Here is a 54,436-nt window from a genome sequence, read left to right as displayed (position 1 = left end):
GCGCGTTGCGACCGAATTGCGTCCCGAATTCGTGGAAGAACGGCTCGCCGCGCCGGAAGCGATTCCCTTCTACGAACTGCCTGGAAAGATCGAAGTTGCCCGGTCATTCGGCTATTCCGCGAATGCATTCGATATGCAATTTCAATCACTTCTGGCTTTGCCAGTGCTTTTGATAGCGATGACGCTGATTGCCGCTACCGTATCGTTAAAATTTGTGCGATTTGGGCAATCAGGCACAATGATTCTGGGTGGCGTGATTGCCGGCTTCGTGCTTTATGTTGTGACAGTTCTGGTCAAGGCGTTCGGGACGGCTGGCTTCGTGCCGCCGTTCGTGGCAGCTTGGGCTCCAGTCGTGATCGCAATGTTTTTCGGGGTCTCCTTTTTACTGCACAAGGAGGATGGTTAGTTGGGATTGAATAAAGCCCGCATGGTGTTGTCTGCGCGGCTCGCGTCGTTATTGCGCGGGACAGCCTTGGCATGCGCTTTTGTGGCCCCCGCCCTATCCGTCTCGTATGCGCAGACGGAGAGCGAGCTATCCAGCTCGTTCAAAACCAACCCCAACGCCAAGATGGTGTTGCAGGCGAACGAACTCGTCTATGACAACGATGCCCATACCGTCACCGCGCAAGGCGCAGTGAAGATCGAGTATGACGGGAATCGCCTCGTCGCCGACAAGGTAACCTATAATCAGACCACCAGCCGGATGCTGGCGGAAGGCAATGTCGAGATCGTCGAGGCCGACGGTAACCGCATCTATTCAGATAAGATGGATGTCACGGACGATTTCCGCGAAGGCTTCGTCAACAGCCTGCGCGTCGAGACTGCGGACAACACCCGATTCGCCGCCGAGAGCGCCGAACGCAGCAATGGCGAAATCACGACATTCAACAATGGTATCTATACCGCCTGCGAAGCCTGCAAGAAGAACCCCGACAGGCCGATGCTGTGGCAGATCAAGGCGCGCAAGATCATCTGGAACGGCACCACGAAGACGGTGCGCTTCGAGCGCGGCCGTTTCGAGATGTTCGGCCTGCCGCTTGCCTATCTGCCAGCTTTTGAAATGGCTGACCCCACCGTCAAGCGCAAAAGCGGCTTTCTCTTTCCCGCCTTCCGCTATCAGGAGGATTTGGGCTTCGGCGTGCGTGGTTCATACTTCTGGAATCTCGCGCCCAATTACGACCTGACGTTTTCCACCACTGCCTATACCCAGCAGGGTTTCCTGGGTGAAGTCGAATGGCGTCACCGGCTGGAGAACGGCAGCTATAATTTGCGCGCGGCCGGCATTCATCAGATGAAACCTGGCGAGTTCGACGATTATACCGTCGATCAGGAGAGTACGAACCGCGGCATGGTGGGGTCAAAGGGGCAGTTCGAGATCAATCCGCGCTGGACCTTTGGCTGGGATGTGGTCGCCCAGTCGGACAAGAATTTCAGCCGCACCTACGGCCTGCCCGGCTATTCCGACCAGACGATCCGCAACGAGGTCTACTTAACAGGGCTCGGGGAGCGGAGCTATTTCGACCTGCATTTCTACAAGTTCAACGTGCAGGAAAGCGTACTGCCGGGCGATCCATGGGAGATCAATTCCAAGCAGCCCTGGGTGCTGCCGAGCATTGATTATTCCTATGTCGCGCCGGAGCCGGTCTATGGCGGCGAGCTGAACTTCGACATGAACGTTCAGGGTATCTATCGCGAAAGCGCCGACTTCACGACCACGCCCTATACTCGTCTGGCCGGCATCAATGGCTCGAGCGGCCGGATTACCGGCGAGGCGGAATGGAAGCGTACGTTCATCGCGCCGGGCGGCCTCGTCATTACTCCGCTGCTTGCGCTGCGTGGTGATGGCATCGGCGTCGACAGCAGTTTCAATCCGGGAGCATATCCCGGCAGCACGGTGGATGTCGTTCGTTCGGAAGCCTTCCGTGCCATGGCGACGGCTGGCCTCGAGGTGCGGTGGCCGATCCTGTTCTCTACCACCAGCGCGACCCACGTCATCGAGCCGATGGCGCAAATCTTCCTGCGCAACAACGAGCGTTATGCCGGCCAGTTGCCGAACGAAGATGCGCAAAGCTTCGTCTTCGACGCGACGTCGCTTTTCCAGCGTGACAAATTCTCGGGCTTCGACCGTGTCGAGGGCGGTCACCGCGCTAATCTGGGGATTCGCTATTCCGGAAATCTCGGCAACGATTGGGCTCTTTACGCGCTTGCCGGACAGTCTTTCCATTTGGGTGGCGTGAATTCCTTTGCCGAAGACGATTTCGTCAATGTGGGCGCCGAGTCGGGCCTCGAAACAGCGCGCTCGGACTATGTCGCCATGGCCGGCTTGTCGAATTCAAAGGGCTTCTCTTTCGCCGCGCGCGGCCGGTTTGACGAGGAAACGTTCGATTTGCGGCGCGGGGAGCTGGAAGTGCAGCAAAGCTGGTCGCGGCTAACCGTTTCAGCGCGCTATGCCTATATCGATGCCCAGCCCGAATATGCCTATCCGTTCGACCGGCAGGAGATTTCCGGAAGCGCCTCAGTGAAGGTAGCCGAACATTGGAATATATTCGGATCCACGACCTATGATATCGTTTCGGAGACGTTGACGAACGCATCCGCCGGCTTTGCCTATGATGACGAATGCTTCACCTATTCCATGAGCTATATTCAGACACGAAACCCCGGCGAAAACGAACCCAAGCATGGAATAGGCTTCAATATTTCGTTCCGCACACTGGGCGATTTCGGCACCGCTACGCAGCAATAATGCAGATCAACCACGAGGCCATCGTTTCGCCGCACTACGCCACTTATAGATGCAGGAGACTATGCGCATCTTGCGATCAGCATTCCGGGGACCAGGAAGTGACATGATGAAACGGAGCAAGCGATTTTTCGCCGCCCTTCTGGCAACCAGCATAGGCGTCGCGGTTTCCAACGAAGCTTTCGTGCCACCCGCCAGCGCGAATGAAATCAGCGTTCTGGTCGATGCCAATCCGATCACCAGCTATGACGTCCAGCGGCGCGCGGCCTTCCTCAAGCTGCAGCGCAAGACGGGCAATCTCAATCAGATAGCCAAGGAAGAGCTGATCAACGACATGCTGAAGCGCATGGAGATGAAGCGCCGCGGCATCACCGTCTCCGACAAGGAAGCCGACGAGGCGTTTGCCGGGTTTGCCTCGCGCAACAAGCTGACGCCGGCGCAGCTTTCCGAAGTGCTCAACAAGGCAGGTGTTACGCCTGAGCATTTCAAGTCTTTCATAACGGTGCAGATGGGCTGGGGTCGCGTGTTGGGTGCCAAAGCGCGCTCCACGGGCATGATCAGCGAGCAGGATGCCGTGCAACGCATGCTGCAAAAGGGAGGCTCCAAGCCGAGCGCGACAGAATATCGTCTGCAGCAGGTGATTTTCGTCATTCCCGCAGACAAGCGCGCGGCCCTGATGCCCAAGCGCCGTCAGGAGGCCAATGCCTTCCGTTCGCGCTTCCAGAGCTGCGACACCACGCGGCAACTGACCAAGGGCCTATTGGATGTGACAGTGCGCGATCAAGGCCGGGTGCTGGAACAGCGCCTCCCCAGCGATTGGGCCGATGATGTCAAGAAGACACCGGTTGGCAGGACGACCCCAATCCACGATACTGATAAGGGTGTCGAATTTCTTGCCGTCTGCTCGACGCGCCAGGTTTCAGATGACCGTGTCGCCCAACTGGTCTTTTCGGTAGAGGATGCGGAGAAGAAGCAGGGCGGCGACAGCCAGGGGGAAAAGCTCAGCGACGACTACCTCAAGGAGCTGCGGGCGAAGGCCCGCATCGTTAATCGGTAAATATTGCCGTGCGCCTGGCGGTTTTCATGGAAACGCTGGCGGGAGGGCACACCTTTTCCTACCGTCATTCTCGGGCTTGCCCCGAGAATCTGCCATAAGAACAAAGAAAAGCAATTACACCGCTTAACAGATCAGACCACGGCAGATTCTCGGGACAAGCCCGAGAATGACGGCCATGTGGGAAGCTGTTCTGATAATAAAGGCTAGCGTAGGATGCCCCGCTCAACCCAACTCCATCCTGCTCTAGCCCTCAGCGGCGGCGATCCCTCGGGCATCGGGCCGGAGATAGCCATCGCCGCATGGAAGTTGCGAAAAACGTTGGATATTCCAGCGTTTTTTCTTCTCGTCGATCCGGGCCTGATTGCGGCCCGAGCACAAGCCTTGGGCGAAACCATCGCATTAAAAGCTTGCGCGCCGGAAGACGCGGCAGCGCTGTTCCAAGATTTCCTGCCGGTCGTTCCGCTGAACAGCCGCCAGATCGACAATCCCGGCAAGCCCCTTGCGGCAAACGCAGCCGGCACGATTGAAGCGATCGAACGGGCGGTTGATCTCGCCCTCGATGGCAGAGCCGCTGCGGTTGTCACCTGCCCCATCGCCAAGAAGCCTCTCTACGAAGCGGGCTTTGCGCATCCCGGCCATACGGAATTCCTCGCGGCGCTGGCAGAGGCGCGCACGGGCAAAATGCACAAACCGGTGATGATGCTGGCGGGGCCGGAGTTGCGTGCCGTGCCGGTGACGATCCATATCCCGCTTGCCGAAGTGGCCAAAGTTCTGACGACGGATGAGATCATCGCCGTTTCCCGCATCACCGCGCGGGAGTTGCGGGAGAAATTCGGCATAGCGAACCCGCGCCTGGCTATATCCGGACTTAACCCGCATGCCGGCGAAGGTGGAGCGCTGGGCACGGAAGATGACGCCATCATACGTCCCGCCGTCGAAGCGCTTACTGCGGAAGGCATTGCGGTGCGCGGTCCCCTCCCCGCCGATACGATGTTCCACGCGGCCGCCCGCGCCACATACGACGCGGCGATCTGCATGTATCACGACCAGGCGCTGATCCCGGCAAAGGCACTCGCTTTCGACGAAACGGTCAATGTCACGCTTGGGCTACCTTTTATCCGCACCTCACCGGATCACGGCACAGCCTTCGACATCGCCGGAAAAGGCATCGCCCGTCCAGACAGCCTGATCGCGGCGCTGCGGCTGGCGCGCAAGCTGGCGGATAACGCACGTAAATGAGCATCGACAACCTGCCCCCTTTGCGTGACGTGATCGAACGTCATGGCCTGAATGCCAAGAAATCGCTTGGCCAGAACTTCCTGCTCGATCTTAATCTGACCGCGAAGATCGCGCGGACGGCGGGCGATCTTGCCGATCAGCAAGTGATTGAGGTCGGCCCCGGCCCGGGCGGGCTGACGCGCGCCCTGCTCGCGCAAGGGGCGCTGGTGACGGCGATCGAGCGCGACGAGCGCTGCCTGCCCGCACTGGAGGAGATCGCCTCGCATTATCCGGGGCGGCTGACCGTCATCTCCGGCGATGCGCTTGAGCAGGATTTCGCGGCGCTTGTCACATCGGACAGGAAACCACGCATCGTCGCCAACCTGCCCTACAATGTCGGAACGCAGTTGCTTCTAAACTGGCTTTTGAGCGAACCCTGGCCGCCCTTCTATGCCTCGATGACGCTGATGTTCCAGCGCGAAGTGGCGGAGCGGATCGTCGCCAAGCCCGGCAGTGAGGCTTATGGCAGGCTCGGTGTTCTCGCCGGGTGGCGAACGGAGGCGAAGATCGCCTTCGACGTACCGCCACAAGCTTTCACGCCGCCGCCGAAGGTTACGTCATCAGTGGTGCATCTCATGCCGCGCGAGGCGCCTTTGGCTTGCGACGCCGCGAAGCTTGGCCGCGTGACGCAGGCCGCCTTTGGCCAACGTCGCAAGATGCTGCGCCAGAGCATCAAATCGCTGGGCGGCGAGGCGTTGCTGGGAAAGACCGGGATCGACCCGACGCGCCGTGCGGAGACTTTGAGCGTGGAAGAGTTCGTCACGCTGGCGAATGCGATTTGAGGGAATAAACATACTGCCTTATTCCCCTATTGCCCTACTCCCTTACGTTACGGCTCTTCCTCAAGCAGCCCCTGCACAAACTCAAACAATCCCGGGCGGCGGTCGCGGCGCAGGCGTTCAGCGGAGACGATGGCCTTCACCGACGCATAGGACCGGTTCAGATCCTCGTTGATGACGATATAGTCGTATTTGCTCCATTTCTCGATCTCGAAACGCGCATTGTGCAGGCGGGTCTCGATCACCGCGGGCGTATCTTCCGCGCGGCGGTTGAGCCTTTGCTGCAACTCGCGCATCGTCGGCGGCAGGATAAAGATCGATACGACGTCGGCGGGCATCTTCTCCTGAAGCTGGTCGGCGCCCTGCCAATCGATATCGAAAAGCATGTCGCGGCCTTCTGCGAGCGCATTCTCTGCGGTCTCGCGCAAGGTGCCGTAGAAATTGCCATGGACTTCCGCCCATTCGATCAGCGCATTTGAGTCACGCAGGCGCTCGAACTCGCGCACGGATATGAAGTGGTAATGGACCCCCTCGATCTCGCTTGGACGGCGCGCACGCGTGGTAACGCTGATCGACAAGGAAAGGTCCATCTCCTTATCCTCAAGAAGAAGGCGGGCAATGGTGGATTTCCCCGCGCCGGATGGAGAGGAAATCACCATCATGAGGCCGCGGCGCTGGATAGCGCCTTCTATAGAGGGGGTTGCCATGAAATTTTACTCCAGATTCTGCACTTGTTCGCGAAACTGATCGACAACCGCCTTCAACTCAAGCCCAATTGCCGTAATCGAGGCGGCATTCGACTTTGAGCACAGCGTATTGGCTTCGCGATTGAATTCCTGAGAGAGAAAATCGAGCTTGCGCCCGATTGGGCCGCCCGCGCCGATGAGCTTTCGGGCGGAGGCGACATGGGTGTCAAGCCGGTCGAGCTCTTCCTGGATATCGGCCTTGGTGGCAAGAAAGGCCGCCTCCATATGCAGGCGCGTTTCGTCGAGACCGCTTGTCGAATCCAGAAGCAGCGCCACCTGGGCGGCGAGGCGGGCGCGAATGGCCTCAACACTGCGCGAGGGATCGTTGCGGGCTCGCTGCGCCAGTTCAGCGATTGTGTCGATCTGATGTCCGAGTATTACGCCGATAGAGCGGCCTTCCGCGCGCCTCGCTTCGCCCAGCGCAAGCAGCGCGCCATCAAGCGCGGCCATGATCGCGCTATCCAAAGCCGCCTTCGCCGCTTCGTCCTCCACTTCCTGCGGCTCCACAAGCACACCGCGCAGGGCGAGAATGCCGTCGATGGCGGCCGGGGCCAGCCCGTACTGAGAACGCAGGCGTTCAGCGATCTCAAGGATGTTCGCGAGATAGGCGTCGTTGAGCGCAACCGCGCCCTTGGGAGCTTGCCGCTCGATTGTCAGCGCGGCTTGAAAATTGCCGCGCGAGAAATGCCGCGCCAGAGCGGCGCGGGCCACCGGTTCGACAGCCTCGAAGCCTTGCGGCAGCCGAAAGCGCGCGTCGAGGCCCTTGCCATTGACGGAGCGTATCTCCCAGATGATGCGCGCATGGTTATCTTGAACGGCATGGCGAGCGAAGCCGGTCATGCTTTGTAATGTCATTGTTGTTCCCCGCGCTGCGTTCTGGGTGGTTTGTGTGTAAAATACCCCCCTCTGTCCTGCCGGACATCTCCCCCTCAAGGGGGGAGATTGGCTTATCCCGTCCGCTTTTCCCTATCATTAACATAGCAGAATAGAACACCATGATTGATGCCAGCCGATCTCCCCCCTTGAGGGGGAGATGTCCCGGAGGACAGAGGGGGTGATAAGGTTATGCGCGCTTACCCCTACTGTCTCGCCGCCGCTTCCGGCACAACCTCGCCGCCCGTCACCGCTGGCGCATCCTGCCCGGCCTTCGCCGCGTCGTCCTTTTTCTGCTGTTCAACAGTCCGCCAACGGCGGACATTTTCGTTGTGCTCTCCCAGCGTTGCGGAAAAGACATGGCCGCCGGTGCCGTCGGCGACGAAATAGAGTTCGCCCGTCTGGATTGGATTGGCGACAGCCTCAAGCGCCGCGCGGCCTGGATTGGCGACGGGTGTGGGGGGCAGGCCGTTGATCAGATAGGTATTATAGGGCGTCGGCTTGTCGATATCCGATTTGTAGATCGGCCGGTCGGCGGGCTTTCCCTTGCCGCCGAACAGCCCGTAGATGATCGTCGGGTCGGACTGGAGGCGCATGCCTTTCTGCAGCCGGTTCAGGAATACAGCGGCCACGCGCGGACGCTCCGACGCGATGCCGGTTTCCTTTTCGACAATGGAGGCAAGCGTGACGAATTCGCCCACATGCTTCAATGGCAGGCCGGGGCTGCGCCTGGCCCAGATTTCATCGATCAGCTTCTGCTGCTCGGACTGGAGCTTGGCGACGATTTCCGCCCTGGTCGTGCCGCGGGTAAAGCGCAGCGTCTCGGCCAACAGGCCCCCCTCGGGCGGAAGCGTGGCGGGCATATCGCCGGTGAGCGCCTCATGGGCGGCGATCCGGTCATATATCTGCTGGACTGTCAGCCCTTCCGGGATCGTGAGCGAGACGAGGATCGTCTTGCCGCTGCGCAACGTTTCCATGATATCGCGCATGGAGGCATGGGCCGGGATTTCATATTCGCCGGCCTTCATGTCCTTCTCATAGCCATAGGCGCGGATGCCATAGCGGAATATGCGCGCATCAGAGATAAGGCCGCGCCGCTCCAGCCCATCGGCAATCTCGACAATGCCGCTGCCGCGCTTGACGAGATAGGTGCTGGCGGCGGGCGATGGCCCGGTTGCATCGAATTGCTGCTTGCCGAAATAGAACAGCGCGCAAGCGCCGGCGGCGGCCAGCACCAGCACCGAGACCATGAAATTTGCGAAGACGACGACCTGGCTGCGCGCGTGGCGCGAGCGCCGGGCAGGAGATGGCGGCGGCGTTCCGGGCTCGGGCCTCAGCGCCTCGCTGGCGGATTTCGGCACGATCGGCTTGTGCGCCGGCACGGCACCTGCCGGAGCCTCACCCGATACATCCTCGGGCATCTCATTTTCCGGGGCGTCGTTTTCGGATTTCGCGTCTGAATTCACTCGACCACCTCAGTTCCCATGCTTCTTCCCCCATGCGGCTTACAACATCTTTGCCAGCCGCATGGTCTTATGTCCACACGGTCTAAAGGTCTGGGGCGATTGCGGCGAAAGAACGGATGAATCCGTCGCGGACAGCTATGTCCACAGGCCTCGCATTTGCCGTAGCTGAAAGAGCTTTCCGACCGTCATTCTCAGGCTTCTCCAGAATCCGCAGCGGCCTGATCTGTCAGAACGAAAATTGCTTTTCTTTTCCGTGTCGGCAGATTCTCGGGACAAGCCCGAGAATGACGGCGTTTCAACCCTAAGCCTGATAGCGGCGCAGCACCAGCGAGGCGTTCGTACCCCCAAAACCGAAAGAATTCGACAATACCGTATCGATCCGGCGTTCACGCGGTTTATGCGGAACGAGATCGATTTTGGTGTCAACCGCGGGATTGTCAAGGTTGAGAGTCGCGGGCGCGATGTTATCGCGAATCGCCAGCGTGCAGAAAATCGCCTCCGCCGCGCCGGCGGCGCCCAAAAGATGCCCGATGGACGATTTGGTCGATGACATGGAAACCTTCGACGCCGCATCGCCGACGACGCGCTCGACGGCGGCAAGCTCGATGGTATCGGCCATGGTCGATGTGCCATGCGCGTTGATATAGTCGATCTGCGAGGGCGAAATTCCCGCCCGCTTCAGCGCCATTTCCATGCAGCGCTGCGCACCCTCGCCGGTCTCGGTCGGCGCGGTAATGTGGAAGGCATCGCCGGAGAGGCCGTAGCCGATGACCTCGGCATAAATCTTCGCGCCGCGCGCAAGCGCGTGATCGAGATCCTCAAGCACGACGACGCCGGCGCCTTCGCCCATGACAAAGCCATCACGGTCCGCATCCCAGGGGCGGGACGCGCGCGTCGGGTCATCGTTGCGGTCGGTCGAAAGCGCCTTGCAGGCGGCGAAGCCGGCGAGTGAAATGCGGCTCACAGGTGATTCCGTGCCGCCGGCCACCATCACATCGGCATCGCCGAAGGCGATCAGCCGCGCCGCGTCGCCGATGGCGTGCGCGCCGGTCGAGCAGGCGGTGACGACCGCATGGTTCGGCCCGCGCAGCTTGTGCTTGATGGAGACATGGCCGGACGCGAGGTTGATCAGGCGTCCGGGAATGAAAAAGGGAGAAATACGGCGAGGCCCCTTGTCGCGCAGCGTATAGCCCGCCTCGACAATGCCCTCGATGCCGCCGATGCCCGAACCGATCAGCACGCCGGTGCGAATCTGATCCTCGTCGCTTTCGGGGTGCCAGTTGGCGTCGTTCAGCGCCTGATCCGCCGCGCCCATCGCATAGACGATGAAGGGATCAACCTTGCGCTGCTCTTTGGGCTCCATATGGAGATCGGCATTGAAGGTGCCATCCGTGCCATCGCCCACAGGGACGCGGCAGGCGATCTGGCAAGGCAGATCGTCAACCTCGAATTCGGTTACGCGGCGCGCGCCACTTTTTCCGGCCAGGAGCCTTATCCAAGTCTCTTCCACGCCGCTTGCCAGCGGCGACACCAGCCCCAAACCCGTGATTACGACACGCCTCATATTACACCCTTCGATGTTTATCCAGAGCGCTTCCTGTTTCGACGGAATCGCAAGTACCCCCTCTGTCCTGCAGTGGGGGTACCGTGCAAACGTCTCCGCCAAAATATGGACGCTTTGCCTCTCAGGCCTAAAGCACATTCAGCAGATAGAATCCGGGCCGGAGGCCGAATGGCACCCAGCCCGGAGATCGTCTGATAATCAGGCCTTGGCCTTATCGATGAACTTGACGGCGTCGCCGACCGTCAGGATCGTCTCGGCGGCATCATCCGGGATTTCGACGCCGAATTCTTCCTCGAAAGCCATGACCAGCTCAACGGTATCAAGGCTGTCCGCGCCGAGATCATCGATGAAGCTCGCGCCTTCCGTTACCTTGTCGGCATCTACGCCCAGATGTTCCACAACGATTTTCTTGACGCGTTCTGCGGTGTCGCTCATTTCCGAAACCTCGACCTGTTTGTTGTTCCCTGCCTTGGTTAGCGGCATGGGTGAATGTAATCAAGCTATAAGATACCTGTCGCCTGCCGCTTCAACGGAGCAACGGATACCCTGTGGATATTCCTTTCGGAACATGATCGGCCCCGCAACCCATGCGGTTCGCCAACTCTGCGCGCGCCTTACCACGGTTCGGCTGTCGCGCAAAGCGCATTTTGGCCGTTCATCTGCCCGTTTTGGGCTGATTTGCGGCTAAAATTAGCAAAAACCTCTTCCTAGAGGCTCTCTGTCCATCCTCAATTCCCGGACTAAGCCCCGAGAATGGCGACCAGAGAGCAAGGTCAAATCATCGCCATGCCGCCATTGATGTGCAGCGTCTGCCCGGTGACATAGGCAGCCTCATCGCTGGCCAGATAGACAACGGCGGCGGCGATTTCCGCGCCGGTCCCCATGCGCTTCATGGGGATCGCGCCCATGATGGCGTCTTTCTGCTTTTCGTTGAGCTTTTCGGTCATGGCCGATTCGATAAAGCCGGGCGCTACGCAATTCACCGTCACATTGCGAGAGGCGATCTCCTGCGCCAGCGACTTGGAAAAGCCGATCAGCCCTGCCTTCGAAGCGCAATAATTCGCTTGTCCCGGATTACCGGTAACGCCGACGATGGAGGTGATATTGATGATCCGGCCATGGCGGCGGCGCATCATCGGATGGGTCAGTTCGCGCGTGAGATTGAAAACCGAAGTGAGGTTGACATTCAGCACCGCGTCCCAGTCCGCGTCGCTCATGCGCACAAACAGGCCGTCCCTGGTGATGCCGGCATTGTTGACGAGGATATCGATGCCTTCGAGTTCCTTTTCCGCCTTTTCGCCGAGCGCCTTGACTTCCGCGCGCTCCGAAAGATTGGCCGGGAAAATCTTCACGCGCTCGCCAAGCTCGGCGGCCAGAGCCTCCAGCTTTTCCACGCGGGTGCCGTGCAGGCCGACGATAGCGCCCCGAGCATGAAGGGTGCGGGCGATGGCCTCGCCGATCCCCCCGGTGGCGCCGGTTATGAGGGCCTTGCGGCCGGTAAGGTCAAACATAGCAAGTTTCCTTTAAAGGACGGCGCGAGCCGCCTCAATTTCCTCCGCCGTGCCGACGGCGGTTCCGGTCATTTCTTTCGATATGCGACGGGCGAGACCAGTCAGCACCTTGCCGGAGCCGATCTCGTAAAGCGTGGTGACGCCGTTTGCCGCAAACCATTCGACGGTTTCGCGCCAGCGGACCTGTCCGGTTACCTGCTCGACCAGAAGCCCGGCGATTTCATTCGCATCGGTCACCGGCGCAGCACGGACATTGGCAATGAGCGGCACGACAGGGTCGTTCTTCTTCACGTTTGCCAGCGCCTCGCGCATCGCTTCCGCCGCGGGCGCCATCAGGGCCGAATGGAAGGGGGCCGAAACGGGCAGCATGATCGCCCGCTTGGCGCCCCGTTCGGTTGCCAGCGCGGCAGCCTTCTCCACGGCGGGTTTCGTCCCGGAGATGACAATCTGCCCGCCGCCATTGTCATTGGCGATCTGGCAGATACCTTCGAGAGATGCCGCTTCGCAGATCGCCTGCACATCGCCATGTTCCAGGCCGATGATCGCCGCCATCGCGCCCTCGCCCACCGGCACGGCGCGCTGCATGGCGTTGCCGCGAATGCGCAGGAGACGCGCGGTATCGGCCAGCGAAAAGGTTCCCGCCGCACAAAGAGCGGAATATTCACCCAGCGAATGGCCGGCAACATAGGCCACCTTGTCCTTCAGCGAAAAGCCGTTCGCCTCCAGCACCCGGATGACCGCCATGGATACCGCCATCAGCGCGGGCTGCGCGTTGGCGGTCAGCGTCAGCGTCTCTTCCGGCCCTTCGAACATGGTGGCGGAAAGTTTCTCGCCCAGCGCTTCGTCCACCTCGTCGAACACGGCGCGCGCCTCGGCAAAGTTTTCCGCAAGCGCCTTGCCCATGCCGACCGCCTGGCTGCCCTGTCCGGGGAATGTGAATGCTACGGCCATCGTTGATCTTAAGCCTCTTTTAACAGAATTCGATATTGGCGCGCGGTGTGACCATCGGCAACACAGAAGTCAAGTCCGGTGTGCCGAAAAGCCTGTATCGGAGCGAAATGGGCCCAAATCCGGGCGAAAATCATCATATAAACCGGGTTCTCAAATACCGGAACCAAATGCGGCCGCACCCGTTAGGCTGACGTAAGGAGAGCGCCAGAAGCGAACTGCTTTTGGCTGTGAATGAAAACCCACATCTGACGAAACCAACTTCAGGAGAGGATCATGTTCGACCTGAACACGATGACTGCTGCACTCCTCGCGCTTTTCATGAGCGCAGGCGCTGCATTGGCGCAGAATGCCCCTTCAAACTCAGATAACGGCCCAACATTTCCACGGACAGGAACCGATGCGCCAACGCCGGGAAACTCCATCGGCAACACGCAACTGGACCAAAGCACCTATGACGCATTCGTTGACGATCAATCGACGGGTTCCATCCGCGACCAGGGCGAGTTCATGACACGCTACCAGGCAATGACGTCGGAAGAACAGGCCAAGGTCCGCGAAGCTTGCGGCTCGATGCAACAGGAAAAGACCCAGTATAGCGATAAAGTCCAGGGCATCTGCAAGAGCATATCAAACCCCTGATGCGGCAACCGCATCCTCCCATAGCGAAACGCCGGCCGCCGAGCCGGCGTTCGTCTTGGCTAGCGGATTTCGATCTTAGCGATCTGCGCATGTAAGGCAGGGAGGTCCCTTTGAATGGTCTTCCAAACGATTTCAAAATCCACCTTGAAATAGCCGTGAGTCACGGCGTTGCGCATCTGATAGGCAACCGCCAACGGCAATTCCGGGTACGCCGCCGCGAATTCCGGGTGATGCTTTTCGATATTGTTGCTGGCCTCGCCGATGATCTCAATATTGCGGATTACGGCATCTTGCACCAATTGGCTGCTCAAAAACGCGCCTTCGTCCATATCTTCGGTGTAGCGGTCGATACGCTCTATGGCTTCAATGATATGCGCCAGATAAGCGGCCAGGCGTTGCTGGTCGCGGGTCACACAGGACGCGCCTCTGCGAGTATCCTGGACCGGAAGTGGTCAGGCAGCGCATTGGGCGTGAGCACATCCACCGGCACGCCAAGCAACTGGCCCAATTCGAGACGAATTGCACCAATGTCGAACAGCGTCATGTCCGGCATCGGATCAATGAGGATGTCCAAATCGCTGCTATCGGTGTCGTGGCCATGCAGTGCGGAACCGAACACCCGAGCGTTGAGGGCGCGGTGAGATTCGACCACATGCCGTACCGCGGCGCGGTTGGCGGCCAAGGCTTGCGATGGCTTCATCCGTTCCTCCTGCAACAACATCCCGAAATGTTCATGCCAAGCCTATTCAAATCAGAAGAACGCCTTCAAAATCAGCGAGGCAGTGCCGGCGATGATTAAACCAAGCATCCAGCTGTGCAATCTCAGCGTTGCTTTGATGTCCTTGATATCCGTGTCGTGACCAGCCACTTCTTCCGCCGCCTTTTGAGCCAAATCATCGGTGACATTTGCCGATTTCAAGGCCCGATAGAGGTTTCCCGACATAACAGTCATGCCTTCACCTCTTCAATATAGCGGATATCGTTCTTATTTTCCATGTCGCCCCCCATTATCCCAAGCTTACAGTTACATTTAGATTGAAACCGGCCTGATTTCGAATCCTTTGTTGCCAAACCGCCCACAATCCCGTATTAGCCCGCTCGTTCATTGCTCGGCGTCAGCTGGGGGCTGAACGGAGGGCCGGATTTTATCCGTCGAAGCCTAAAGTGCTTCTGCCTCCCGTGTCTCCGCTCTCGATCGTCTCGACCACGCGTCCTTTCTTCACCGGTTCTTCCGGCATGAGAGAAGTCGCAGAGGCTTAGCCGCTGGTGCCTTGCGATGGTAAATGAAGAAAGGCAGAGACAATGGCTCTTTATGAACATGTGCTCCTTGCCCGACAGGACATAACGCAGCAGCAGGTCGACGCGCTTGTAGAACAGTACAAGGGTGTCATCGAGGCCAATGGCGGCAAAGTCGGGCGCATTGAAAGCTGGGGCCTCCGTCCCCTCACCTATCGCATCAACAAGAACCGCAAGGCGTATTACACGCTGATCGATATCGACGCTCCGGCGGCGGCTGTCAGCGAGATGGAACGCCAGATGCGCATCAACGAAGATGTGCTGCGCTTTCTGACGGTGCGCGTCGAGAAGCACGAGGAAGGCCAGTCGGCCATGCTCGCCCGCCGTGACGACCGCCGCGAACGCGACGACCGTTTCGGCCGCGATGACGACCGTCCGCGCCGTCCGCGCGATGGCGACCGTGACCGCCCCCGCGATGGCGATCGCGACCGTCCGCGCCGTCCGCGTGACAACGAAGCAGTAGCCGGAGGTGAGGCATAATGGTCGACATCAACCAGATCCCGACCCGGCGTCCTTTCCATCGCCGCCGCAAGACCTGCCCGTTCTCCGGCGCCAACGCGCCGAAGATCGATTACAAGGACGTCAAGCTCCTGTCGCGCTACATTTCCGAGCGTGGCAAGATCGTTCCGTCCCGCATCACCGCCGTCAGCCAGAAGAAGCAGCGCGAGCTCGCCAAGGCGATCAAGCGCGCCCGTTTCCTCGGCCTGCTGCCTTATGTGGTGAAGTAATAAATATGGCAGTAGGGCAGTAAGGCAGTAGGGCAATATGTGACTAAAAACATACTGCCCTACTGCCCTACTGCCCTACTGCCCTCGATACCCTTCCGCGATGGGCGCGGCAGGCGAAAATCAAAACCCGAGTTGGGGTGAAGTCCGGCGACAGCCGCCACCTCTAACTGCTTCGGCAGGACAGCGAGCGAACATGAAATTCGACGTAACATCGGCCGGTGTCGGCATATTGGCGGGGCTTGCAGCCGCGCTGTTGTCGGCTGGCGCCATCGTCCAGTCGGGCGTGGCGATGTTTCTCTATTTTCTCACCCCGCTGCCCATCTTCATCGCCGCGCTCGGCTGGGGCACCATGGCCGGCATCATCGCCGCAGTGGCCGCGACCGCGGCCATTGCGATCGTCGCGCCCATGGCGGCGCTTCTCGTGGCGCTGACAAGCATTATCCCAGCCGCTACCGGCGCTTATTTCGCCGGCCTTGCTCGCCCCGCAAGCGAAATGGGCGGCCCGAAGGACGCGATCGTCTGGTACCCGCTCCCGGATATCGTCCTGCGCCTCGCGCTGATGGTCGGCGGCGGTCTCATCATCATCGGCATCATCATCGGGTTCGGCGAGACGCTGGCGCGCGAATTCGCTGACGCGATCATGACGGGCCTCTCGCATGCCAACCCGAATTTCAAGCCAAGCCCTGAGATGCGCGACAACCTCGCCGCGATCATGGTTGTGGCTCTTCCCGCCATCCAGGCGGCGAGCTGCCTCATCGCGCTTGTCGGCAATTTCTATCTGGCGCTGCGCGTCACGGCGCTTTCCCGGCGCCTGCGCCGTCCGCGCGACGATTGGCCGGCGACGCTCAGGATGCCGCGCCTCGGCCTTCTCGCCTTCGCGTTCAGCCTTGCGCTGGCCTTCCTCGGCGGCGGCATCGGCCATGCGGCGGCAGCCATTGCCGGCGCGCTCGGCGCGGGCTTCCTTCTGGCCGGCTTCGCAAGCCTGCATTTTCGCACGCGCGGCGCCCCGTGGCGCCCTGTCGCGTTGAGCCTCGCCTATATCGCCGTCGCGCTCTTCGCCTTCGTGCTGTTCTTCTTTCTCATCGCGGGATTGTTCGACACGTCGCGCAATGCCCCGATGTCAAAAGCTTCTCCCGAAACTCCACCAACCGACAAACCACACTGAAAGGACAAAACCATGGACGTTATCCTGCTTGAACGCATTTCCCGCCTCGGCCAAATGGGCGACACCGTGAAGGTCAAGGACGGCTTTGCCCGTAACTTCCTTCTCCCACAGGGCAAGGCGCTGCGCGCCAACGAGGCCAACAAGAAGAAGTTCGAAGGCCAGCGCGCCCAGCTCGAGGCCCGCAACCTGGAGCGCAAGAACGAAGCCCAGGCTGTCGCCGAGAAGCTCGACGGCAAGACGTTCATCGTCGTGCGCTCGGCCGGCGAAACCGGCCAGCTCTACGGTTCCGTTTCGACGCGCGACATTGCCGACATCCTGACGGCGGAAGGCTTCACCATCGGCCGCAATCAGGTTGAACTCAACACGCCGATCAAGACCATCGGCCTGCACGAGATCAAGATCGCGTTGCATCCGGAAGTCGAAGTCACCGTTACGATCAATATCGCCCGTTCGGCGGAAGAAGCCGAACGCCAGACGAAGGGCGAGGATCTGACTTCCGCCCAGGCAATCTACGGCATCGAAGACGAGCCTCTTTCCGAGGAAACCTTCGATGACGAAGACGGCGAAGACGACAACGCCTGAATCTGGGCCTGAATCTGGGCCTGAATCTGGGCCTGATCTGGCAGGTATGGTTCTTCTATTAGTAAACTAGAAATGATGATGCCCGGCCTTATTGCCGGGCATTTTCACTTTTCAGACACGGAAAAGCGCTTATCTTACCATTTTTCGTGGTCCCGCAAGGGATTCTGCGGATGGTGCGGTTGTCGCATGAGCATGGTTCCAAAAAGTTGACTAGCTTTTTGGATAAGATCATGCGGCTAAGAGTTTCTCGTGTTTGCCGCGCCGCCCGTGAATTCGGAAGCGGGGCCAGTCTCGGTTTTATGGAGATTGGTTGATGAATGCGCTTTTAAATACCGTATTGACTCATCTGATCCGGCGGGGGGATCTCACAGTAACCGACGCGAATGGCGTCAAGCACCGGTTCGGCGACAAGACCGGTGATCCGGTGCGGATCAAATTCAAAACCCGCCGGGCCGAACGCAACGTCGCGATCAATCCCGCGTTGAAGCTCGCGGAAGCCTACATGGCGGGCGATATCGACTTCACCAAGGGCGATATGTATGCGCTCCTGCAGCTCGTCTTCGAGAATGCCGGGCCGAACGGCGCTCAGGAACCCTGGATACGGGCCATCGACAGCGCGAGGCGCGCGGGGCGGCGGTTGCAGCAGATCAACACGATCGGCCTTGCTTCATCGCATGTGCGCCATCATTACGACCTCTCCGGCGATCTCTACCGGCTGTTCCTCGATCCGGACCTTCAATATTCCTGCGCTTATTTCGAGACGCCGGATACCACGCTTGCCGAAGCGCAGCTTGCCAAGAAACGGCATATCGCGGCCAAGCTGTTGGTCGAACCTGGGCAAAAGCTGCTCGATATCGGCTGCGGCTGGGGCGGTCTCGGCCTCTATCTGGCGAAGTACCTTCAAGCCGATGTCACCGGCGTCACGCTCAGCGAGGAACAACATGCCGTCGCCAACCGTCGCGCGGCGGAGGAAGGGCTTTCAGCGGAAGCGCGGTTCAACCTGCAAGACTATCGCACCTTGAAGGATCCTTTTGACCGCATCGTCTCGGTGGGCATGTTCGAACATGTCGGCGTCAATCATTTCGCCGAATATTTCCAACAAACGGCAAGGCTGCTGAAACCCGACGGCGTGTTTCTGCTCCATGCCATTGGGCGCAGCGACGGACCCGGCGCAACCAACCCGTTCATTCGCAGATATATCTTCCCCGGCGGCTACATACCGGCGCTCTCGGAAGTCCTGCCGCATATCGAGCGGGCGGGACTCGTCGTCACTGATATCGAGATACTCAGGCTGCATTATGCCGATACGCTGAAGGCCTGGCGTGAAGCCTTCATGGCCAATCGCGACATTGCCAAGTCGATCTATGACGAACGGTTTTGCCGGATGTGGGAGTTCTACCTCGCCGCATCGGAAAGCGCATTCCGCTGGCAGAACATGATGGTGTTCCAGATCCAGATCGCCCACCGGCAGGATGCCGTGCCGCTCACCCGAAATTATATCGAGGCGGAGGAAAAACGCCTGAAACGCCTGGACAGCGCGCCAAGGGTGGCGAACACAGAAACAATGCCATCGCTGGGGGCGACGGGGAGGTAACAATGGCGCAAAGCAAGAGAATAGTCGCAGACGTTGCAGGCGACATGAAAAAGGGCGGCTCAATGGCCGCCCGTGTCACTCATCTGCAGTTTGGTTCAAGCGGCGCGATAGGTGGGTATGTCCGACGTGTCGATTTCGCGTTCAGCGTGCCACGCGTCATAATCAGCCTGCAGATGTAGCCACACAGCAATTCCGCCTCCAAATGCTTTGGCGAGGCGAGCCGCTACCGTTGGGGAAACGGGTTTGCGTTCCGCTAAAATGTCATGCAGATGCTGGCGAGATATGCTTAAAAGTTTGGCGACATCCGCCTTGGTGATGTCGAGGTCTTGCAGCATATCAGCCAAAACAGCACCGGGATGGGAAGGGCAACGATTAGGGTCACGGATTGCGGGGTAAGTAGTCATGTTCTTGTCTCCTAGTGGTACTGTTCAAAATCAACATCGTATGCGTCTTTGGCGTCAAATTCGAATGTAATGCACCACGGTCCATTGACGTGAACGGTGTATCTGATTGGATTAAAACCTTTGAGCATGTGGAAGTTATAGCCCGCCCTGTTCATATCTTCTGCAACGGATGCAACGTTAAGTGTTGCAAGCCTTAGAAGTATCCGTTTATGCATCTTCGCATCAATCTTGGCGGTTTTGCCCATTGACCAGAGTTCGCCCAACGACTTGTTTTTGAATGTCTTTATCATGATCTATATGTAAGCTAAAATACGACATTAGTCAACTATTAGACTACATTATCAGGGTGAAAATCACGTGTGGCAAGTTGGAGGGCGCTTGCGTGACATAGCTCAACCCGGCTCTGACGATGGAAGCCGGAGCGCCGTCAAAGACCAAATGCGCCTCATCGATCGGGATCATGAGACCGCTAAACAAATTGAAATTGCCTCAACCGGGCATACAATAATCAAGAAAACGGTTCTCGCGCACGTCGAAGAGCTTTCCCGTCACATTCAGCGCGGGATCGGCAAGTGCCACGATCTTTTCCGCCACCTCCTGCGGATGCGGCAAGGTTTCGGGGTCTTCGCCCGGCATGGCCTGCGCCCGCATGGCCGTGCGCGTTGCGCCGGGATTGACCGAATTGACGCGGAGTTTCATGGCTTTTGTTTCATCCGCCCAGCTGCGCGCCATCACTTCGATGGCAGCCTTCGAGGCAGCATAGGGCGCCCAGAAGGCGCGGGCGGAATGGGCGACGCCGGACGAAAGCAGGATCGCGCGTCCCGCATCCGATTGGCGCAGCAAGGGATCGACCGAGCGGATCAACCGCCATGTTCCGGTAACATTGACCGTCATGACCTTTTCAAAAGTCTTGGCCTCGACATGGCCGATAGGTGAAATCGTGCCGAGGACGCCGGCATTGGCGACCAATATATCCAGCTTGCCCCAGCGTTCGTGGATGGAACCGCCGAGGCGGTCGATACCAGCCATGTCGGTCAGATCGAGAGGCACCAGCGTGGCGCTACCACCGAGCGCCTTGATATTATCGTCAAGCTCTTCCAGCCCGCCGACCGTGCGGGCGACGGCGATGACATGCGCGCCGCGCTTCGCCAGTTCCAGGCTGAGGAAATAGCCGATGCCGCGCGAAGCACCCGTCACCAGCGCCAGCCGGCCGTTCAAATTGATGGTCATTTATAGCTGTTCCCGTATTTTATAGACGCTTCCCCGACTTACCGGGTTTCGCCTCCCCACCGTCATTCTCGGGCTTGTCCCGAGAATGACAACAGGAACAATTATCCGTTGCTGGCGAGAAGCGGCAAGTTGTGAACGTTGCCGGGGCCTTCCTGATCGAGAAGCCGGGTCGGATAGTCGCCGGTGAAATAATGGTCGGTGAATTGCGGCGCTTTCGGATCACGCGGCTTGCCGCCCACAGCGCGGTAAAGCCCGTCGATGGACAGGAACGCCAGCGAATCGGCGCCGATATAGCGGCACATCGATTCGAGGTCCGTGTGCTGGTTGGCGAGCAGCTTGTCGGCCTCCGGCGTGTCGATACCGTAGAAATCCGGATGATAGATCATCGGGCTAGCCACGCGCATGTGCACCTCGCTGGCGCCGGCATCGCGGATCATCTGCACGATCTTGAGCGAGGTGGTGCCGCGCACGATGGAATCATCCACCAGCACCACGCGCTTGCCCTCGATTACCGCGCGGTTGGCGGAATGCTTGAGCTTTACGCCGAAGGCGCGGATCGATTGGGTCGGCTCGATGAAGGTGCGCCCGACATAGTGATTGCGGATGATGCCGAGCTCGAAGGGAATGCCGCTTTCCTGCGCGTAGCCAATAGCCGCCGGTGTGCCGCCATCAGGCACGGGAACCACCACATCGGCTTCGACAGGCGCTTCCTTTGCAAGGTTGATGCCCATATTCTTGCGCACGGAATAGACACTGCGGCCGCCGACGACCGAGTCGGGCCGGGCGAAATAGACATATTCGAACAGGCAGGGCCGCTCCGGCTTAGGATTTTGCGGCTTGATCGACTCGATGGTGATGGAACCGTCCGCCTGAATTTCGCAGATCACCACTTCGCCATTGTGGATATCGCGGATGAACTTCGCGCCGATGATATCGAGCGCGCAGGTTTCCGAGCAGAAAATCGGCTTGCCGTCGAGTTCGCCCATCACCAATGGCCTGATGCCGATGGGATCGCGCGCGGCGATCAGCTTGGTGCGGGTCATGGCGAGCATGGAATAGCCGCCCTCCATCTGCCTGATCGCATCGACGAAGCGGTCGCTTGAAGACGCGGAGCGCGAGCGCGCGATCAGGTGCAGCACCACCTCCGAATCGGAGGTGGACTGGCAAATCGCGCCCGAGGCGATAAGCTGGCGGCGTAGCGTCAGCCCATTGGTAAAATTGCCGTTATGCGCGATGGCGATACCGCCGACTTCCAGTTCCGCGAAAAGCGGCTGCACATTGCGCAGCGCCACTTCGCCGGTCGTCGAATAGCGGGTATGGCCGATCGCCATGTAGCCGGGCAGCTTCGCCAGCGTCGCCGGATCGGTGTAGTGATCACCGACGAGACCCATGCGCTTTTCGGTGTAGAATTGCTGGCCGTCATAGGAGACGATGCCGGCCGCCTCCTGCCCGCGATGCTGCAGGGCATGCAGCCCCAACGCCGTCAGCGTCGCTGCGTCGGGATGCCCCAGAATGCCGAAAACCCCGCATTCTTCATGCAAGGTATCGTCGTCCAGCGAAAAGAGCGTCTCATTGCCAGAAGAATCGGTCATTGCTAGCCAAGGCCTTTCGATTGGGCATGTCACGAGGATATGGGATCGCAGCGATCAAAATTCAAAACCATTAGAGCGGGAGGTTGATCGGCTCCCGCTCTCATACACAAACCCGGCGCTTTTTAAAAGCGATCCCTTATCAAGTCTTATTCAGCGGGCGCGTTATCGGTCGGAGCTTCATCGCTGCTGCTCTGTCCATTGGTTCCGGCCGGAGCGTCCGGCTTCGGCTTGATCTTGCTCAGGATGCTCGACTCCGGATCTTCCGGCAGGAGATTGACCAGTTTCTGGCCCAGCGAATCGAGGAGTGGTTTGGATTTCGCATTGGCAATCCAGGCGGGCTGGTTGCCCGCGACAAGCCAGTTGAAAAACAGCATAGCCACCACCACGAGAAGCACACCACGCGCAGCGCCGAAGACAAAGCCCAGCGTGCGGTCGAGCGCGCCAATACGGCTATCGATGATGAAATCGGCGATTTTCATCGTGATGACCGACACGATGATCAACGTGACGATGAAAACAGCGCCTGCGGCCGCGATCTTGGCGATGGTTTCATTGCTGATATAGGGCTGCACCAGCGGAACGATCGGCGCGTAGAACAGATAGGCGGCGATTGCCGCGAGCGCCCATGAGGCGACCGAAAGCACCTCACGGGAAAAACCCCGCACCATGGCAAGCACGGCGGAAACCAGCGTTATTCCAAGAAGGATTCCGTCAAGTAGCGTAATTGGCATTGTGGCCCCTTAAATCATTCCCCGTCACACATGCTCGTTTCCGGAAAATCTGTCAACTTTCCGTGGTGCGTTTCCAAAAGGGAGTTGATTTCAAACCGAGTCTTCACCATGCGGTGGCCATTGCTGCGCGCCGTGCAGGACACGCACCAATGTTATTGTATCTTCCACGGTGTAAACCACGATAAATGGAGTGCGAGAAACCACCATTTCGCGGGATCCTTTCGCCCGTCCTTCCCGGCCGGAATATGGAAATATCCGCAGTTGCTCAACCTGATGTTCTATCCCGTCTCGCATTGCCAGCGCCATCGAAGGCGATTCCTTAGCAATATGTCTGGTAATGCTTTTGATATCTGCACGATAGCCTTCGCTGCGGATAAGCCGCATCGGCTAGCGATCCTGTTCTGCGATCAGGCGTAACAGTTCAGCGCGTTCGCGCGCGGAAATAATTTTCCACTCCTCCTCGTCGATCAAACGCATCGTACCGTTTTCAATGCTGTCCAAGGCCTTTTGCACCTCAGCCCGAAACCATGCGTCATGCTCCGCCGCCTCGAGGCTGTTGGCAGCCTCGTCGCTTAGGTCTGGATGCTTGCGGGACCGTGCCATGTTACTGCCCTTCGGCAAAAATTGACGATGTAGCTAAAAATGGCATGCGCTGGCCTGCAATTCAACGGTGATCATTCTCTCCGGCTCTTCCCCGGCCCCGATGCTGCGATGCGCGCCACCAGATCCGGCAGGGATTGGGTCTCTGTCAGGCCAAAGCTCGAGGACTTGGACAATTCCCCGCCTCCCCCCGGCAGCACCGCCTGGCGGAAGCCGAGTTTTTCCGCTTCTTTCAGCCTTTGCACCGCGTGAGCGACCGGGCGGATGGCGCCGGAGAGGCTGGCTTCGCCGAAATAGACGCAATCGGCGGGAAGCGCGACGCCCGCAATGGAGGAAACAAGCGCCGCCGCAACCGCGATATCGGCGGCGGGCTCGCTGATGCGGTAGCCTCCGGCGACGTTCAAATAAACATCGTGCTGGCCGAAGCGGACGCCGCAATGGGCCTCCAGTACCGCGAGAATCATCGAAAGGCGGTTACCGTCCCAGCCGACGACGGCGCGGCGCGGGGTACCGAGCGTCGAGGGGGCGACCAGCGCCTGGATTTCCACCAGTACGGGCCGCGTGCCTTCCATCCCGGCGAAGACGGCGGCCCCCGGAGCCTTCTCGTTGCGCTCCCCTAAGAAAAGCTCGGATGGGTTCGACACTTCGCGCAAGCCGACATCGGACATTTCGAATACGCCGATCTCATCCGTCGGGCCGAAGCGGTTCTTGACGGTGCGCAGGATGCGGTAATGGTGGCCTCCCTCGCCCTCGAAATAAAGCACGGCGTCGACCATGTGTTCGACGACACGCGGTCCGGCGATCTGGCCTTCCTTGGTGACGTGACCCACGAGGACTACAGCCGCACCGGTCTGCTTGGCGAAGCGGATCATCGCCTGCGCGCCCGCGCGCACCTGCGTCACCGTGCCGGGCGCGGAATCGGCGCTGTCGGTCCACAGCGTCTGGATGGAATCGATGATGACGAGATCGGGCCGGCGGGTTTCGGAAATGGTCGCCAGAATGTCCTCGACATTGGTCTCGGCGGCAAGTTCCACCGCCGTATCGGCGGCATGGAGCCGCTGCGCCCGCAGGCGTATCTGCGCCACCGCCTCCTCGCCCGAGACATAGACGACGCGATTGCCCCGGCGCGCCAGCGCTGCGGCGGCTTGAGTGAGAAGCGTCGATTTGCCGATGCCGGGATCGCCGCCGACGAGCAGCGCCGAGCCGCGCACGAAGCCACCGCCGGTGACACGGTCGAGTTCGGCGATGCCGGACTGGATGCGCGGCGCGTCCTCGATATCGCCGGAAAGCGTGGTCAGCGCCACGGCGCGGCCCTTGCGCGGCGTCTTGCCCGGCCCGCCGCCGATGCCGCCGGACGTGCCTTCCTCGACAAGCGTGTTCCACTCGCCACACGCATCGCATTTACCGGCCCAGCGGGTATGCACCGTGCCGCAGTTCTGGCAGATGAATTGGACGCGGGCTTTAGCCATGAGGGGCTTTCTCAGACGAAGCCGCTCCAGGAGCACCCCCCTCTGCCTTGCCAGGCATCTCCCCCTCAAGGGGGGAGATTGACTGACATGGCTCACCGCGTCCATTCTGCAAGGTTTGCGATTGATGCCGGGCGTCGATGAAGGCGCCATCTCCCCCCTTGAGGGGGAGATGGCTGGCAAGCCAGAGGGGGGTGGATGACGGGAACCGCACGTACAAACTTATCTAGCCCCACCCACATACCGCCGATGATACCGCCGTCCAAGGCTCGTCAACAGCTCATACCCCACCGTGCCTGCGGCGCGCGCCACGTCATCGATCGCGATATTCGGCCCAAAAAGCTCGACATGATCACCGATCCTAATCTCGCCTTCCGGCACATCGCTCACGTTGAAAGAGGTCAAATCCATGGTCACGCGGCCGATCACCGGGACGCGCATTCCCGCGATGAAGCCGTGCGCGCCTGCCGCGACGGTTGCGCGCACCGGCACGCCGGAGCCTGAGGCGGCGCGCGGGTAGCCGTCGGCATAGCCTACAGAGCAAACGGCAATGCGCGTGTCGCGGGCGAGCGTCGTGGATGCGCCGTAGCCGACCGCCTCGCCCTTCGCCGCCTGACGGATCTGCACGATCCGCGCTTCGGCCGTGACCACCGGCTTCATGGGATTGGCGACGCCGCCCACCGCCTCGCCGCCATAAAGCGCGATGCCGGGCCGGGCGAGATCGGAAAGATAGCTCTCCCCGAGGAAGATGCCTGCGGAATTGTCCAAGCTTGTTTCAATATCCCCGAAAGCCGCGCGCACCCTTTGGAAAGTCTCAAGCTGACGACGGTTCATATCGTGCGATGGGGTATCGGCGCAGGCGAGATGGCTCATCAGGAGCACCGGGCGCACCGATTTCGCAGTTGCGGCAAAGGCGATGGCTTCATCGGGCGTGAGACCCAGCCGGTTCATCCCGGTATCGACATGGATGGCGCAAGGCTTGCGCCGGCCATTCCGGGCCCAGAGCGCGATTTCATGCTCGGAACCAAGCACCGGAATGAGATCGGCATCGGTGAAGGCGGGTGCGGCGTCTTCGAACAGCCCGTTCAGCACGAACACGCGGGCCCTTGGCGCGGCATGGCGCACACTCAGGCCTTCCTCGGGCAACGCCACGAAGAAATCATTGCAACCGGCAGCGACCAGCGCGGGAACCACCTGCGCGATGCCGCAGCCATACGCGTCCGCCTTGACCACGGCGGCGGCGCGCCCGGGCCGCGATTGCGCGTCGAGCATCCGCCAATTGGCGACAAGAGCGTCGAGATCGACCGTCAGTCGGCCACCGGCCAGAAGCCGGTCGGCGCCGGTGCTCAGTGCCGGCTGGTCCGGGGGAAGAGATATGGCTTTATTCATAGCGGCTATTCATAGCGATCCGGCAGGTGCGATTCCTCGGCCAGATCGGTAAAGCGCGTGAACTCCGCCTGGAATGCAAGCTTGACGGTGCCGGTCGGTCCGTGACGCTGCTTGGCGATGATGACTTCCGCCTTGCCGCGCGCCTCGTCCATTTCCGCCTGCCATTTGAAAAACTCTTCCGTCCCCGGTTTCGGTTCGCGGTTCTTGATATAATATTCCTCGCGAAACACAAACAGCACTACGTCGGCGTCCTGCTCGATCGAGCCGGACTCACGCAAATCCGATAGCTGCGGGCGCTTGTCCTCTCGGCTTTCGACCTGACGCGAGAGCTGTGACAGCGCAATGATCGGAACATTGAGTTCCTTGCCCAGCGCCTTCAGCCCGGTGGTAATCTCGGTGATTTCCTGCACGCGGTTCTGCGCCGAGGCCTTGGATGATCCGGTCATCAGCTGCACGTAATCGATGACGAGCACATCGAGGCCGCGCTGGCGCTTCAAGCGCCGCGCGCGGGCAGCAAGCTGCGCGATGGAGATGCCGCCGGTCTGGTCGATATAGAGCGGGATCTTCTGCATCATGTGCGAACAGGCGACGAGCTTTTCGAAATCGGTCTCGGTGATTTCGCCGCGCCTGATCTTGGACGACGAAATTTCCGTCTGCTCGGAAATGATACGGGTGGCGAGCTGCTCCGACGACATTTCGAGCGAGAAGAAGCCGACGACGCCGCCATTGACCGCCTTGATCGCTCCATCCGCCTGTTGCTCACCTTGATAGGCGTTGGCGATATTGAAGGCGATGTTGGTGGCAAGCGAGGTCTTGCCCATGCCGGGACGTCCGGCAAGGATGATCAAATCGGAAGGCTGCAGGCCGCCCATGCGCCCGTCGAGCGTATGGATGCCCGTCGAGACGCCCGACAGATGCCCGTCACGCATGAAGGCGGCGTTGGCCATATCGACAGCGGTCTTGACCGCGTCGGTAAAGGACTGAAAGCCGCCATTGTAGCGGCCCGTCTCCGCGAGCGCGAACAATTGGCGCTCGGCATCCTCGATCTGCGCGTGCGGCGCCATATCAACCGGCGCGTCATAGGCGACATTGACCATGTCTTCGCCAATGCCGATAAGCGCGCGGCGCGTGGCGAGATCGTAGATGGCGCGGCCATAATCTTCCGCATTGATGACGGTCACGGCTTCGGCTGCGAGGCGCGCCACATATTGGAACACCGTCATATCGCCGACCTTATCCTCCGACGGAAGGAAGGTCTTGATGGTGACCGGGCTCGCCAGCTTGCCCATGCGGATCAAATCGGACAGGATTTCATAAATCTTGCGATGGAGCGGCTCATAGAAATGGGGAGGCTTCAGGAAATCCGAGACGCGGTAGAACGCATCGTTGTTGATAAGCATCGCGCCCAGCAGCGCCTGCTCCGCTTCGATATTGTTCGGTGCCTCGCGATAGAGCGGGCCGCGGCCGTCGCGCGAGGAATCCTGCGCTCCACCACGCGCTTCGTCAAATTTCCGTATAGCCGCTTCAGCCATGATTCCAATTACCTCTTATGCAGTTCGAGGTAGCGCCGGTACGACCGCGAAAGCAATGCGTAAAGCCGGTCGATTCCATGGAGGAACAAACCCGTACCATGATTCACACCGATTCACAGTTTTCCGCAGCTTCGTGAAGCTGCGGCTTGACTCTGACTTATTGTTGCGGGGGCGATTCCGAAGACTCAGGTTCCGGCAACGCAGTCGCCTCCGCCGCCATGCGCCTGTGCCAGGCGGCCACGCTGAACGGCAGGAAGACGAGATAGGCGAGCGCCGTCAATGTCAGCGTTTCCCACGTGTAGCTCATCAGGAAGGCCACATAGAGCACGACGCCCAGAATGAGCGGCATGACGACATCGCGGCGGATGAGACTGCCCGCCGCCTTGCCATTGTAGACCGGCAGGCGGCTGACCAGCAGGAAGGCGATGGCGACGGTGTAGATCGCGGCGGCGAAGGCGAGCAGCCGCGTGGGAGCGAAACCCAGAAAGCCCAGATAGACAGGCAGCAGCACCAGCATGGCACCCGCCGGCGCGGGGACGCCAATGAAATAATTGCCCTGCCAGAGCGGAATGCGCGGATTCTCGATCATGACGTTGAAACGCGCGAGCCGCAGGCAGCAGGCGATGCAATAGAGCAGCGCCGCGATCCAGCCGAAGGTGCGGGCCTGATCGAGCATGAAGAAATAGAGCACCAGCGCCGGGGCGACGCCGAAATTGACGATATCGGCGAGCGAATCCATCTGCGCGCCAAATTTGGACGATCCCTTCATCATCCGCGCGACGCGCCCGTCCACGCCATCAAGAAAAGCGGCGAGGAGCACCATCGAAACGGCCATCTCGAAACGGTTCTCGAAGGCGAGCCTAACGCCGGTCAACCCGGCGCAGATGGCAAGCACCGTGATCACATTGGGAATGACCATCCGCATGGGGATCTGCGAAAGGCGCGGCCCCCTGCCCTCTTCGGCGGGACCGTTCGGCTCGAAGGGTGGAAACGGTGTTTCCATCGGATCAAGCCGTCCTTACTGTCGGCGCAAGCTTTTCGCTGCCGAATTCCGCGATGATCGTTTCGCCGGCAACTGCCGTCTGGCCGACGGCGACGCGCGCGGCGGCCCCTTCCGGCAGATAGACATCGACGCGGGAGCCGAAACGGATGAGGCCAAACCGCTGGCCCACAGCCAGATGGTCATCCTCCCTCGCCCAGCAGACGATGCGCCGCGCGACGAGGCCGGCGATCTGCACCGCCGCGACCTTGCCATGGGGGCTTTCGATGACAACGCCGTTGCGCTCGTTCTCCGCGCTCGCCTTGTCCAGATCGGCATTGAAGAATTTGCCGGGACGATAGGCGATCCTGTCGATGCGGCCCATCACCGGCGCGCGGTTCACATGGCAGGAAAAGACATTCATGAAAACGGAGATGCGCAGCATCGGTTCGACGCCGAGGTCCAGCTCGCGCGGCGGAATGGCCGGGCCGACGGAAGAAACCTTGCCATCGGCAGGGCTGATAACCAGCTGGTCATCCTGCGGCGTCACCCGCTCCGGATCGCGGTAGAAATAGATGCACCAGATGGTGAACACCATGCCGATCCAGAACAGCGGATCCCAGAGCCAGCCAAGCACGAGCGACGCCAGGAAAAACGCGGCAATAAAGGGATAACCCTCTCGGTGAATGGGCACGAACGTGTTGCGGACGGTATCGAAAAGGCTCATCGGTTATTCCTCGATTTTCCCCACTCTTTAGTGGAGAATACGGCGATGGGCAAACGTGATTGTGCGCGGTCGCGCTATGGATTAATCGGCGACACCAGTGTTGGCGCTCCAATGCCCGGCAAAGAGTGCGAGGGGAAACGGTTGCCGAATGAACCATGGAGTGGTACATAAACCAAGTATTGGAGGCGCGGAATGATCGTCGGGTTTCGGGACGAATGGCTGCGGGCCTTTTTCGTGGAAGATGTCCACTCCCGCAATATTGCATCCGATCTTGAAAGCCGATTGTTCCGCAAGCTCCAGATGATCGACGACGCAATGACCGATCAAGATTTGCGTGTGCCGCCCAGCAATCATTTCGAAAAACTGCGCGGCACGCTTGATGGCCTGCATTCGATCCGTGTCAACAAACAATGGCGGCTGATCTTTCGATGGGACGGCAGTCGCGGAGAAGCGTCGGAACTCTATCTCGACAACCATATCTATCGATGAGGTGACGGATGTTGATGACCAAACGCAAGCCGGTGACGATCGGCGAAATCCTGCTGGAAGAGTTCATGCAGCCGCTCGGCCTGACGCAGGCGGCGCTGGCCGAGGCGATGGGCGTGCAGCGCAAGCATGTAAACGAGTTGTGCAACGACCGGCGCAACGTGACGGCGGCGACCGCACTCATTCTGGCGCGCGTGTTCGGCAACAGCCCGGACTTCTGGCTGAATGCGCAGCGGCGCAGCGACTTGTGGGAGGCCATGCACAATCCCAAGGAACTGGCGCGGATCGAACGGGCGAAGCCGCTAGCGACGGCGGCGTAGACGGAACACGACTTTGCAGCGGGGTAGTGAAAAGACCTCCTCACTCCGCCGCCGGCACGCCCCGCTCCAATATGCCCAACTCATCCTTCTCCCGCACCTGCCGCAGGCGTTCCTCGGCTTCGGTGGCCTCGCGCTGGCGGTCCCACATGGAGGCGTAGAGGCCTTTTTTGCCGAGGAGCGAACGGTGGGTGCCGCGTTCGGCGATCAGGCCGTCCTTCAGCACGATGATTTCGTCCGCGCCGATGACCGTCGAGAGCCGGTGCGCGATGACGAGCGTGGTGCGGCCCTGGCTGACGATATCGAGCGCCGATTGGATTTCCTGCTCGGTGGCGGTATCGAGCGCCGATGTCGCCTCGTCGAGGATGAGGATCGGCGGGGCTTTCAGGATGGTGCGGGCGATGGCGACGCGCTGTTTTTCACCGCCGGAAAGCTTCAGCCCGCGCTCGCCAACCATGGAGCGATAGCCGTCCGGCAGGAGCTTGATGAAGTGCGATATCTGCGCCAGTTCGGCGGCGCGCTCGACCTCTTCCTCCGGCGCCGACATGCGGCCATAGCGGATATTGTAGGCGATGGTATCGTTGAACAGCACCGTATCCTGCGGCACCATGCCGATGACCTTGCGCAAGCTCTCCTGCGTCACGTCGCGGATATCCTGACCATCGACGGTAATCGCACCCTTCTGAATATCGTAGAAACGGAACAGAAGCCGCGAGATCGTGGATTTGCCCGCACCCGACGGGCCGACGATGGCGACGGTCTTGCCGGCGGGCACCTCGAAGCTGATGCCCTTGAGGATAGGCCGCGCCGGATCATAGGCGAAATGCACGTCATTGAAGCGGATCGCTCCATCGGTAACCGCGAGCGCGTTGGCGCCCGGCTTGTCCTGCACTTCCTGCGCGACATCCAGCAGATCGAACATCTGCTCGATGTCGGTCAGGCCCTGGCGCACTTCGCGGTAGATGAAGCCGATGAAATTGAGCGGAACGGAAAGCTGCATCAAAAGCGCGTTGATGAAGACGAAATCGCCCAGCGACTGCGTACCCGCCATCACTTCCCGTGCGGACATCACCATGATGATACCCATGCCGGCGCTGAAAATGACGGCCTGGCCGAAGTTCAGCCAGCCGAGCGAGGTCCAGGTCTTGGTCGCGGCCTTCTCATAACGTGCCATGGAGGCATCGAAGCGCTTGGCTTCCATCGCCTCGTTGCCGAAATATTTGACCGTCTCGAAATTCAGGAGCGAGTCGATCGCCTTGGTGTTGGCGTCGGTATCCGAGTCATTCATCTCGCGGCGGATGCCGATGCGCCAGTCGCTCGCCTTGATGGTGAACCAAGTGTAGAGCCAGACCGTGACGGCGACGACCGCGAGATACCAGAAACCGTAGGCGAAGGCGAAGATGATTGCCGTCAGCGCGAATTCCAGAATGGTCGGCAACGTATTGAGGATGGTGAAGCGGACGATGGTCTCGATGCCCTTGGTGCCGCGCTCGATGACACGCGACAGGCCGCCGGTGCGGCGCTCCAGATGAAAGCGCAGCGACAGCTCGTGCATATGCACGAAGGTCCGGAAGGCAAGCTGGCGCACGGCATATTGGCCGACGCTGGCGAAAAGCGCGTCGCGCAACTGGTTCAGACCCGCCTGCACGATCCGCGCGGCATTATAGGCCACCACCAGCATGACCGCGCCCAGGAACAAAGCGGGGATATAGTCGGGCGCCTGGAATTTGCCGTTCAACCTGTCCGTCGCCCACATGAAGAAATACGGGACCAGGATCAGCACGATCTTGGAGACGACGAGATAGACCGTCGCCCAGACGACGCGCATCTTTAGATCGGGCCGGCCATCCGGCCACATATAGGGCCACAGGTTGCGTATCGTCTGCAGGGTCTGACCGGATTCGGCGGAAACGGTTTTTGCGTTTTTCTTATTCGACATGATTTTCTGATTTTTTCCGCTGAATTACGCAGCAGTCGGCAAGAGTGCCCAAATGGGCTCGGATGGCGGCCAGCGCCTGTTGGTTGACGCTATAGCGGGATGACTGGCGCTCGGGCCGGTAATCGACCAGCCCGGATTGCACCAGCACTTTCAGATGTTGCGAGACGGTGGATTGCGCAAGGTCGACGGTGGAAACGATTTCCTTGCAGCAGCAGGCATCCTGAGCAAGCAGATGGCGCAAAATGCGCAGGCGCGCACCATGCCCCAGCGCCGCGTAAATGCACGCAGCCCGCGCCTCTTCGCAATCGCCGGGGGGCGAGAAGTCCAAGCTTTGGGTGGGGGAACTCTTCATCGTAAATCGTCGATATACGATGAAGAGTGTTTCCGCAATGTGTGGAACAGTAACTTTTTAGTTCCGCGCCTTCAGCTGGCGTTGCGCCTCTTCATCCACCAGCGGCTCTTTCGGCATGGAGAAGACCTGGCCGGGCCATATCAAATTCGGGTTCCTGATCCGATCGGCATTGGCGAGGTAGATCGTCGTATAGCGGATGCCCCTGCCATAGGTGCGCTTGGAAATCGTCCAGAGATTGTCGCCCTTGCGGATGATGACAGACCCGGCGGCGCTTTCGAGCGGCTTTGCCATTGTGGCATTGGAGGCCGTATCGACACTGCGTTCCGTAACCAGGGCGGGTTGAACATTGACGGCATTGCCGGCCGGGGAGGCAATAGCCGAAAGGTTTTCCCCCGGCTCGCGACGGAAAGGAACGCTGGCGCTGGCAATCACCGTGCCATCCTTTTCGAGAAGATCGGCGCGAATGATGTAATCGCCCACAGCGAGCTGATGATGGCTCTGCACGAGGAAGCGAGAGGTCGGCTCGACCTGCGCCTTACCCAGGAGCGCGTCATTGGCATAGATGGCGACCTGTTTGCCCGGCACACCTTTACCCGCGACAAAGATCGTATTGCCTTCGATTTCCACGGCCTCAACCGTAATGGGCTCCTGCTTTTGCGGGTCAGCCGCCGGCGCTGCCGCGGCAGCCGAAACGGACGGTGGCACAGCCGGGCTTTGCGCCGGAGCGGCGGAGGGAGCGGCGGCCTGTGGCGTCGTGATCATCCGGCTTGCCTGTCCCGGCTCCTCGACCAGCGCCAGCACCTGGCCATCCTCCTTCTCGGGTACGGAGACGATCGCCGTCTGCTCCGATGTCGCGGCCTTGCTGTCGGCGCCGGTGGCGCGAAGCACCAGTTGATGGTCGCCGGGCTTCAATGCCCGGTCGAGCGCGACGGCGAAATCGCCGTTGGCGGCGGCCTTGGCGGAACCGACTACGGTCGATCCCGCAAGAACATCAACGCTTGCCGCGGGCGCGGCTTTGCCGGCGATGACCACTGAGCCATCCGGCTCGACGCGCAAGACATCGAAGGAGGGAGCGGCGACGCCCGCCTTTTCGGCGGCAGGCGGCATGATCTGAGGTGTTTCGCCTTGCGGTGTTTCAGTTTGCGGGTTTTCAGCTTGCGGGTTTTCAGCGTTCTGGGCTTCGGCTTTCGGAGCTTCCGCCTCAGGCGCGGCGGATGGAACAGCCGCCACGGACGGCTCAGGCGCTTTCGGCGCCGTGCCCGGAAGCACACCCAAATAAGCCGCTATCCCAGCCGCGGCAATTACCGCGACGAAACCAAACAGCGCATAATATCTTCGTCTCTGCATGTCCCCGGTCCCTTTTTCTTACGATCTATCGCGTTTTCAGCGGCTCGACAAGAAAATGCCGGACTTTATAGCCGGTTAATTCATAACGACCGTCCCTTCAGTCACCGCTTGACGGTTTCAAGCCAAACTGCACTACTCCCGGCATGAACAAGATTCGATCCATCTGCGTCTACTGCGGCTCGTCCCCGGGCCTCAATCCCATCTACAAGCAATCCGGCAAGCTGCTTGGCCGCTCGATTGCCGAACATGGGCTTGAACTTATCTACGGCGGCGGCACCAAGGGCATCATGGGTGCTGTCGCCGATGGCGCCCTGTCGGCGGGCGGCAAGGTGACGGGCATTATCCCGAAATTCCTGATGAACAAGGAAGCCACCGAACATGCGCTCGGCCAGCTTTCGGAGCTGATCGTCACCGACGACATGCACCAGCGCAAGCACCTGATGTTTAGCCACGCGGATGCGTTCGTGACGCTGCCCGGCGGCATCGGCACGGTGGAGGAAATCGTCGAGATGATGACCTGGGCGCAACTCGGCCATCACAGGAAGCCGATGGTGCTGGCCAATATCAACGGATTCTGGAACCCTATGGTCTCGCTCTTCGACCACATGCGGGCGGAAGGGTTCATCCATACGGCGCATCTGGTAAAGCCGCTGATCGTTGCCAACGCCGAGCATATCGTTCCCGCCATTCTCGACGCCGCCTCCGGGGCCAAGGCGGAAGGCGACGAGGCGATTATCGAACGGATGTGAATTTAGTGAGCGGTGAACAGTGAGCGGTGAGCGGTGAGTTAGTAACGAAAGCGCAAATTTCTTTTCACTGCTGACTGCTTACTAGCTCACTGCTCACTATTCACTTGATGGGGCAAAACATGGCGGCACAGGTCCGAGTCCACGAACCAGCCGCCTTCTTTCGCGATGCGGGCATCGTTGGGTTTTATGCGTTCGATGCATCGGGGGATCGTGTGGGGGCGGACGGCGCGCGCTGGGCATGGACCCATTATGCGCTGACCGATACGCGCGGGCGCAAGGCCATTGCGGCGGAGGATGCGCTGCCTTCCTTCATCAGGGAAAGCCTGCTGGCGAGTTCCGATCGCTTTTACATCGAATATGAGGAGGGCTGGATGTTCGGCGAAATGCCGGACATGCAGCACGAGCACTATGGCGACGGTCGCGCGCCGGGTTATTTCCGGTTTGCGTTCGATGACAGCCGTTTCGTCAGCGGACGGAAGCATCCGCTGCAATCGGTGGACGACATCCGCCAATCACTCGACCAAGGCCTATTGAAGCCGTCCAATCCGGCGCGGCTGTTCGAGCGTATCGTGCGCCGGTATCTCGAACGGCTGAAACTACGGCTCTCAGAGCTTGGCCAGAAACTCGATTCCATCGAAGATCATATCGTCGGCGATGCCTGGGAGGGCGAGAGCGAGCGGCTGGCACCCATACGGCGGCAGATCGTCTCCTCGCATCGCTACCTCTCAGTCATGGCAAATCTTTTGCGGCATCTGGAGCAGGCCCACCGCAAGGAATTCCCGGAAGAACTGGCGGATATCGTCGAAAACTTGTCGCAGCGCGCGGGCGCCCTCTATCAGGAAAGCGAGCAACTGCAATTGCGCGCGCGGCTTCTGCAGGAAGAGCTGATGGCCAAGCTCGCTCACCGCTCCAACCGGCTGCTCTATGTGCTTTCGGTGATGACGGCGGTGCTGATTCCCTCAACGGTGATTTCCGGCTTCTTCGGCATGAACACGGCGGGAGCGCCTTTCGCCGACGCGCCGCACGGCTTCTGGACCGTGGCCGTTTTCGCGCTGGCGATTTCGGCTGTGGTGTTCCTCATCGTCCGGCGGATCGGCGGTTCGGGGCGTTGAAGCTCTGATTTTTAAGCGGCGCTCGCGTGTTCGAGTTCATGTGCACCCATGATTCCGCGAACATGGCGCTTCGGAGAGGCATTGAACAGACGGGCATATTCGCGGGTGAATTGGGAGATGCTCGCATAGCCGGTTTCGAAGGCGGCGCTGCTTGCGGAAAAGCCTTCGTCGAGCATGAGGCGGCGCGCTTCGATCAGGCGAAGGCGCTTTTGATATTGGCCTGGTGTCAATGAGGTCATGTGCAGGAAGTGCTTGTGGAAGGCGGTGAGGCTCATCCCTGCCGCAGCCGCCAGGCGCTCGACGGGCACGCGGGACCGATACTCCTGCCTGAGGATTGCGATGGCCGCCGCCAAACGGCTCGCATATCCATCGGGAGCCGCGAGCGCCCGCAAGGCGGCGCCATGCTGGCCCGCGAGCAGCCAATAGTGCAATTCCCGCATGATCCCAGGATGCAGCAGCGGCGTGGCATCCGGATGGTCCAGCAGGCGCATCAGCCGCGTGGCGCAGTCCAGCATTGCCGCATTGGTATCTTCCGCAAACAGCGTGCGAATTTCCGACGGGGGCTGCGCGGGCATGGCGCCCAAATGCGCGGTCAGCTCGCGGAGCATGGTCATCTCCAGTTCGACGGCGATGGCCATATAGGGCTCATTCGCGCTCGCCTGAACAATGCGGCCCACGACAGGCATATCCGCGCCCACGATCACCGACTGGCCGGCGGAAAAGACGCGTTGCTCCCGGCCCACAGTCATGCGCTTGCCGCCCTGCAGAACAAAGCAAACCAGCGGGCGATAGATCGAGTGCAGATCGCCTTGCGGCGACCCAACGCACATGAAACGCAGGCCCGGCACCGGCGTCAGCGCCAGGCCATCGGCATTTGCATGCCGCGCGGCATAGCTGCGAACGGCGTGTTTGAGGTCGTCCATCGATATCTCCTTTGGCAAGGAGGGTATAGCACGCCTGAAGTCAAACATCACCCAGACTGCAGGATCAGGCAAGTTTTGCGCATGGGAAGGCAAGTTCCCTGGGCCATGCTGCGGTATGGCTATCCAGGCGGTATCGATGCCCGCGACAGAACGAAACGGAAAGGAACCCCCATGTCCGAACAGAATAAAATACCGAGGCGAACCGTGCTTGCGGCTGCGGCGATGAGTTCCGCCGTATTGGCTGTCGGCGCGGCGCGCGCGCAAACGTCAGGTCAGGCGCCAAGCCAAGCGCAGGCAGCGAACGGCAAAGTGGCTGTTGTCACCGGGTCGTCGCGCGGTATTGGCGCGGCGACGGCAAAGCGCCTTGCCCGCGAGGGCTATGCGGTGACCGTCAATTGCGTTGTGAACCGCGATCTTGCTGCCGGAATCGTCAAGGAAATCGAAGCGGCCGGAGGGCGCGCGATTTGGGTGCAGGCGGATGTCAGCGATCCCGATGCGGTGCGGCGACTATTTGACGAAAACGACCGCGCTTTCGGCGGCGTCGACGTGGTGGTGAGCAACGCCGGCATCATGCGTCTCGCGCCCTTCCGCGACATGAGCGACGCCGACTTCATCCGCATGGTCGACGTCAACCAGAAGGGCAGCTTCTTCGTGCTGCGCGAGGCGGCGCGGCGCGTTCGCGACGGTGGCCGGATCATCGCGCTTTCCTCGAGCATCACTCAGCTGCGCAGCCCGACCTACGGGCCTTATGCCGCGACCAAGGCCGCGCAGGAGCTTTTTGCGAATGTTCTGGCCAAGGAACTCGAAGGCCGGATGATCTGCGTGAACGCCATGGCGCCGGGTTTGGTAAACACGACGCTCTTCACCGACGGAAAGACGCCTCAGCAGATCGCGGGCTTCGCCGCCCGCACCCCGCACAAGCGGCTTGGCGAGCCCGAGGATATTGCCGGCGCAATCGCCGCGCTCTGCAACTCGGACGGGGCCTGGATCAACGGGCAGACAGTGTTCGCCAATGGCGGCGTGGTGTGAGGGAGCGGTGAGCGGTGAGCGGTGAGCGGTGAGCGGTGAGCGGTGAGCGGTGAGCGGTGAGCGGTGAGCGGTGAGCGGTGAGCGGTGAGCGGTGAGCGGTAGGTAAATAAGAGCGCCCTATCCTTGTCTACTGCTCACTGCTCACTGCTCACTATATTATTTCTCACTATATTTTTGCTCACTGCTCACTATTTTTCTTCCGCGCCTCAGCCAAACTCGACCATGTGTAAATCGCCAGACCCGCCCATATCAGCGCGAAGGCGATGAACTGGACCGTCGAGAACGGCTCCTTGAACCAGAACACGGCAATGAGGAAGATGATCGTCGGGCCGACATATTGCATGATTCCGATGGTGGTATAGCGCAGGAGCTTGGCGCCGAAGGCATAGCAGATGAGCGGCGCGGCGGTCACCGGACCGGCCATCGTGAGCAGGAACACGTTCCAGGACGGTCCGGCCACGAAATGGTCCTGACCTGTCCCGAGCAGCCAGAAGATGTAGCCCAGCGCCGGGATGGACAGGATCAGCACCTCCAGCATGAAGCCCTGCGAGGGGCCGATGGGGAGCGTCTTGCGGAAGAAGCCGTAAAAGCCGAAGCTCAGCGCCAGCGCGAGCGAAACCCATGGCAAACCGCCGGCCTTGACGGTGAGGAGCACCACGGCGGCGACCGCCAGCCCCACGGCCACCATCTGCGCCCGGTTGAGGCTCTCCTTGAGAAGCACCGCGCCGAGGAGCACGTTCAGAATCGGGTTGATGTAATAACCAAGCGCCGTCTCCAGCGTCCGCCCGTCGGCGATTGCCCAGACATAGATGCCCCAGTTGACGGTGATCAGGCCCGCGGTCAGACAGGCCATCAGCAGCATCCGCGGATTGCGCAGCGCGGCGGCGATATCCTTCAGGTTCCCCATCAGGAAAAGCACGATCGCGGCGGCGGGGATCGACCAGAGAACGCGATGCGCCACCACCTCCGCCGGCGGAATATGCGACACCTGCTTCATGTAAAGCGGCAGGAAGCCCCACATCAGGAAGGCGGAAAGCGCAAAGCTGAAACCACGAACGCCGTCCGATATGGGGGCGCGGTCAAGGGTGTTGTCTATCATGGGAATTGCCTCGCTTAGAGCGATCTTGATTTCGATGGAATCGCTCTATGTTCTTACCCCCCTCTGTCCTGCCGGACATCTCCCCCTCAAGGGGGGAGATTACGCCTTCATGCCCGTTCGGCACTAATCGCAAACCTTGCAGAATGAAGGCGGAGGGCGATGTCAGCCAATCTCCCCCCTTGAGGGGGAGATGCCCGGCAGGGCAGAGGGGGGTGAGAACATAGAGCGATTTCCATAACCGCATTCGTCCGCTCTTGCGCCCAAGTTCGCATAAAATCCATTGAATTATGCTGATTGAAGCATCAGTTCCATTGATGAAACTTACTCCGCCGCCACCAACCCCGCCATTTCGCGGTTCTTCATCAGCTTATAAACCACCGAATCCATCAGCGCTTGAAACGAAGCATCGATGATGTTGTCCGAGACGCCGACCGTGCGCCAGCGGGCGCCGGTGCCGTCCTGCGACTCTATCAACACGCGGGTGATGGCCTCGGTGCCGCCATTGAGGATGCGCACCTTGAAATCCACCAGTTCCAGATCCTCTATCTCGCTCTGGTAGCGGCCCAGATCCTTGCGCAGGGCGATGTCGAGCGCGTTGACCGGGCCGTGACCTTCGGCAACGGACATGCGCATTTCTCCGTCTATCTCGACCTTGACGATGGCCTCCGACACGGTCTTGATCAGGCCATTGGAATCATACCGCCGCTCCACCAGGCAGCGGAAGGAAAGGACGTTGAAGAATAGCGGAATGGCGCCCAAAAGCCCGCGCGCCAGAAGCTCGAAGCTCGCATCGGCGCTTTCATAGGCATAGCCCGCCGCCTCGCGTTCCTTCACCAGAGCAATGAGCGTATCGAGGCGCGGATCGTCCTTGGCCACCTTGACGCCGCAGCGTTCCAATTCTGCAATGAAATTGGACTTGCCCCCTTGGTCGGACACCATGAGGCGGCGGCGGTTGCCGACGGCTTCCGGCGGCACATGCTCATAGGTTGCCGGGTCCTTCAGAAGCGCGGAGGCGTGGATGCCCGCCTTGGTGGCAAAGGCGGATGCGCCGGCATAGGGCGCCTGCTCGTTGGGGGCGCGATTGAGAACATCGTCGAAGGTATGCGACAGGCGGGTGATGCCGGCGAGCGCATGCGAGCCGATGCCCGTCTCGAACCGGTCGGCCCAGTAGGGCTTCAGCATCAGCGTCGGGATGAGCGCGATGAGATCGGCATTGCCGCAGCGCTCGCCAAGGCCGTTCAGCGTGCCCTGCACCTGGCGAACCCCGGCATCGATGGCCGCGAGCGAGACGGCCACCGCCTGGCCGGTATCGTTATGGGCGTGGATGCCGAGCCTTTCGCCGGGCACGACATTCCTGACCGCATGCACGATTTCCGCCACCTCGCCTGCTTGCGTGCCGCCATTGGTGTCGCACAGCACCACCCAGCGGGCGCCCGCCTCATAGGCGGCGGCGGCGCAGGCAAGGGCGTATTCGGGATTGGCCTTGTAGCCATCGAAGAAATGCTCGCAATCGACCATCGCCTCCTTGCCGGCCATGCGGGCGGCGGTGACGGAGGTGGTGATACCCTCCAGATTTTCCTCGTTCGTACAGCCGAGCGCCACCCGGACATGATAATCCCAACTCTTGGCGACGAAGCAGACGGCATCGGAAGCCGATTGCAGCAGGGCCGACAGGCCGGGGTCGTTCGAAGCGGAAACGCCCGCCCGCTTGGTCATGCCGAAGGCGACGAATTTGGCGCGCGCGGTCTGCCTGCGCTTGAAAAAAGCCGTATCGGTGGGGTTCGCCCCCGGATAGCCGCCCTCGACATAATCGACGCCGAACTCATCCAGCATGGCGGCAATCGTCTTCTTGTCCTCGATGGAAAAGTCGATGCCGGGCGTCTGCTGGCCGTCCCGCAGCGTCGTGTCGTAGAGATAGATGCGTTCTTTTTTCATTGGCTATCGCTCCTCAAGCGCCTGCTTTTATATCTTCTTTCGCCAAATCCGGGGAACGTTATTTTGAGGGCGGCCAATGGTCCGTATCGTGGTCTGGGTGTTGGTAGGAGATGAGCGTACTCAGGAATTCGGCGGATTGCGTGTCCTCCATGGAGGTATGTCCGGGGAGCAGCGAGAGAGTGTCGGTATAGGGCAGTTTGTTTTCCACGCCCCATTGCACGGTCATCTCAATCTTTTCCGGATGATCGAAGGCGCCGATGGCGAGCGCGATGCCATCAGGCGCCTCATAGGTGAGCGGCGTGCCGCAGTTTTCGCAGAAGCCACGCTGGACGTGGTTGGAGGATTGAAAGCGTTTCGGCTCGCCGCGCGTCCAGGTCAAATCCGCCTCTCGGACGGAAACGAGCGGCGCAAAAAGGCTGCCGAACGCCTTCTGGCACATGCGGCAATGGCAGATGGAACCGTCGTGAAGCCTGCCTTCGATACGGAAGCGAACCGCGCCGCACTGGCATCCGCCGGTGTAAATGGGGGTGTTTTCGAGGGTCATTGGAGAATCTCCTCCGGTTGGGCTCCGGCAACCGTCACGATATGCCGGCATACGGCATCAATGTCGCGGAGGATGTCATCGTTCCAGAAGCGGAGGATGGTGTAGCCAAGCGCTTCAAGTTTACGGGTACGCGCCTGATCCGCTTCGGCAATTCCCGCATCGCCATGCTGCGAACCATCGACTTCGACAATCAGCTTCTTCGCGGAGCAAGCAAAATCGACGATATAGCCGGCGATGGGAAGCTGGCGCCTGAAGCTCAGCCCCATCAGCCGATGAGCGCGCAATTCATTCCACAGCTTGAGTTCAGCTTCCGTCATTGCCTTACGCATCTTGCGGGCATTCTGGCGGTTGATTGGGGGGACGTCCCGGTGAGACTTCACAACGTGCCCCTTTCCCAGTCCAGAAAATCAAGCGATGTGCGCGTCATCTCACCCCCCTCTGTCCTGCCGGACATCTCCCCCTCAAGGGGGGAGATTAGCTGACACGAACCTCCCTGCTTACCCTTCGACTTCTGCGATTGGTGGCGAGCGCTATGAAGGCGTAATCTCCCCCCTTGAGGGGGAGATGGCTGGCAAGCCAGAGGGGGGTGAGATGCCGTGCTCATCGCTTGACCTCTAATTAATGGGGGCGCTGTCCCCCCAGCGTTTCCGCTGATCGGCTCCTCACCTTTTCACCTCCCAGGTCGTCACACGCTCGCCGGTTGCCGGATCCTTGCCGTCCTTGAGGTGAATGCCCTGTTCCAAAAGCCCCCCCCGAACTCGGTCGGCTTCGACGAAGTTCTTTTCACGGAGGAACACCAGCCGTTCCGCGATACGCGCTTCGACCTCGGCCCCATCAACAGCAATATCCCGCGCCTTGCCGGCCAGCCATTCGGTTTCCGTATTCTCCAGCAGTCCCAGCAAATTAGCACCCTTTTTCAGGCTACGCTTTGCCGCTTCCGATCCCTTGAACGCCTCGCCGCGCAGCTCGTGCAGGACGGCAATTGCCTTCGAGGTGTTCAGATCGTCGGCGAGCGCATCGAAGAGATCGGCGCTGACATCTTCGCCCGCGTCCACATCCCCCACGGCGCGATACCACCCATCTAACGTTCTCTCTGCCTCGACCAGCGCATTCGCCGTAAAATCAATCGGCTGGCGATAATGCGTCATCAGCATCGCAAGCCGCAGCACCTCGCCCGGCCAATTGCGGCCGCCCAGCTTCTCGGTCGCAAGCAGTTCATGGATGGTCACGAAATTCCCCAGGCTTTTCGACATCTTCTGGCCCTCGACCTGGAGAAAGCCGTTGTGCATCCAGATATTGGCCATGCGGTCGCTACCCAACGCGCAGCAGGATTGGGCGATTTCGTTTTCATGGTGCGGGAAGACGAGGTCGATGCCGCCGCCGTGGATATCGAAGATGTTCTTCTCAGGATCATCGCATTCGAGACCGCCGCCGAAGGGTTGGAGCAGCTTCGCCATAGCCATGGCAGAGCACTCGATATGCCAACCGGGGCGGCCGGGGACCGCTATTCCGGCGGGCGACGGCCAGCCGGGCTCCCCCTCTTTCGACGGTTTCCACAGGACGAAATCCATCTCGTCGCGCTTATAGGAGGCGACATCGACGCGGGCACCGGCGATCATCTCGTCGAGCGAGCGGCGGGCGAGCGCGCCATAGCGCGGCAGACCGTTGGTTCCGTTCATCGAGGCGACGGAGAATAGCACGTGATCGTCCGCGACATAGGCGAAGCCGCGTGTCACCAGCCGGTCGATAAGACTACGCATTTCCGCCATATGCTCGGTGGCGCGCGGCTGATGGGTCGACGGCAGGCAACCGAGCGCACCCACATCCGCCTGGTACTGTGCGTCGGTCGCCTCGGTCACCTTGCGGATCGCCTCGTTCAGCGGCAGATCGGGAAAATCACGCGCGGCGCGGGCGTTGATCTTGTCGTCCACGTCGGTGATGTTGCGCGCATAGGTGACATGCGCCTCGCCATAAACGTAGCGCAGCAGGCGGAACAGCACGTCGAAGACGATGGCCGGGCGCGCATTGCCGATATGGGCATAATCATAGACCGTCGGCCCGCAGACATACATGCGGACATTATCCCGATCGATGGGGACAAACGCCTCCTTCTGGTGCGTCAGCGTGTTGTAAAGGCGTAAGCGCGGCGCTTTCTCGCTCATGCGAAAATCTCCCCTGCCCCAGTCAATGGAGCGACATGTTGCTTTGACCGGCTGACCGGGGCGTTTGTCATCTTTTCAGGGGGGCAAGGAGACGAAAACGGCCGGGCCAGCAAGCTGCTAACCGAAAATGATCGCACAAATACAAATCGTTGCGGATGGCGTTTTCATGGATTGCACTATCTCTGCCCGTGTGGGCGCCGTCAAGAGCTAACGGGGAAGGATATACGTGGCCGCGCTGCAACACTGCTTATGGTTAAACAGAATTAACCTGAATACCCCAAATCCGGCGGCAAGCAGCCTTTTTTCAGTCCGATTCCAACGAAGAATAAGGGGGACAAAAACAGGAGCGCCAAATGACGAAAAAAGCCATCACCCTGCCACGCGACAGGCTGACCGAACATTATCGCGAAATCGGCCCGGCGGCCCTCATCGCCGCCCTGCTTTCCGCGCCACGCCGCCCAAATGCGCGCAACGACAATCGGCGTCAATCAATCCTGGCCGCATGATCTTATCCGAAAAGTCTGCAACTTTTCGGGATCATGCGTTAGCCGGCAAGAAATCGGCTTGAAAGGCTGATGCCGATACCGGCCATGACGATACCGATGAGGCAATCGAGAATGCGCCAGGCGGCAGGTCTGGCGAAGACCGGCTGGAGCAGACGCGCGCCATAGCCCAGCCCGAAGAACCAGGTAAACGATGCGACGACCGCGCCGATACCATAGGCGATGCGGCCCGTCCCTTCGAAACGCGCCGAAAGGCTGCCCAGAAGCAGCACCGTATCGAGATAGACATGCGGATTTAAAAAGGTGAGCGCCAGGCAGGTGGCGACCGCCGCCTTGAGGCTCGCCGCGCCTTTGCCTTTCGTATCCATCGCCTCCGGCTTGACCGAGCGGCGGAAGGCCACGAAGGCGTAATAAAACAGGAACGCCGCCCCGCCGAGCGTGACCGCCGCAATCAAACCCGGCGATTGCGCGAGCAATGTTCCGAGGCCGGCCACGCCCGCGGCGATCAGGAGCGCATCGGACAGGGCGCAGATCAGGCACAGCACGAAGACGTGCTGGCGCAAGAGGCCCTGACGCAGGATAAAAGCATTCTGCGCGCCGATGGCGATGATGAGCGAGGCGCCCAAGAGGAAGCCGGAGAGAGCGGCGGAGAACATTTGCGGGGTTTCCTAAAAATCTGGCTAGCGCTCTATCAGAACATCGAGAGCTGCCCATCTTCTTTTGGCGGTTCGGCTTGCCCCGTCAAGTCCACCTCAATCCGCTCCTGAATATCGGGCGAGACATTAGTCACCTTGTTGACTCTATCGGATACCGGGATGGCCTCGAAGAAATCCGCCTGGACGGGGCGCATCAGGTGAGCCACATCTCGCGGCAAATTGTGCTTGTCGAGCCAGGGGACGAAATCTTCGGGGCTGATGACTACCGGCATCCGCTCGTGGATCGGACGCAAGGTCTCATTGGCGGCGGTCGTCAAAATGCCGCCGGTATCAATCTGCGAGCCATCGGCGCTTGACCATGTTTCCATGAGCCCGGCGAAAGCGATGAGCCCGCCATGGCGCGGGCGCACCCAGTAGGCCTGCGCCTTGCTGCGCCCCTCGCGCCGCCACTCATAAAAGCCGGAGGCCGGCACCAGAGCGCGGCGGTAATGCAGCGCGGCGCGGAAGGAGTTTCTCTCCGCCGCCGTTTCGCTGCGGATATTGAACATCAGGGGGAAATCGTTCGGGTCTTTCGCCCATGCCGGGATGAAGCCCCAGCGCACAAGTTCGTCGATCCGGTCCGGGCGGTTCGAGCCGGGCGGTGGAGTCTCGGCTGCCATGATCATCAATATCGGCTGCGTTGGCGCGATATTATAGCGCGGCGGGAAATCCTCGCCCACCATCGCGGCGAAAAGCGCCTCGACCTCCTGCCTGCTCGCCGTCAATGAAAACCGTCCACACATGGCAATGATGTTCCGCATGAAATCCGGCTTGTCAACATCGCGGCTCTTTAAGCATACTCACGGCCATGGTCATCTCCCTCATCCATGGTGTTTCGGTCATCTGCCGGCGCGACGGGCGCTTTCTGCTTGTAGAGCGCGGGCGCGAGCCGTGGAAGGGCTGGCTCGCCTTTCCGGGCGGCAGCCTTGAAGAGGGCGAGACCCCGGTGGAAGCGGCGCGACGTGAATTGATGGAAGAAACCGGACTTCTGGCGGAAAAACTCACGCATTTCACCACCGTCGATCTCAGCCAGGACAGCGGCAGTGCATATGATACGAGCTATTATCTCGCCGTCTACCGCGCCGATGGCGTGACGGGTGACGCGGTCGCCGCCGACGATGCGGCAGCGATACTGTGGCTCGATCTCATGGAAATGGCTCGGGCCAAAATTACGGAGAGCACACTTATCGTGGCGCGGCAGGTGGCTCACCTGGATGAAGGAATGCAATAAACCGGCATTAAGCTTGTTCCAAGATGGTCTCTTGAAGCCGGGAATGTTTCGCGCCAGAAGAATGGAAAGATCGGGGATTCTCTTGAAACAGGCATGGGTAGCGATAGTGGCGGTCAGCCTGATGGTGCTGCCGGTAGCGGCGGCGGACGATCCGCCTTATGAGGCCAAGCTCACGCGGCTGGCGGAGATCTTGGGCTCGCTCCATTATTTGCGCAATCTTTGCGGCGAGGAGGGAAGCGAATGGCGGGACCGCATGAATGCCATAATTGCCGCCGAAAAGCCCGAGGAAGTGAGAAAGGCGCGGATGACCGCAAGCTTCAACCGCGGCTACCGGGCATTCAGCGAGATCTATACGAGCTGCACCGATTCGGCGGTTGCGGCGATTGACCGCTACATGAAGGAAGGCGAAAGCCTGTCCAACGAGATCGGCGCGCGCTATGGCAATTAAGATCGCGTGATCCCCTGGAAGTCGCAGACTTTTGGATAAGATCATGCTTTTAAGAATGCGTTAACTGCTGGAATCATCGGCGCTGCCGGTTGATTAAAATTGGTGGTAATCTGTTAACGGGCTCTAAACCGGCCAAAACTGCCCCGTTAGCGATCCAAAGTATCAGTATCAGGCCCAGGGTGAAATGATGGCACAAGTTCCAACCGATCTCGACGAACTCATCGCCCGCGAGAAGAAGCTTGCCGCGATCGAATATCAGAACGAGGTCTGGGCCGATGGTATTTCGGAAGGCATCGAGCCGGAAATCCTGGCCGAGGCGGCATTTGCCACCGCGCTGACAGAATTGATCCGCGACGCGGGTGACGAATCCGCGCTGGCCTTGATCGAGAAGATGCGGGAGCAGATCCTCGCCGGCGAATTCGTCACCGACCGCGTATTGCAATAGAGATCTTTGACGTTCTTGCGGAAGTGCGAAAGGGCTAATTGATTGGGCGCAGTGCTCTTCCGCATGGCCGGTTTCTATGCCACCATGCGTTGTCATTCATTTTCTCGTGCTTTCCCAGAATCGTAGCCATGCCCCAAACAAATCACCGTTCCGCCGTCGCGCTCAGCCTCTGCCTTCTCCTTGCCGGTGCGGGAGCGCAGGCGAATGCGCGCGCAGCTGACGGGCTGCAACGGCTGGCTTTGAGCGATATTCAAGAGCAGGCCCAGGCTCCGCAAAAGAGCGTGACGGGCGACACCAATCCAGCCACGCAGATCCCGCTGCCGGACCCTGTTCAACAAGCGCCCGCGCCGGAACAAACTCAGCCACTGGCGCCCGCGCCGACGGAAGCAGAGCCGGCTGAGAATGTCGATCCGGCGCGTCCGCAGGTGAAGGAAAACGGCACGCCGGCAGTGGTGGAATATGATTTCAGCAAGTTGCCCGCGCCGGTAAGGGAAATGCGCGAGCGCATTCTCGCAGCCGCCAAGTCGGGCGATATCGAAGCGCTCCGTCCGCTCATCGGCACCGGCGAAAACATGACCACCCTCTCGCTCAGCGGGTTCGAGGGCGATCCGATCGAGTATCTCAAGGGGCTTTCCGGCGACAGCAACGGACAGGAAGTGCTCGCCATCCTCGTCGACCTGCTGGATACCGGCTACGTCCATCTCGATGCCGGCGGCCAGAACGAGCTTTATGTCTGGCCGTATTTCTTCGCCTACCCGATCGACAAGCTGACGCCGAAGCAGATGGTCGAACTCTATCAGATCATCACCTCCGGCGATTTCGAGGAAATGAAGACTTTCGGCGCCTACATCTTCTACCGCATCGGCATCAGCCCGGACGGGAAGTGGCAGTTTTTTGTCGCGGGGGATTGAGTTAGAGCATTTCACTTTTGGATGGAACGGTACTTTTTTGTCGGCTGCGGCAACTTCACTGTTGAGGCATGGATTCCTGTGACAAGCACAGGAATGACGGAAGGTTGGCTCTTAACGGCTAAATTCCAACGTTTCTTCCTGGAGAGAACGGTTCCCGGTAGAGGAAAAAACATTTCCACCCGTCGTTCCTGTGCTTGTCACAGGAATCCATGCCTCGACCTATCCATTGACGCCAACGGCGCAAAAGGACACCAAGCGTTTCCATCAAAAGAGGAAGCTCTCTAGTGAATAGTAAAATGGTGAATGGTGAATAGTTGCTGTTACCATTCACTATTCACCATTCACCATTCACTATCTTCACGAACTCTACCACCCCTGAAATCCGCTCCAACCGCTTGAAACGCGGGGCGTCCACCGGTTCCACGGCATGTTCGAACGACCATGTGAGGTCATGCGGGATATAGATGCCCCAGCTGCCGGCGGCGATGGCCGGAATGATGTCCGATTTCAGTGAATTGCCGACCATCATCGCATGATCAGGGCCGTCGCCATGGCGGGCGAAGATGCGCTCGTAGGTGGCTATGTCCTTGTTGCTGACGATCTCCACCGCGTCGAAGAATTCGCTCAAGCCCGATTGCGCCAGCTTGCGTTCCTGGTCGAACAGGTCGCCCTTGGTGATCAGGACAAGTCGATAGGAACCGGCGAGGCGCTCCAGCGTTTCGGGCACATGCGGTAGCGTTTCCACGGGATGGTTCAGCATCTCGCGGCCCGCATCCAGTATCTGCCGGATCACATGTGCGGGCGCCCTGCCCTCCGTCACCTCGATGGCGGTTTCGATCATCGACAGGGTGAAACCCTTGATGCCGAAACCGTAGAGCTGAAGATTGCGGCGCTCCGCCTCCAGAAGCCGCTCGGTCAGATGCTCTTTTTCAGCGTAATCGGCGAGCAAAGACGCGAAGCGCGCCTCCGTGAGCCGGTAGAACTGCTCGTTCTGCCAGAGCGTGTCATCGGCATCCAAGCCGATGGTGGAGAGCGGTTTTGCGCGCATAAGCGTTATCCTAGAGAATTTCATTTTTAGATGGAAACAACTGTGCGCCCTTCACCCCCGTGGTTCGAGGCTTGGCTCACGCTCGCGCCTCACCATGAGGGTGAAGGGTTGCAGCGCCGCAGTAGCCCTCATCCTGAGGTGCGGAGTGAAGCGAAGCGGAACGAAGCCTCGAAGGGCGAGGGCGCTTGGCGATTCCATTAAACCATGGACCGGTCTAGAGAATCCCGCTCAGGGCGCCGTTATGCTTGACGGGCTCGAACTCGATAATATCGTAGCGCGCAAGCCCATGCTGGTGGAACGGGTCTTCGGTCAGAATCGTCTCCAGTTCCGCGCGGCTCACCTTGCCGCTCGCCAGGATGATGCCACCATCGCGCGGGTTCTTGGGGCCCGACGCCAGGAATATCTCCCTGGCGTAGTAGACATCGAGAAATTCGCGGTGGAGCCGGATGTGCTCCTCGATATCCGTCAGAGGCTTCACGTAAGTCAGGTTGACGATGTACATGCTCTCTCTCCCGTTTTGAGGTCAGCGCCTCGGCAGCGCTTCGAGAAATTCCACCGGCTCGCCCCGCGACGACGTGACGATCTCCCCCTCCCACATCACCTTGAGACCACGGACAAAGGTGCCAATCGGCCAGCCGGTGACGGTCTTGCCGTCATAGGGCGTCCAGCCCGCGCGGGAGCCGGCTTGCGCGTTGGTGATGGTCTCGCGGCGCTTCATATCCACAATCGTCAGGTCGGCATCATAGCCGACAGCGACGCGGCCCTTGCGGGCCATGCCGAAAATCCGGTTGGGGCCGTGCGACGTCAGATCGACGAAGCGCTCGATGGAAAGCCGCCCGGCATTGACGTGATCGAGCATGATCGGCACCAGCGTCTGCACCCCGGTCATGCCGGAGGGTGAGGCCGGATAGGGCTTCTGCTTTTCTTCCAAAGTATGCGGCGCGTGGTCGGAGCCCAGCACATCCACCACGCCCTGCCCTATGCCATGCCAGACGCCGTCGCGATGGCGCGCGGCGCGCACCGGCGGGTTCATCTGGATCAAGTTGCCGAGCGTCTTGTAATCCTCCGCGTCGAGCGTCAGATGATGCGGCGTCGCCTCGCAGGTCGCCACATCCTTGTGGCCCTTGAGGAATTCGATCTCTTCGGCGGTCGAGATATGCAGCACATGGATACGCGCGCCAGTTTCGCGCGCGATGCGCACCAGCCGCTGCGTGCAGGAGAGCGCGGCGATCTCATCGCGCCAGACCGGATGGCTTGAGGGATCGCCGGAAACACGCAGGTGTTCCCGCTCGCGCAGGCGGAACTCGTCCTCGGAGTGGAAGGCGGCGCGGCGGCGGGTGTTTCCGAGGATCGAGCGCACGCCCTCGTCATCCTCCACCAGAAGATCACCCGTGGAGGAACCCATGAACACTTTGATGCCCGCCGCGCCCGGCAGGCGTTCCAGCTCGGCCACATCTCCCGCATTGTCGCGCGTGCCGCCGACCCAGAATGCGAAATCGCAATGCATCCGGTGGCGTCCGCGCTTCACCTTGTCTTCAAGCGTTTCGGCGGAGGTGGTCAGCGGCTTGGTGTTGGGCATCTCGAAGACGGCGGTAACGCCGCCAAGGACGGCGGCTCGGGAACCGGTTTCAAGGTCTTCCTTGTGCTCCAGCCCCGGCTCGCGGAAATGAACCTGACTGTCGACCACGCCGGGCAGGATGTGCAGGCCGGTGCAATCAATGATTTCACCCGCCGATTTCGAATCGAGGCTGCCGATGGCGGCGATGCGGCCGTCGCGGATGCCGATATCGCGCAGACCCTTTCCATCCTGATTGACCAGCGTGCCGCCCTTCAGGATCGTGTCGAAAGTCTCTGCCATCTGGTTTTCTCCGTCTTGCGGGGTTTGATAACGGGGCTTACGTATCACGAGAAGAAAAGGGGTAAAAGACATGGAAGCGCCGGTTCAATCGACAATCGAGCCCATACGTTTGAATGACCGGGCGCTCGTCCTCGTCACCGGCGAAGAGGCTGAGAAGTTCCTGCAGGCCATCATCACCACCGATCTCGACGATCTGAAGCAAGGCGAACTGAAGCCCGGCGCATTGCTGACGCCGCAGGGGAAGATCCTGTTCGACTTTCTTATTTCGCGCATTGAGGGCGGCTTGCGCTTCGATCTTCCCCGCGACCAAGCGGCGGATTTCGCCAAGCGGCTGACGCTTTATAAGCTCAGGTCCAAAGCGGAAATTTCGCTGCAAAATGAATCGTATATTAGCGTTTCCTGGAGGAATGATTCCGAGGCCTCATATAATGATTCAATCATATACGACCGGCGTTTTCCCGACGAGGCGAAGGTGTTGCGTCATTATGGAAGCCCCTCACCCTTACCCTCTCCCCGTAAAGAACGGGGAGAGAGGGACATGGACGTATCCGCCTCATCCTTCTTGCCAGGTGCAGGGGAGAAGGAAGAGGCAACAGTGTCGGTGCCCCCCTCGCCCCGCTTGCGGGGAGAGGGTAAGGGTGAGGGGCTAGCGGCTGACGAGACTGCATGGACCGCCTTGCGTATCGCCCATGGCGTGGCCGAAGGCGGTCATGATTTCGCGCTTAGCGATGCCTTTCCGCATGACGTCAATCTCGACCAGACGGGCGGCGTCTCTTTCCGCAAGGGTTGTTTCATCGGGCAGGAGGTGGTCTCGCGGATGCAGCATCGCGGCACCGCGCGCCGGCGTGTTCTGATCGCTACGGGCGATGCGGAGCTGCCTGGCACCGGTACGCCTATAATGGCAGGCGGGCGCGAGGTCGGGACGCTGGGCAGCGTATCCGGCAACAAGGGACTGGCGCTGGCGCGGATCGACCGGGTGAAGGATGCGATGGATGCGGGGACGCCGATCCTTGCCGGCGATGTGACGGTGACACTCGCCATCCCGCCCGCTGCGCGGTTCGGCTTTCCCGAAACGTCAGAGACCGCCTGATGGCCGGGGACAAGACGCGGGCATGGCAACGGATGCTATCGGGGCGCAGGCTCGACCTGCTCGACCCGTCGCCGCTCGATGTGGAGATATCCGACATCGCCCATGGCCTGGCGCGGGTAGCGCGCTGGAACGGCCAGACCGCCGGGGACCACGCCTTCTCGGTGGCGCAGCATTCACTGCTGGTGGAGCAGATTTTTATCCGCATCGTGCCGGAGGCTTCGCCCGAAAGCCTCATGATCGCGCTGCTTCATGATGCGCCGGAATATGTCATCGGCGACATGATCTCGCCGTTCAAGACCGCTGTTGGCGGGGACTACAAGGCGGTGGAGACACGGCTGCAGGTGGCCATTCACTTGCGGTTCTCACTGCCATCAGCGATGACGGAAATGCTGAAAACGCAGGTCAAGCGCGCGGACCGTATCGCTGCCTTCTTCGAGGCGACACGGCTTGCGGGCTTTTCACAAACCGAAGCGGTGCGCTATTTCGGGCGGCCACGGGGGATCGCGCCAGAAGGGCTGGATTTGACTCCTCGAGCGACGCAAGAGGTGCAGCAGGATTTCCTCGCCCGGTTTTTCGCGCTCGACGCCGCGCGCAACGGAAAGGTCTAGCGATGCCTGATATCGTCGTCTCCCCGCTCTCGCGTCTCGCCGAAACCGCGCTGATGCACCGTCCGCGCGACATGGTGACGTTGCTCAACATCGGCACACTGATCGACCGGCCGGACTGCATCGTCCCCGACCGGCATCTCTTCCTGGGCTTCAACGACATTGTCGAAGACATGCCGGGAATGACGCCACCCTCGGCGCAGCATGTGGAAAAGCTGATCGGCTTCGCCAGCGGCTGGGACCGCGAGGCGCCGCTGCTCATCCATTGCTTCGCCGGCATTTCGCGCTCGACCGCCGCGGCCTATGTCGTGGCATGCGCGCTCAATCCGGATATCGACGCGGCAAAACTCGCCACGCTTTTGCGCGAGCGCTCGCCATCGGCCACGCCGAACATCCGGCTGGTGCGGCTTGCCGACGATATGCTTGGGCGTGGCGGGCGCATGGTGGATGCGGTGAATGCGATTGGCCGGGGCGCGGATGCGTTTGAGGGCGTGCCGTTTGTTTTGCCGCTGGAGGTTTAGGGCGGCTCATGTTTATCCGGAATCGCCTTCACACTGAGAAACAGGCGCCTTCCTCAAAACGGGAGCCGCTCTAATGCCCCCCGCCGCCACCGCCGTCGAAATCGGTCTCTCTGCGGCCATCGTCGCGGTGATGGAGAACGAGCCGTTGATCCTTTGCGCGCCAGGCTCGGCGCTTGATGGGCTTCCCTTCGGCCCGTTCGATCCCCTCGCCCACCGCACGCTCGAAACGGGCCTCCGCGCTTCGGTGAGCGAACAGACGCGGTTGAAGCTGGGTTATGTGGAACAGCTTTACACCTTCGGCGACAGGGGCCGGCACAAGATTTCGACGCAAGATGGATCTCATGTCGTCTCGGTGGGGTATCTCGCGCTTACCCGCGCCGCTATCGCCGAGGATGGAAGCGCCGCCGCGCAGACGGGGCACTGGCGCAAGTGGTATTCTTTCCTGCCATGGGAGGACTGGCGCGGCGGCAAGCCTGCCTTTATCGACGAGACTATCCTACCCGCGCTCAAGCGCTGGGCGGCGGAAAAGCATGGGGAACTGCAAGCCCAACGCCTTCTCCCGCGCCTGACGCGGCTGAAACTGGCCTTTGGCCTCGACGGCATTTCCTGGGATGAGGAGCGCGTACTGGAACGCTATGAGCTTCTCTACGAGGCAGGGCTGGTCGAGGAAGCCTATAATGACGGCAATGCGCCCTGTCCCCCGCCCGTCCCGCTCGGCCGCCCCATGGCCTTCGATCACCGGCGGATTCTTGCCACGGCGATTGCGCGGCTGCGCGGCAAGTTGAAATACCGCCCGGTCATCTTCGAATTGATGCCCGCCTCCTTCACGCTGACCGCGCTTCAGGACATGGTGGAGGCGATTTCCGGTCGCCATTTGCACAAGCAGAATTTTCGCCGTCTGGTGGAAAGCAGCAATCTGGTGGAGCCGACCGGCGCGACGCTCACCCAGATTCGTGGTCGCCCCGCTGCCCTCTACCGCTTCCGTCATGAGGTACTGGGGGAGCGCCCGGCGCCGGGGTTGAGGGTGAGGTAGTGCCGGGTCCACCGTGGTGGATGAAGTCCTTGAAATATGGCACTATGTGTTATATCTATAAAACTCACCATCGAGGCGGCTTGTGCGAATCTTTAAAAACACATGGTTCCAGAAATTCGCACGAAAAGAACAGATAAGTGACGCAGCGCTTTGTGAAGCGGTTGCCCGTGTTGAAAAGGGCTTGATTGACGCTGATCTTGGCGGGGGCGTTCTCAAGCAACGGGTTGCACGTCCAGGTCAGGGCAAGTCAGGTGGTTACCGCACGATTATTTTGTATCGGCAAGAGCAGCGAGCATTTTTCGTTTTCGGTTTTGCAAAGAACGAGCGCGAGAATATCGACAGAGAAGAAGAAACCCATTTCAAAAAGATGGCAAAGGATGTGCTTGCGCTGTCCGACACGCAAATAGCAGAGATGGTAACGAGAGGATACTT

At 60.2% G+C, this 54,436-nt stretch carries 62 protein-coding genes (2 of these 62 only partly in view); 26 read left to right on the top strand and 36 right to left on the bottom strand.

The features are described 5' to 3' along the window. The 5 genes from lptG to rsmA form a co-directional block, all read left to right on the top strand. Window positions 1–406 carry the 3' portion of an LPS export ABC transporter permease LptG gene (lptG, locus tag C7477_RS08330; RefSeq protein WP_110750991.1) on the top strand. It extends 683 nt beyond the left edge of the window, so only the last 406 of its 1,089 coding nucleotides appear in the window; its start codon lies beyond the left edge, outside the window; its stop codon occupies window positions 404–406. Window positions 407–427: 21 nt separating this feature from the next. Next, window positions 428–2,746, top strand: coding sequence for an LPS-assembly protein LptD (locus C7477_RS08325; RefSeq protein ID WP_110750989.1), 2,319 nt, complete (start codon window positions 428–430; stop codon window positions 2,744–2,746). A 106-nt stretch (window positions 2,747–2,852) separates the two neighbouring features. After that, window positions 2,853–3,800, top strand: a complete 948-nt coding sequence (locus tag C7477_RS08320; protein ID WP_110751026.1) for a SurA N-terminal domain-containing protein — start codon at window positions 2,853–2,855, stop codon at window positions 3,798–3,800. A 213-nt stretch (window positions 3,801–4,013) separates the two neighbouring features. After that, window positions 4,014–5,039: a 4-hydroxythreonine-4-phosphate dehydrogenase PdxA gene (gene pdxA / locus C7477_RS08315; protein WP_110750986.1), complete on the top strand. Its 1,026-nt coding sequence runs from the start codon at window positions 4,014–4,016 to the stop codon at window positions 5,037–5,039. Beyond that, the gene (gene rsmA, locus C7477_RS08310; protein ID WP_110750984.1) at window positions 5,036–5,860 is read left to right on the top strand and encodes a 16S rRNA (adenine(1518)-N(6)/adenine(1519)-N(6))-dimethyltransferase RsmA; all 825 of its coding nucleotides are present in this window, start codon (window positions 5,036–5,038) and stop codon (window positions 5,858–5,860) included. Before pdxA ends, rsmA begins: the two co-directional genes overlap by 4 nt. A 47-nt stretch (window positions 5,861–5,907) precedes the next feature. On the opposite strand, the gene gmk is transcribed toward rsmA, so the two are convergent. From gmk to fabD, 7 genes are all read right to left on the bottom strand, one after another. Next, window positions 5,908–6,519, bottom strand: a complete 612-nt coding sequence (gene gmk / locus C7477_RS08305; protein WP_425373540.1) for a guanylate kinase — start codon at window positions 6,517–6,519, stop codon at window positions 5,908–5,910. 51 nt (window positions 6,520–6,570) lie between these two features. Then, window positions 6,571–7,458: a YicC/YloC family endoribonuclease gene (locus C7477_RS08300; protein ID WP_110750980.1), complete on the bottom strand. Its 888-nt coding sequence runs from the start codon at window positions 7,456–7,458 to the stop codon at window positions 6,571–6,573. A gap of 224 nt (window positions 7,459–7,682) precedes the next feature. Further along, window positions 7,683–8,942 (bottom strand): endolytic transglycosylase MltG, encoded by a 1,260-nt coding sequence (gene mltG / locus C7477_RS08290; protein WP_425373539.1) that lies wholly within the window; start codon window positions 8,940–8,942, stop codon window positions 7,683–7,685. Window positions 8,943–9,243: 301 nt separating this feature from the next. Further along, the gene (gene fabF, locus C7477_RS08285) at window positions 9,244–10,506 is read right to left on the bottom strand and encodes a beta-ketoacyl-ACP synthase II (protein ID WP_110750978.1); all 1,263 of its coding nucleotides are present in this window, start codon (window positions 10,504–10,506) and stop codon (window positions 9,244–9,246) included. A 198-nt stretch (window positions 10,507–10,704) separates the two neighbouring features. Next, window positions 10,705–10,941, bottom strand: a complete 237-nt coding sequence (locus C7477_RS08280) for an acyl carrier protein (protein ID WP_068881166.1) — start codon at window positions 10,939–10,941, stop codon at window positions 10,705–10,707. Window positions 10,942–11,279: 338 nt separating this feature from the next. After that, window positions 11,280–12,017 (bottom strand): 3-oxoacyl-[acyl-carrier-protein] reductase, encoded by a 738-nt coding sequence (gene fabG / locus C7477_RS08275; RefSeq protein WP_110750976.1) that lies wholly within the window; start codon window positions 12,015–12,017, stop codon window positions 11,280–11,282. A 12-nt stretch (window positions 12,018–12,029) separates the two neighbouring features. Next, entirely contained in the window at window positions 12,030–12,968 is a 939-nt protein-coding gene (gene fabD / locus C7477_RS08270; RefSeq protein WP_110750974.1) for an ACP S-malonyltransferase, read from the bottom strand. Between the two features lie 273 nt (window positions 12,969–13,241). Here fabD and C7477_RS08265 point away from each other — a divergent pair, with 273 nt between their 5' ends. After that, window positions 13,242–13,607, top strand: a complete 366-nt coding sequence (locus C7477_RS08265) for a hypothetical protein (RefSeq protein WP_110750972.1) — start codon at window positions 13,242–13,244, stop codon at window positions 13,605–13,607. A 59-nt stretch (window positions 13,608–13,666) separates the two neighbouring features. On the opposite strand, the gene C7477_RS08260 is transcribed toward C7477_RS08265, so the two are convergent. The 3 genes from C7477_RS08260 to C7477_RS08250 are packed head-to-tail and all read right to left on the bottom strand — an operon-like array spanning window position 13,667 to window position 14,559. After that, window positions 13,667–14,020 (bottom strand): HepT-like ribonuclease domain-containing protein, encoded by a 354-nt coding sequence (locus C7477_RS08260; RefSeq protein WP_110750970.1) that lies wholly within the window; start codon window positions 14,018–14,020, stop codon window positions 13,667–13,669. After that, window positions 14,017–14,307: a nucleotidyltransferase family protein gene (locus tag C7477_RS08255; protein WP_110751022.1), complete on the bottom strand. Its 291-nt coding sequence runs from the start codon at window positions 14,305–14,307 to the stop codon at window positions 14,017–14,019. The genes C7477_RS08260 and C7477_RS08255 overlap by 4 nt, the downstream gene beginning before the upstream one ends. 51 nt (window positions 14,308–14,358) lie before the next feature. After that, window positions 14,359–14,559, bottom strand: coding sequence for a hypothetical protein (locus C7477_RS08250; RefSeq protein WP_146226079.1), 201 nt, complete (start codon window positions 14,557–14,559; stop codon window positions 14,359–14,361). A gap of 350 nt (window positions 14,560–14,909) precedes the next feature. Between C7477_RS08250 and rpsF the strand changes: the two genes are divergently transcribed. The 5 genes from rpsF to C7477_RS08225 all read left to right on the top strand — a co-directional run bounded on the left by rpsF (window position 14,910) and on the right by C7477_RS08225 (window position 18,972). Beyond that, a complete protein-coding gene (gene rpsF, locus C7477_RS08245) occupies window positions 14,910–15,383 on the top strand; it encodes a 30S ribosomal protein S6 (protein ID WP_110750966.1) in 474 nt (157 codons plus the stop codon). Beyond that, window positions 15,383–15,631, top strand: coding sequence for a 30S ribosomal protein S18 (gene rpsR / locus C7477_RS08240; RefSeq protein WP_110750964.1), 249 nt, complete (start codon window positions 15,383–15,385; stop codon window positions 15,629–15,631). The genes rpsF and rpsR overlap by 1 nt, the downstream gene beginning before the upstream one ends. 193 nt (window positions 15,632–15,824) lie before the next feature. Continuing rightward, window positions 15,825–16,796, top strand: a complete 972-nt coding sequence (locus tag C7477_RS08235; protein WP_110750962.1) for a DUF2232 domain-containing protein — start codon at window positions 15,825–15,827, stop codon at window positions 16,794–16,796. A 12-nt stretch (window positions 16,797–16,808) separates the two neighbouring features. Continuing rightward, window positions 16,809–17,378 (top strand): 50S ribosomal protein L9, encoded by a 570-nt coding sequence (gene rplI / locus C7477_RS08230; protein WP_110750960.1) that lies wholly within the window; start codon window positions 16,809–16,811, stop codon window positions 17,376–17,378. A gap of 313 nt (window positions 17,379–17,691) precedes the next feature. After that, window positions 17,692–18,972: a cyclopropane fatty acid synthase gene (locus C7477_RS08225; protein WP_110750958.1), complete on the top strand. Its 1,281-nt coding sequence runs from the start codon at window positions 17,692–17,694 to the stop codon at window positions 18,970–18,972. 95 nt (window positions 18,973–19,067) lie between these two features. Here the strand turns inward: C7477_RS08225 and C7477_RS08220 are convergent, their stop codons facing one another. The 12 genes from C7477_RS08220 to C7477_RS08160 form a co-directional block, all read right to left on the bottom strand. Then, entirely contained in the window at window positions 19,068–19,376 is a 309-nt protein-coding gene (locus tag C7477_RS08220; protein ID WP_110750956.1) for a HigA family addiction module antitoxin, read from the bottom strand. 11 nt (window positions 19,377–19,387) lie between these two features. Beyond that, a complete protein-coding gene (locus tag C7477_RS08215) occupies window positions 19,388–19,666 on the bottom strand; it encodes a type II toxin-antitoxin system RelE/ParE family toxin (protein ID WP_110750954.1) in 279 nt (92 codons plus the stop codon). Between the two features lie 199 nt (window positions 19,667–19,865). Beyond that, complete coding sequence (locus tag C7477_RS08210) at window positions 19,866–20,606, bottom strand: SDR family NAD(P)-dependent oxidoreductase (protein ID WP_110750952.1); 741 nt, start codon at window positions 20,604–20,606, stop codon at window positions 19,866–19,868. A 101-nt stretch (window positions 20,607–20,707) separates the two neighbouring features. Continuing rightward, window positions 20,708–22,198 (bottom strand): amidophosphoribosyltransferase, encoded by a 1,491-nt coding sequence (gene purF / locus C7477_RS08205; RefSeq protein WP_110750950.1) that lies wholly within the window; start codon window positions 22,196–22,198, stop codon window positions 20,708–20,710. A gap of 146 nt (window positions 22,199–22,344) precedes the next feature. Continuing rightward, entirely contained in the window at window positions 22,345–22,929 is a 585-nt protein-coding gene (locus C7477_RS08200) for a CvpA family protein (RefSeq protein ID WP_110750948.1), read from the bottom strand. Window positions 22,930–23,019: 90 nt separating this feature from the next. After that, a complete protein-coding gene (locus C7477_RS08195; RefSeq protein WP_110750946.1) occupies window positions 23,020–23,313 on the bottom strand; it encodes a type II toxin-antitoxin system RelE/ParE family toxin in 294 nt (97 codons plus the stop codon). 3 nt (window positions 23,314–23,316) lie between these two features. Next, the gene (locus tag C7477_RS08190; protein WP_110750944.1) at window positions 23,317–23,532 is read right to left on the bottom strand and encodes a hypothetical protein; all 216 of its coding nucleotides are present in this window, start codon (window positions 23,530–23,532) and stop codon (window positions 23,317–23,319) included. 71 nt (window positions 23,533–23,603) lie between these two features. Next, window positions 23,604–24,998 carry a DNA repair protein RadA gene (gene radA / locus C7477_RS08185; protein ID WP_110750942.1) on the bottom strand — a complete coding sequence of 465 codons (1,395 nt, stop codon included), beginning with the start codon at window positions 24,996–24,998 and terminating at the stop codon, window positions 23,604–23,606. A 219-nt stretch (window positions 24,999–25,217) separates the two neighbouring features. Continuing rightward, window positions 25,218–26,384, bottom strand: a complete 1,167-nt coding sequence (gene alr / locus C7477_RS08175; RefSeq protein ID WP_110750939.1) for an alanine racemase — start codon at window positions 26,382–26,384, stop codon at window positions 25,218–25,220. 5 nt (window positions 26,385–26,389) lie between these two features. Further along, window positions 26,390–27,916 (bottom strand): replicative DNA helicase, encoded by a 1,527-nt coding sequence (locus tag C7477_RS08170; protein WP_110750937.1) that lies wholly within the window; start codon window positions 27,914–27,916, stop codon window positions 26,390–26,392. 157 nt (window positions 27,917–28,073) lie between these two features. Then, on the bottom strand, window positions 28,074–28,919 hold the full coding sequence (gene pssA / locus C7477_RS08165; protein WP_110750935.1) for a CDP-diacylglycerol--serine O-phosphatidyltransferase: 846 nt from the start codon (window positions 28,917–28,919) through the stop codon (window positions 28,074–28,076). Window positions 28,920–28,923: 4 nt separating this feature from the next. Beyond that, window positions 28,924–29,622, bottom strand: coding sequence for a phosphatidylserine decarboxylase (locus C7477_RS08160; protein ID WP_110750933.1), 699 nt, complete (start codon window positions 29,620–29,622; stop codon window positions 28,924–28,926). Between the two features lie 192 nt (window positions 29,623–29,814). On the opposite strand from C7477_RS08160, the gene C7477_RS08155 reads away from it, so the two are divergent. Further along, on the top strand, window positions 29,815–30,111 hold the full coding sequence (locus C7477_RS08155; protein ID WP_110750931.1) for a type II toxin-antitoxin system RelE/ParE family toxin: 297 nt from the start codon (window positions 29,815–29,817) through the stop codon (window positions 30,109–30,111). A gap of 8 nt (window positions 30,112–30,119) precedes the next feature. After that, window positions 30,120–30,428, top strand: a complete 309-nt coding sequence (locus C7477_RS08150) for a HigA family addiction module antitoxin (RefSeq protein WP_110750929.1) — start codon at window positions 30,120–30,122, stop codon at window positions 30,426–30,428. Window positions 30,429–30,468: 40 nt separating this feature from the next. Here C7477_RS08150 and C7477_RS08145 read toward each other — a convergent pair whose 3' ends face one another. From C7477_RS08145 to C7477_RS08135, 3 genes are read right to left on the bottom strand one after another with little or no spacing between them, the layout of a single operon-like run. Beyond that, on the bottom strand, window positions 30,469–32,364 hold the full coding sequence (locus C7477_RS08145) for an ABCB family ABC transporter ATP-binding protein/permease (RefSeq protein WP_110750927.1): 1,896 nt from the start codon (window positions 32,362–32,364) through the stop codon (window positions 30,469–30,471). Beyond that, the gene (locus C7477_RS08140) at window positions 32,354–32,716 is read right to left on the bottom strand and encodes an ArsR/SmtB family transcription factor (protein WP_110750925.1); all 363 of its coding nucleotides are present in this window, start codon (window positions 32,714–32,716) and stop codon (window positions 32,354–32,356) included. Before C7477_RS08140 ends, C7477_RS08145 begins: the two co-directional genes overlap by 11 nt. 57 nt (window positions 32,717–32,773) lie before the next feature. After that, window positions 32,774–34,063: an Ig-like domain-containing protein gene (locus C7477_RS08135; protein WP_110750923.1), complete on the bottom strand. Its 1,290-nt coding sequence runs from the start codon at window positions 34,061–34,063 to the stop codon at window positions 32,774–32,776. Window positions 34,064–34,206: 143 nt separating this feature from the next. Here C7477_RS08135 and C7477_RS08130 point away from each other — a divergent pair, with 143 nt between their 5' ends. Continuing rightward, window positions 34,207–34,812 (top strand): LOG family protein, encoded by a 606-nt coding sequence (locus C7477_RS08130; protein ID WP_110750921.1) that lies wholly within the window; start codon window positions 34,207–34,209, stop codon window positions 34,810–34,812. A gap of 119 nt (window positions 34,813–34,931) precedes the next feature. Beyond that, window positions 34,932–35,924: a CorA family divalent cation transporter gene (locus C7477_RS08125; protein WP_181418378.1), complete on the top strand. Its 993-nt coding sequence runs from the start codon at window positions 34,932–34,934 to the stop codon at window positions 35,922–35,924. 11 nt (window positions 35,925–35,935) lie between these two features. Here C7477_RS08125 and C7477_RS08120 read toward each other — a convergent pair whose 3' ends face one another. Next, the gene (locus tag C7477_RS08120; protein WP_110750917.1) at window positions 35,936–36,847 is read right to left on the bottom strand and encodes an AraC family transcriptional regulator; all 912 of its coding nucleotides are present in this window, start codon (window positions 36,845–36,847) and stop codon (window positions 35,936–35,938) included. 171 nt (window positions 36,848–37,018) lie between these two features. Here C7477_RS08120 and C7477_RS08115 point away from each other — a divergent pair, with 171 nt between their 5' ends. Then, entirely contained in the window at window positions 37,019–37,876 is an 858-nt protein-coding gene (locus C7477_RS08115; RefSeq protein ID WP_110750915.1) for an SDR family oxidoreductase, read from the top strand. 178 nt (window positions 37,877–38,054) lie between these two features. Here the strand turns inward: C7477_RS08115 and rarD are convergent, their stop codons facing one another. The 5 genes from rarD to cysS all read right to left on the bottom strand — a co-directional run bounded on the left by rarD (window position 38,055) and on the right by cysS (window position 43,616). Further along, complete coding sequence (gene rarD / locus C7477_RS08110) at window positions 38,055–38,975, bottom strand: EamA family transporter RarD (RefSeq protein ID WP_110750912.1); 921 nt, start codon at window positions 38,973–38,975, stop codon at window positions 38,055–38,057. Between the two features lie 321 nt (window positions 38,976–39,296). Beyond that, on the bottom strand, window positions 39,297–40,910 hold the full coding sequence (cimA, locus tag C7477_RS08100) for a citramalate synthase (protein WP_110750910.1): 1,614 nt from the start codon (window positions 40,908–40,910) through the stop codon (window positions 39,297–39,299). Between the two features lie 58 nt (window positions 40,911–40,968). Next, window positions 40,969–41,454, bottom strand: a complete 486-nt coding sequence (locus tag C7477_RS08095; protein WP_110750908.1) for a GFA family protein — start codon at window positions 41,452–41,454, stop codon at window positions 40,969–40,971. After that, window positions 41,451–41,771, bottom strand: a complete 321-nt coding sequence (locus C7477_RS08090) for an endonuclease domain-containing protein (protein ID WP_245411768.1) — start codon at window positions 41,769–41,771, stop codon at window positions 41,451–41,453. Before C7477_RS08090 ends, C7477_RS08095 begins: the two co-directional genes overlap by 4 nt. Window positions 41,772–42,116: 345 nt before the next feature. Beyond that, window positions 42,117–43,616 carry a cysteine--tRNA ligase gene (gene cysS, locus C7477_RS08080; RefSeq protein ID WP_110750902.1) on the bottom strand — a complete coding sequence of 500 codons (1,500 nt, stop codon included), beginning with the start codon at window positions 43,614–43,616 and terminating at the stop codon, window positions 42,117–42,119. A 353-nt stretch (window positions 43,617–43,969) separates the two neighbouring features. On the opposite strand from cysS, the gene C7477_RS08075 reads away from it, so the two are divergent. Beyond that, complete coding sequence (locus C7477_RS08075; protein ID WP_110750900.1) at window positions 43,970–44,122, top strand: hydrolase; 153 nt, start codon at window positions 43,970–43,972, stop codon at window positions 44,120–44,122. 38 nt (window positions 44,123–44,160) lie between these two features. Here the strand turns inward: C7477_RS08075 and C7477_RS08070 are convergent, their stop codons facing one another. Both C7477_RS08070 and C7477_RS08065 read right to left on the bottom strand, forming a co-directional pair. Beyond that, window positions 44,161–44,775, bottom strand: a complete 615-nt coding sequence (locus C7477_RS08070) for a LysE/ArgO family amino acid transporter (protein WP_110750898.1) — start codon at window positions 44,773–44,775, stop codon at window positions 44,161–44,163. Between the two features lie 35 nt (window positions 44,776–44,810). Further along, entirely contained in the window at window positions 44,811–45,557 is a 747-nt protein-coding gene (locus tag C7477_RS08065; protein ID WP_110751020.1) for an SOS response-associated peptidase, read from the bottom strand. A 65-nt stretch (window positions 45,558–45,622) separates the two neighbouring features. On the opposite strand from C7477_RS08065, the gene C7477_RS08060 reads away from it, so the two are divergent. The 4 genes from C7477_RS08060 to C7477_RS08045 all read left to right on the top strand — a co-directional run bounded on the left by C7477_RS08060 (window position 45,623) and on the right by C7477_RS08045 (window position 47,849). Continuing rightward, the gene (locus tag C7477_RS08060) at window positions 45,623–46,045 is read left to right on the top strand and encodes an NUDIX hydrolase (protein ID WP_110750896.1); all 423 of its coding nucleotides are present in this window, start codon (window positions 45,623–45,625) and stop codon (window positions 46,043–46,045) included. A 61-nt stretch (window positions 46,046–46,106) separates the two neighbouring features. After that, on the top strand, window positions 46,107–46,493 hold the full coding sequence (locus tag C7477_RS08055; protein WP_110750894.1) for a TIGR02301 family protein: 387 nt from the start codon (window positions 46,107–46,109) through the stop codon (window positions 46,491–46,493). Between the two features lie 187 nt (window positions 46,494–46,680). Beyond that, window positions 46,681–46,938, top strand: a complete 258-nt coding sequence (locus C7477_RS08050; protein ID WP_110751018.1) for a hypothetical protein — start codon at window positions 46,681–46,683, stop codon at window positions 46,936–46,938. 128 nt (window positions 46,939–47,066) lie between these two features. Continuing rightward, window positions 47,067–47,849 carry a hypothetical protein gene (locus C7477_RS08045; protein WP_110750892.1) on the top strand — a complete coding sequence of 261 codons (783 nt, stop codon included), beginning with the start codon at window positions 47,067–47,069 and terminating at the stop codon, window positions 47,847–47,849. Window positions 47,850–48,183: 334 nt separating this feature from the next. Here C7477_RS08045 and C7477_RS08040 read toward each other — a convergent pair whose 3' ends face one another. The 3 genes from C7477_RS08040 to C7477_RS08030 all read right to left on the bottom strand — a co-directional run bounded on the left by C7477_RS08040 (window position 48,184) and on the right by C7477_RS08030 (window position 50,755). Then, the gene (locus C7477_RS08040; protein ID WP_110750890.1) at window positions 48,184–48,897 is read right to left on the bottom strand and encodes an HAD family hydrolase; all 714 of its coding nucleotides are present in this window, start codon (window positions 48,895–48,897) and stop codon (window positions 48,184–48,186) included. 214 nt (window positions 48,898–49,111) lie between these two features. After that, window positions 49,112–49,399: a YciI family protein gene (locus tag C7477_RS08035; protein ID WP_110750888.1), complete on the bottom strand. Its 288-nt coding sequence runs from the start codon at window positions 49,397–49,399 to the stop codon at window positions 49,112–49,114. 21 nt (window positions 49,400–49,420) lie between these two features. Next, on the bottom strand, window positions 49,421–50,755 hold the full coding sequence (locus C7477_RS08030; RefSeq protein ID WP_110750886.1) for a dihydroorotase: 1,335 nt from the start codon (window positions 50,753–50,755) through the stop codon (window positions 49,421–49,423). 70 nt (window positions 50,756–50,825) lie between these two features. Between C7477_RS08030 and ygfZ the strand changes: the two genes are divergently transcribed. The 5 genes from ygfZ to C7477_RS08000 form a co-directional block, all read left to right on the top strand. Next, a complete protein-coding gene (gene ygfZ, locus C7477_RS19190; RefSeq protein WP_245411767.1) occupies window positions 50,826–51,845 on the top strand; it encodes a CAF17-like 4Fe-4S cluster assembly/insertion protein YgfZ in 1,020 nt (339 codons plus the stop codon). Continuing rightward, the gene (locus C7477_RS08015) at window positions 51,845–52,453 is read left to right on the top strand and encodes a YfbR-like 5'-deoxynucleotidase (RefSeq protein ID WP_110750883.1); all 609 of its coding nucleotides are present in this window, start codon (window positions 51,845–51,847) and stop codon (window positions 52,451–52,453) included. The genes ygfZ and C7477_RS08015 overlap by 1 nt, the downstream gene beginning before the upstream one ends. A gap of 2 nt (window positions 52,454–52,455) precedes the next feature. After that, window positions 52,456–52,971 carry a tyrosine phosphatase family protein gene (locus C7477_RS08010; RefSeq protein ID WP_110750881.1) on the top strand — a complete coding sequence of 172 codons (516 nt, stop codon included), beginning with the start codon at window positions 52,456–52,458 and terminating at the stop codon, window positions 52,969–52,971. Between the two features lie 73 nt (window positions 52,972–53,044). Continuing rightward, window positions 53,045–54,004, top strand: coding sequence for an NUDIX hydrolase (locus tag C7477_RS08005; RefSeq protein ID WP_110750879.1), 960 nt, complete (start codon window positions 53,045–53,047; stop codon window positions 54,002–54,004). A gap of 82 nt (window positions 54,005–54,086) precedes the next feature. Beyond that, window positions 54,087–54,436, top strand: the 5' portion of a protein-coding gene (locus C7477_RS08000; RefSeq protein ID WP_110750877.1) for a type II toxin-antitoxin system RelE/ParE family toxin. Its footprint extends 34 nt past the window's final position; the window shows 350 of its 384 coding nt (coding positions 1–350); it begins with the start codon at window positions 54,087–54,089; its stop codon lies off the right edge, out of view.

The organism is Paramesorhizobium leguminum (assembly GCF_003217235.1).
GTDB lineage: Bacteria > Pseudomonadota > Alphaproteobacteria > Rhizobiales > Rhizobiaceae > Paramesorhizobium > Paramesorhizobium leguminum.
Note: the sequence above shows the minus strand (reverse complement) of the source record. Positions and strands in the feature narration are given on the sequence as shown.

Coding starts and splice junctions, on each gene's coding strand:
- cimA (WP_110750910.1), bottom strand. CDS start 40,910: ATGAAAAAAGAACGCATCTATCTCTACGACACGACGCTGCGGGACGGC.
- fabD (WP_110750974.1), bottom strand. CDS start 12,968: ATGGCCGTAGCATTCACATTCCCCGGACAGGGCAGCCAGGCGGTCGGC.
- C7477_RS08300 (WP_110750980.1), bottom strand. CDS start 7,458: ATGACATTACAAAGCATGACCGGCTTCGCTCGCCATGCCGTTCAAGAT.
- C7477_RS08135 (WP_110750923.1), bottom strand. CDS start 34,063: ATGCAGAGACGAAGATATTATGCGCTGTTTGGTTTCGTCGCGGTAATT.
- C7477_RS08040 (WP_110750890.1), bottom strand. CDS start 48,897: ATGCGCGCAAAACCGCTCTCCACCATCGGCTTGGATGCCGATGACACG.
- C7477_RS08265 (WP_110750972.1), top strand. CDS start 13,242: ATGTTCGACCTGAACACGATGACTGCTGCACTCCTCGCGCTTTTCATG.
- C7477_RS08065 (WP_110751020.1), bottom strand. CDS start 45,557: ATGTGTGGACGGTTTTCATTGACGGCGAGCAGGCAGGAGGTCGAGGCG.
- C7477_RS08015 (WP_110750883.1), top strand. CDS start 51,845: ATGGCCGGGGACAAGACGCGGGCATGGCAACGGATGCTATCGGGGCGC.
- C7477_RS08150 (WP_110750929.1), top strand. CDS start 30,120: ATGTTGATGACCAAACGCAAGCCGGTGACGATCGGCGAAATCCTGCTG.
- C7477_RS08170 (WP_110750937.1), bottom strand. CDS start 27,916: ATGGCTGAAGCGGCTATACGGAAATTTGACGAAGCGCGTGGTGGAGCG.
- C7477_RS08195 (WP_110750946.1), bottom strand. CDS start 23,313: ATGCGGCTTATCCGCAGCGAAGGCTATCGTGCAGATATCAAAAGCATT.
- fabG (WP_110750976.1), bottom strand. CDS start 12,017: ATGTTTGACCTTACCGGCCGCAAGGCCCTCATAACCGGCGCCACCGGG.
- C7477_RS08210 (WP_110750952.1), bottom strand. CDS start 20,606: ATGACCATCAATTTGAACGGCCGGCTGGCGCTGGTGACGGGTGCTTCG.
- C7477_RS08145 (WP_110750927.1), bottom strand. CDS start 32,364: ATGTCGAATAAGAAAAACGCAAAAACCGTTTCCGCCGAATCCGGTCAG.
- C7477_RS08255 (WP_110751022.1), bottom strand. CDS start 14,307: ATGAAGCCATCGCAAGCCTTGGCCGCCAACCGCGCCGCGGTACGGCAT.
- C7477_RS08055 (WP_110750894.1), top strand. CDS start 46,107: ATGGAAAGATCGGGGATTCTCTTGAAACAGGCATGGGTAGCGATAGTG.
- C7477_RS08090 (WP_245411768.1), bottom strand. CDS start 41,771: ATGACGGAAGCTGAACTCAAGCTGTGGAATGAATTGCGCGCTCATCGG.
- C7477_RS08130 (WP_110750921.1), top strand. CDS start 34,207: ATGAACAAGATTCGATCCATCTGCGTCTACTGCGGCTCGTCCCCGGGC.
- C7477_RS08325 (WP_110750989.1), top strand. CDS start 428: ATGGTGTTGTCTGCGCGGCTCGCGTCGTTATTGCGCGGGACAGCCTTG.
- C7477_RS08220 (WP_110750956.1), bottom strand. CDS start 19,376: ATGACTACTTACCCCGCAATCCGTGACCCTAATCGTTGCCCTTCCCAT.
- C7477_RS08190 (WP_110750944.1), bottom strand. CDS start 23,532: ATGGCACGGTCCCGCAAGCATCCAGACCTAAGCGACGAGGCTGCCAAC.
- C7477_RS08030 (WP_110750886.1), bottom strand. CDS start 50,755: ATGGCAGAGACTTTCGACACGATCCTGAAGGGCGGCACGCTGGTCAAT.
- alr (WP_110750939.1), bottom strand. CDS start 26,384: ATGAATAAAGCCATATCTCTTCCCCCGGACCAGCCGGCACTGAGCACC.
- pssA (WP_110750935.1), bottom strand. CDS start 28,919: ATGGAAACACCGTTTCCACCCTTCGAGCCGAACGGTCCCGCCGAAGAG.
- C7477_RS08320 (WP_110751026.1), top strand. CDS start 2,853: ATGAAACGGAGCAAGCGATTTTTCGCCGCCCTTCTGGCAACCAGCATA.
- C7477_RS08050 (WP_110751018.1), top strand. CDS start 46,681: ATGGCACAAGTTCCAACCGATCTCGACGAACTCATCGCCCGCGAGAAG.
- C7477_RS08060 (WP_110750896.1), top strand. CDS start 45,623: ATGGTCATCTCCCTCATCCATGGTGTTTCGGTCATCTGCCGGCGCGAC.
- purF (WP_110750950.1), bottom strand. CDS start 22,198: ATGACCGATTCTTCTGGCAATGAGACGCTCTTTTCGCTGGACGACGAT.
- C7477_RS08045 (WP_110750892.1), top strand. CDS start 47,067: ATGCCCCAAACAAATCACCGTTCCGCCGTCGCGCTCAGCCTCTGCCTT.
- rpsR (WP_110750964.1), top strand. CDS start 15,383: ATGGTCGACATCAACCAGATCCCGACCCGGCGTCCTTTCCATCGCCGC.
- fabF (WP_110750978.1), bottom strand. CDS start 10,506: ATGAGGCGTGTCGTAATCACGGGTTTGGGGCTGGTGTCGCCGCTGGCA.
- cysS (WP_110750902.1), bottom strand. CDS start 43,616: ATGAGCGAGAAAGCGCCGCGCTTACGCCTTTACAACACGCTGACGCAC.
- C7477_RS08010 (WP_110750881.1), top strand. CDS start 52,456: ATGCCTGATATCGTCGTCTCCCCGCTCTCGCGTCTCGCCGAAACCGCG.
- radA (WP_110750942.1), bottom strand. CDS start 24,998: ATGGCTAAAGCCCGCGTCCAATTCATCTGCCAGAACTGCGGCACGGTG.
- pdxA (WP_110750986.1), top strand. CDS start 4,014: ATGCCCCGCTCAACCCAACTCCATCCTGCTCTAGCCCTCAGCGGCGGC.
- rsmA (WP_110750984.1), top strand. CDS start 5,036: ATGAGCATCGACAACCTGCCCCCTTTGCGTGACGTGATCGAACGTCAT.
- C7477_RS08280 (WP_068881166.1), bottom strand. CDS start 10,941: ATGAGCGACACCGCAGAACGCGTCAAGAAAATCGTTGTGGAACATCTG.
- C7477_RS08095 (WP_110750908.1), bottom strand. CDS start 41,454: ATGACCCTCGAAAACACCCCCATTTACACCGGCGGATGCCAGTGCGGC.
- C7477_RS08075 (WP_110750900.1), top strand. CDS start 43,970: ATGACGAAAAAAGCCATCACCCTGCCACGCGACAGGCTGACCGAACAT.
- C7477_RS08250 (WP_146226079.1), bottom strand. CDS start 14,559: ATGACTGTTATGTCGGGAAACCTCTATCGGGCCTTGAAATCGGCAAAT.
- gmk (WP_425373540.1), bottom strand. CDS start 6,519: ATGATGGTGATTTCCTCTCCATCCGGCGCGGGGAAATCCACCATTGCC.
- C7477_RS08120 (WP_110750917.1), bottom strand. CDS start 36,847: ATGGACGACCTCAAACACGCCGTTCGCAGCTATGCCGCGCGGCATGCA.
- C7477_RS08225 (WP_110750958.1), top strand. CDS start 17,692: ATGAATGCGCTTTTAAATACCGTATTGACTCATCTGATCCGGCGGGGG.
- C7477_RS08155 (WP_110750931.1), top strand. CDS start 29,815: ATGATCGTCGGGTTTCGGGACGAATGGCTGCGGGCCTTTTTCGTGGAA.
- rplI (WP_110750960.1), top strand. CDS start 16,809: ATGGACGTTATCCTGCTTGAACGCATTTCCCGCCTCGGCCAAATGGGC.
- C7477_RS08200 (WP_110750948.1), bottom strand. CDS start 22,929: ATGCCAATTACGCTACTTGACGGAATCCTTCTTGGAATAACGCTGGTT.
- C7477_RS08235 (WP_110750962.1), top strand. CDS start 15,825: ATGAAATTCGACGTAACATCGGCCGGTGTCGGCATATTGGCGGGGCTT.
- C7477_RS08005 (WP_110750879.1), top strand. CDS start 53,045: ATGCCCCCCGCCGCCACCGCCGTCGAAATCGGTCTCTCTGCGGCCATC.
- C7477_RS08215 (WP_110750954.1), bottom strand. CDS start 19,666: ATGATAAAGACATTCAAAAACAAGTCGTTGGGCGAACTCTGGTCAATG.
- rpsF (WP_110750966.1), top strand. CDS start 14,910: ATGGCTCTTTATGAACATGTGCTCCTTGCCCGACAGGACATAACGCAG.
- rarD (WP_110750912.1), bottom strand. CDS start 38,975: ATGATAGACAACACCCTTGACCGCGCCCCCATATCGGACGGCGTTCGT.
- C7477_RS08035 (WP_110750888.1), bottom strand. CDS start 49,399: ATGTACATCGTCAACCTGACTTACGTGAAGCCTCTGACGGATATCGAG.
- C7477_RS08140 (WP_110750925.1), bottom strand. CDS start 32,716: ATGAAGAGTTCCCCCACCCAAAGCTTGGACTTCTCGCCCCCCGGCGAT.
- ygfZ (WP_245411767.1), top strand. CDS start 50,826: ATGGAAGCGCCGGTTCAATCGACAATCGAGCCCATACGTTTGAATGAC.
- C7477_RS08070 (WP_110750898.1), bottom strand. CDS start 44,775: ATGTTCTCCGCCGCTCTCTCCGGCTTCCTCTTGGGCGCCTCGCTCATC.
- C7477_RS08160 (WP_110750933.1), bottom strand. CDS start 29,622: ATGAGCCTTTTCGATACCGTCCGCAACACGTTCGTGCCCATTCACCGA.
- C7477_RS08125 (WP_181418378.1), top strand. CDS start 34,932: ATGGCGGCACAGGTCCGAGTCCACGAACCAGCCGCCTTCTTTCGCGAT.
- C7477_RS08115 (WP_110750915.1), top strand. CDS start 37,019: ATGTCCGAACAGAATAAAATACCGAGGCGAACCGTGCTTGCGGCTGCG.